Origin of the sequence: Paraburkholderia sp. GAS32 (assembly GCF_050434225.1) — a bacterium.
Taxonomy (GTDB): Bacteria; Pseudomonadota; Gammaproteobacteria; order Burkholderiales; family Burkholderiaceae; genus Paraburkholderia; species Paraburkholderia madseniana.
On the sequence record NZ_JBNPVS010000001.1, the window covers coordinates 342,852 to 400,522 of the forward strand.

The 57,671-nt window shown below is 57.7% G+C and carries 50 protein-coding genes (2 of these 50 cut by a window edge); 18 read left to right on the forward strand and 32 right to left on the reverse strand.

Features of this window, described 5'->3' with window-relative positions:
* The 3 genes from P3T25_RS01560 to P3T25_RS01570 form a co-directional block, all read left to right on the forward strand.
* On the forward strand, window positions 1–368 hold the 3' end of the coding sequence (locus P3T25_RS01560; protein ID WP_097395642.1) for an ABC transporter ATP-binding protein. 427 nt of this gene lie to the left of the window's left edge; only the last 368 of its 795 coding nucleotides appear in the window; its start codon lies off the left edge, out of view; it ends in the stop codon at window positions 366–368.
* A gap of 16 nt (window positions 369–384) precedes the next feature.
* On the forward strand, window positions 385–1,248 hold the full coding sequence (locus P3T25_RS01565) for an ABC transporter permease (protein ID WP_154562733.1): 864 nt from the start codon (window positions 385–387) through the stop codon (window positions 1,246–1,248).
* A gap of 227 nt (window positions 1,249–1,475) precedes the next feature.
* Window positions 1,476–1,793 carry a DUF4148 domain-containing protein gene (locus tag P3T25_RS01570; RefSeq protein WP_154562735.1) on the forward strand — a complete coding sequence of 106 codons (318 nt, stop codon included), beginning with the start codon at window positions 1,476–1,478 and terminating at the stop codon, window positions 1,791–1,793.
* Window positions 1,794–2,096: 303 nt separating this feature from the next.
* Here P3T25_RS01570 and P3T25_RS01575 read toward each other — a convergent pair whose 3' ends face one another.
* From P3T25_RS01575 to P3T25_RS01585, 3 genes are all read right to left on the reverse strand, one after another.
* The gene (locus tag P3T25_RS01575; protein ID WP_054035535.1) at window positions 2,097–2,345 is read right to left on the reverse strand and encodes a hypothetical protein; all 249 of its coding nucleotides are present in this window, start codon (window positions 2,343–2,345) and stop codon (window positions 2,097–2,099) included.
* A 116-nt stretch (window positions 2,346–2,461) separates the two neighbouring features.
* Window positions 2,462–3,613 (reverse strand): acyltransferase family protein, encoded by a 1,152-nt coding sequence (locus P3T25_RS01580; RefSeq protein WP_154562737.1) that lies wholly within the window; start codon window positions 3,611–3,613, stop codon window positions 2,462–2,464.
* A 192-nt stretch (window positions 3,614–3,805) separates the two neighbouring features.
* On the reverse strand, window positions 3,806–4,852 hold the full coding sequence (locus P3T25_RS01585) for a phytoene/squalene synthase family protein (protein WP_429357301.1): 1,047 nt from the start codon (window positions 4,850–4,852) through the stop codon (window positions 3,806–3,808).
* 645 nt (window positions 4,853–5,497) lie between these two features.
* On the opposite strand from P3T25_RS01585, the gene P3T25_RS01590 reads away from it, so the two are divergent.
* From P3T25_RS01590 to P3T25_RS01605, 4 genes are all read left to right on the forward strand, one after another.
* Window positions 5,498–5,848, forward strand: a complete 351-nt coding sequence (locus P3T25_RS01590; RefSeq protein WP_154562744.1) for a response regulator — start codon at window positions 5,498–5,500, stop codon at window positions 5,846–5,848.
* A 123-nt stretch (window positions 5,849–5,971) separates the two neighbouring features.
* Window positions 5,972–7,405: an MFS transporter gene (locus P3T25_RS01595; RefSeq protein ID WP_154562746.1), complete on the forward strand. Its 1,434-nt coding sequence runs from the start codon at window positions 5,972–5,974 to the stop codon at window positions 7,403–7,405.
* 25 nt (window positions 7,406–7,430) lie between these two features.
* Window positions 7,431–8,630 carry a CaiB/BaiF CoA transferase family protein gene (locus P3T25_RS01600; protein WP_429357302.1) on the forward strand — a complete coding sequence of 400 codons (1,200 nt, stop codon included), beginning with the start codon at window positions 7,431–7,433 and terminating at the stop codon, window positions 8,628–8,630.
* Between the two features lie 2 nt (window positions 8,631–8,632).
* A complete protein-coding gene (locus P3T25_RS01605; protein ID WP_429357303.1) occupies window positions 8,633–9,457 on the forward strand; it encodes a citryl-CoA lyase in 825 nt (274 codons plus the stop codon).
* On the opposite strand, the gene P3T25_RS01610 is transcribed toward P3T25_RS01605, so the two are convergent.
* Window positions 9,445–10,209: an IclR family transcriptional regulator gene (locus P3T25_RS01610; RefSeq protein WP_266239058.1), complete on the reverse strand. Its 765-nt coding sequence runs from the start codon at window positions 10,207–10,209 to the stop codon at window positions 9,445–9,447. The two genes, P3T25_RS01605 and P3T25_RS01610, sit on opposite strands and share 13 nt — an antisense overlap.
* 303 nt (window positions 10,210–10,512) lie before the next feature.
* On the opposite strand from P3T25_RS01610, the gene tehA reads away from it, so the two are divergent.
* The gene (gene tehA / locus P3T25_RS01615; protein ID WP_429357304.1) at window positions 10,513–11,520 is read left to right on the forward strand and encodes a dicarboxylate transporter/tellurite-resistance protein TehA; all 1,008 of its coding nucleotides are present in this window, start codon (window positions 10,513–10,515) and stop codon (window positions 11,518–11,520) included.
* A gap of 167 nt (window positions 11,521–11,687) precedes the next feature.
* On the opposite strand, the gene bla is transcribed toward tehA, so the two are convergent.
* Window positions 11,688–12,623: a class A beta-lactamase gene (bla, locus tag P3T25_RS01620; protein WP_429357305.1), complete on the reverse strand. Its 936-nt coding sequence runs from the start codon at window positions 12,621–12,623 to the stop codon at window positions 11,688–11,690.
* Between the two features lie 99 nt (window positions 12,624–12,722).
* Here bla and P3T25_RS01625 point away from each other — a divergent pair, with 99 nt between their 5' ends.
* The gene (locus P3T25_RS01625; protein ID WP_429357306.1) at window positions 12,723–13,601 is read left to right on the forward strand and encodes a LysR family transcriptional regulator; all 879 of its coding nucleotides are present in this window, start codon (window positions 12,723–12,725) and stop codon (window positions 13,599–13,601) included.
* Here the strand turns inward: P3T25_RS01625 and P3T25_RS01630 are convergent.
* Window positions 13,598–13,852: a hypothetical protein gene (locus P3T25_RS01630; RefSeq protein WP_429357307.1), complete on the reverse strand. Its 255-nt coding sequence runs from the start codon at window positions 13,850–13,852 to the stop codon at window positions 13,598–13,600. The two genes, P3T25_RS01625 and P3T25_RS01630, sit on opposite strands and share 4 nt — an antisense overlap.
* 63 nt (window positions 13,853–13,915) lie before the next feature.
* Complete coding sequence (locus P3T25_RS01635; RefSeq protein WP_266260213.1) at window positions 13,916–14,419, reverse strand: lecithin retinol acyltransferase family protein; 504 nt, start codon at window positions 14,417–14,419, stop codon at window positions 13,916–13,918.
* Window positions 14,420–14,878: 459 nt separating this feature from the next.
* Here P3T25_RS01635 and P3T25_RS01640 point away from each other — a divergent pair, with 459 nt between their 5' ends.
* The 3 genes from P3T25_RS01640 to P3T25_RS01650 all read left to right on the forward strand — a co-directional run bounded on the left by P3T25_RS01640 (window position 14,879) and on the right by P3T25_RS01650 (window position 16,997).
* Window positions 14,879–15,166, forward strand: coding sequence for a hypothetical protein (locus P3T25_RS01640; RefSeq protein ID WP_429357308.1), 288 nt, complete (start codon window positions 14,879–14,881; stop codon window positions 15,164–15,166).
* A gap of 5 nt (window positions 15,167–15,171) precedes the next feature.
* A complete protein-coding gene (locus tag P3T25_RS01645; RefSeq protein WP_168435795.1) occupies window positions 15,172–15,942 on the forward strand; it encodes a PP2C family protein-serine/threonine phosphatase in 771 nt (256 codons plus the stop codon).
* A gap of 203 nt (window positions 15,943–16,145) precedes the next feature.
* On the forward strand, window positions 16,146–16,997 hold the full coding sequence (locus P3T25_RS01650; protein WP_429357309.1) for a hypothetical protein: 852 nt from the start codon (window positions 16,146–16,148) through the stop codon (window positions 16,995–16,997).
* Window positions 16,998–17,032: 35 nt separating this feature from the next.
* Here P3T25_RS01650 and P3T25_RS01655 read toward each other — a convergent pair whose 3' ends face one another.
* From P3T25_RS01655 to P3T25_RS01695, 9 genes are all read right to left on the reverse strand, one after another.
* Entirely contained in the window at window positions 17,033–18,391 is a 1,359-nt protein-coding gene (locus P3T25_RS01655; RefSeq protein WP_429357310.1) for a sigma-54 interaction domain-containing protein, read from the reverse strand.
* Window positions 18,388–21,444 carry a peptidase domain-containing ABC transporter gene (locus tag P3T25_RS01660; protein ID WP_154562770.1) on the reverse strand — a complete coding sequence of 1,019 codons (3,057 nt, stop codon included), beginning with the start codon at window positions 21,442–21,444 and terminating at the stop codon, window positions 18,388–18,390. The genes P3T25_RS01655 and P3T25_RS01660 overlap by 4 nt, the downstream gene beginning before the upstream one ends.
* A gap of 22 nt (window positions 21,445–21,466) precedes the next feature.
* On the reverse strand, window positions 21,467–22,219 hold the full coding sequence (locus tag P3T25_RS01665; RefSeq protein WP_154562772.1) for a peptidylprolyl isomerase: 753 nt from the start codon (window positions 22,217–22,219) through the stop codon (window positions 21,467–21,469).
* Between the two features lie 37 nt (window positions 22,220–22,256).
* On the reverse strand, window positions 22,257–23,630 hold the full coding sequence (locus tag P3T25_RS01670) for an HlyD family efflux transporter periplasmic adaptor subunit (RefSeq protein ID WP_168435797.1): 1,374 nt from the start codon (window positions 23,628–23,630) through the stop codon (window positions 22,257–22,259).
* Complete coding sequence (locus P3T25_RS01675; protein WP_429357311.1) at window positions 23,608–26,220, reverse strand: FHA domain-containing protein; 2,613 nt, start codon at window positions 26,218–26,220, stop codon at window positions 23,608–23,610. Before P3T25_RS01675 ends, P3T25_RS01670 begins: the two co-directional genes overlap by 23 nt.
* 212 nt (window positions 26,221–26,432) lie before the next feature.
* Window positions 26,433–27,845 carry an efflux transporter outer membrane subunit gene (locus P3T25_RS01680; protein ID WP_171925989.1) on the reverse strand — a complete coding sequence of 471 codons (1,413 nt, stop codon included), beginning with the start codon at window positions 27,843–27,845 and terminating at the stop codon, window positions 26,433–26,435.
* 329 nt (window positions 27,846–28,174) lie between these two features.
* On the reverse strand, window positions 28,175–28,459 hold the full coding sequence (locus P3T25_RS01685; protein ID WP_154562776.1) for a hypothetical protein: 285 nt from the start codon (window positions 28,457–28,459) through the stop codon (window positions 28,175–28,177).
* Between the two features lie 269 nt (window positions 28,460–28,728).
* On the reverse strand, window positions 28,729–29,172 hold the full coding sequence (locus P3T25_RS01690; protein WP_154562778.1) for a DUF4399 domain-containing protein: 444 nt from the start codon (window positions 29,170–29,172) through the stop codon (window positions 28,729–28,731).
* A 47-nt stretch (window positions 29,173–29,219) separates the two neighbouring features.
* Window positions 29,220–29,723: a DUF4399 domain-containing protein gene (locus tag P3T25_RS01695; protein WP_233464951.1), complete on the reverse strand. Its 504-nt coding sequence runs from the start codon at window positions 29,721–29,723 to the stop codon at window positions 29,220–29,222.
* 402 nt (window positions 29,724–30,125) lie between these two features.
* On the opposite strand from P3T25_RS01695, the gene P3T25_RS01700 reads away from it, so the two are divergent.
* Window positions 30,126–32,117 (forward strand): SUMF1/EgtB/PvdO family nonheme iron enzyme, encoded by a 1,992-nt coding sequence (locus tag P3T25_RS01700; RefSeq protein ID WP_429357312.1) that lies wholly within the window; start codon window positions 30,126–30,128, stop codon window positions 32,115–32,117.
* Between the two features lie 150 nt (window positions 32,118–32,267).
* Here the strand turns inward: P3T25_RS01700 and P3T25_RS01705 are convergent, their stop codons facing one another.
* A complete protein-coding gene (locus P3T25_RS01705; RefSeq protein WP_429357313.1) occupies window positions 32,268–34,487 on the reverse strand; it encodes a protein kinase domain-containing protein in 2,220 nt (739 codons plus the stop codon).
* 415 nt (window positions 34,488–34,902) lie between these two features.
* Between P3T25_RS01705 and P3T25_RS01710 the strand changes: the two genes are divergently transcribed.
* From P3T25_RS01710 to P3T25_RS01730, 5 genes are all read left to right on the forward strand, one after another.
* On the forward strand, window positions 34,903–35,184 hold the full coding sequence (locus tag P3T25_RS01710) for a hypothetical protein (RefSeq protein WP_154562784.1): 282 nt from the start codon (window positions 34,903–34,905) through the stop codon (window positions 35,182–35,184).
* 88 nt (window positions 35,185–35,272) lie between these two features.
* The gene (locus P3T25_RS01715; protein ID WP_154562786.1) at window positions 35,273–35,557 is read left to right on the forward strand and encodes a hypothetical protein; all 285 of its coding nucleotides are present in this window, start codon (window positions 35,273–35,275) and stop codon (window positions 35,555–35,557) included.
* Window positions 35,558–35,740: 183 nt separating this feature from the next.
* Complete coding sequence (locus tag P3T25_RS01720; protein WP_154562788.1) at window positions 35,741–35,968, forward strand: hypothetical protein; 228 nt, start codon at window positions 35,741–35,743, stop codon at window positions 35,966–35,968.
* Window positions 35,969–36,456: 488 nt separating this feature from the next.
* A complete protein-coding gene (locus tag P3T25_RS01725; protein ID WP_154562790.1) occupies window positions 36,457–36,741 on the forward strand; it encodes a DUF3303 domain-containing protein in 285 nt (94 codons plus the stop codon).
* Between the two features lie 19 nt (window positions 36,742–36,760).
* Window positions 36,761–38,398, forward strand: a complete 1,638-nt coding sequence (locus P3T25_RS01730; protein WP_429357314.1) for an MFS transporter — start codon at window positions 36,761–36,763, stop codon at window positions 38,396–38,398.
* 998 nt (window positions 38,399–39,396) lie between these two features.
* Here the strand turns inward: P3T25_RS01730 and P3T25_RS01735 are convergent.
* From P3T25_RS01735 to P3T25_RS01805, 15 genes are all read right to left on the reverse strand, one after another.
* Window positions 39,397–40,404: a glycosyltransferase gene (locus tag P3T25_RS01735; protein ID WP_429357315.1), complete on the reverse strand. Its 1,008-nt coding sequence runs from the start codon at window positions 40,402–40,404 to the stop codon at window positions 39,397–39,399.
* The gene (locus tag P3T25_RS01740; RefSeq protein ID WP_429357316.1) at window positions 40,401–41,381 is read right to left on the reverse strand and encodes a glycosyltransferase family 2 protein; all 981 of its coding nucleotides are present in this window, start codon (window positions 41,379–41,381) and stop codon (window positions 40,401–40,403) included. The genes P3T25_RS01735 and P3T25_RS01740 overlap by 4 nt, the downstream gene beginning before the upstream one ends.
* Window positions 41,381–42,472 (reverse strand): UDP-galactopyranose mutase, encoded by a 1,092-nt coding sequence (glf, locus tag P3T25_RS01745; protein WP_429357317.1) that lies wholly within the window; start codon window positions 42,470–42,472, stop codon window positions 41,381–41,383. The genes P3T25_RS01740 and glf overlap by 1 nt, the downstream gene beginning before the upstream one ends.
* Before the next feature lie 6 nt (window positions 42,473–42,478).
* Complete coding sequence (locus P3T25_RS01750; protein WP_429357318.1) at window positions 42,479–43,723, reverse strand: flippase; 1,245 nt, start codon at window positions 43,721–43,723, stop codon at window positions 42,479–42,481.
* Window positions 43,724–43,796: 73 nt separating this feature from the next.
* Window positions 43,797–44,885 carry a glycosyltransferase gene (locus P3T25_RS01755; RefSeq protein WP_429357319.1) on the reverse strand — a complete coding sequence of 363 codons (1,089 nt, stop codon included), beginning with the start codon at window positions 44,883–44,885 and terminating at the stop codon, window positions 43,797–43,799.
* Window positions 44,886–44,905: 20 nt separating this feature from the next.
* Window positions 44,906–45,979, reverse strand: a complete 1,074-nt coding sequence (locus P3T25_RS01760) for a cellulase family glycosylhydrolase (RefSeq protein WP_429357320.1) — start codon at window positions 45,977–45,979, stop codon at window positions 44,906–44,908.
* Window positions 45,972–47,252 (reverse strand): hypothetical protein, encoded by a 1,281-nt coding sequence (locus P3T25_RS01765; protein WP_429357321.1) that lies wholly within the window; start codon window positions 47,250–47,252, stop codon window positions 45,972–45,974. Before P3T25_RS01765 ends, P3T25_RS01760 begins: the two co-directional genes overlap by 8 nt.
* Window positions 47,253–47,327: 75 nt before the next feature.
* Entirely contained in the window at window positions 47,328–49,673 is a 2,346-nt protein-coding gene (locus P3T25_RS01770) for a polysaccharide biosynthesis tyrosine autokinase (RefSeq protein WP_429357322.1), read from the reverse strand.
* The gene (locus tag P3T25_RS01775) at window positions 49,586–50,185 is read right to left on the reverse strand and encodes a hypothetical protein (RefSeq protein WP_429357323.1); all 600 of its coding nucleotides are present in this window, start codon (window positions 50,183–50,185) and stop codon (window positions 49,586–49,588) included. Before P3T25_RS01775 ends, P3T25_RS01770 begins: the two co-directional genes overlap by 88 nt.
* Window positions 50,186–50,302: 117 nt before the next feature.
* Window positions 50,303–51,535 (reverse strand): glycosyltransferase family 4 protein, encoded by a 1,233-nt coding sequence (locus P3T25_RS01780; protein ID WP_429357324.1) that lies wholly within the window; start codon window positions 51,533–51,535, stop codon window positions 50,303–50,305.
* Window positions 51,536–51,577: 42 nt separating this feature from the next.
* Complete coding sequence (locus P3T25_RS01785; protein ID WP_429357325.1) at window positions 51,578–52,936, reverse strand: glycosyltransferase family 4 protein; 1,359 nt, start codon at window positions 52,934–52,936, stop codon at window positions 51,578–51,580.
* 29 nt (window positions 52,937–52,965) lie between these two features.
* Complete coding sequence (locus P3T25_RS01790; protein WP_429357349.1) at window positions 52,966–54,090, reverse strand: polysaccharide biosynthesis/export family protein; 1,125 nt, start codon at window positions 54,088–54,090, stop codon at window positions 52,966–52,968.
* Between the two features lie 208 nt (window positions 54,091–54,298).
* Entirely contained in the window at window positions 54,299–55,033 is a 735-nt protein-coding gene (locus tag P3T25_RS01795) for a carboxypeptidase regulatory-like domain-containing protein (protein ID WP_408516958.1), read from the reverse strand.
* Window positions 55,034–55,052: 19 nt separating this feature from the next.
* Window positions 55,053–57,428, reverse strand: a complete 2,376-nt coding sequence (locus P3T25_RS01800) for a YjbH domain-containing protein (protein WP_429357326.1) — start codon at window positions 57,426–57,428, stop codon at window positions 55,053–55,055.
* A gap of 21 nt (window positions 57,429–57,449) precedes the next feature.
* On the reverse strand, window positions 57,450–57,671 hold the final stretch of the coding sequence (locus P3T25_RS01805; protein WP_429357327.1) for an undecaprenyl-phosphate glucose phosphotransferase. 1,194 nt of this gene lie beyond the right edge of the window; 222 of the gene's 1,416 nt are visible here — the last part of the coding sequence; the start codon falls outside the window, past its right edge; the stop codon is at window positions 57,450–57,452.

Sequence of the window (57,671 nt, forward strand, 5' to 3'; positions counted from 1 at the left end):
AACTGTCCGGCGGCATGAGAAAGCGCGTGGCGCTGGCGCAAACCTTCATCAACAAGCCGGAAATCCTGCTGATGGACGAGCCCTTCTCGGCGCTCGACATGCAGACGCGCACGCTGATGCAGGACGAACTGCTGCAACTGTGGGGCGGCGCCGGTTCGGTGGTGTTCGTCACGCACGATCTGGAAGAAGCGATTGCGCTTGCCGACCGTGTGTTCGTGCTGACGGCACGCCCGGCCACGCTGAAGAAAGTGTACGAAATCGATCTGCCGCGTCCGCGCGTCACATCGGAAGTTCGCTACGACCCGCGTTTCATCGAAATCTCGCGCGACATCTGGCATGACCTGCGCGAAGAAGTGCAGATCGGTTAATCAAGGAACGGCAAATATGTCTACTACCCCTCAACAAACGATGCCTTCGGGCATCGATCCCGTGACGCTCGCCCAGGTCGAGCGCGTCGCGCAAAAACGTATCCGGCAACGCCATGCGCTGGTGATCTCGCTGCGCATTATCGTGCTGGTGGTTGTGCTCGGCGGGTGGGAACTTTCCGCGCGCCTGAAGTGGATCGATCCGTTCTTCTTCTCGATGCCGACCGCGATTTTCAATCAGATCATCGACTGGTTCGTGAACGGCACATCGCAAGGCCCGCTGCTCACCCAGGTTTGGGTCACTCTGGAAGAAACCGGTCTTGGCTTCATCATCGGTTCAGTGGCGGGCGTGTTCTGCGGCATCGTGCTCGGCCGCAACAAGTTGCTCTCCGATGTGTTCAGCCTCTACATCAAGATCGCCAATTCGATTCCGCGCGTGGTGCTCGGCTCGATCTTCGTGATTTCGCTCGGTCTTGGGATGGCTTCGAAGGTGGCGCTGGCAGTGGTGATGGTGTTCTTCGTCGTGTTCGCCAATGCGTTCCAGGGCGTGCGTGAAGCGGACCGCTACATGATCGCGAATGCGCAGATTCTCGGTGCGTCGCGCCGTCAGGTGACGACCTCGGTGGTGATTCCGTCGGCGTTGAGCTGGATTCTTGCCAGCTTGCACGTGAGCTTCGGCTTTGCGCTGGTCGGTGCGGTGGTGGGCGAGTTCCTCGGCTCGAAGCAAGGTATCGGTCTGCTGATCTCCACTGCGCAAGGCGCGTTCAATGCAAGCGGTGTGTTTGCTGCAATGATCGTGTTGGCCGTGGTCGCGCTGGCTGCCGACTATCTGTTGACGACGGTCGAACAGCGGCTGTTGAAATGGCGGCCCGCTGCGGTTTGAGTTGACCGTCAGGTCGTAAAGGGAGAAAGGGCGCCGTCGGCGCCCTTTTTTTCACGTTGCGCACAAGGGCCCATCAAACACAGCACTCTTCTTTTATCTCAAATCCCGCAACAAACTTTACCTGATTCGATGATTACTCCGGTCAGATCGCAAAACTACAATGCAATCACTGACTCCGAACAACACTGCTCGTAGCAAGATAAAGACCGAACTGGAGGTAGTTCATCATGAAATCGCTCATTCAAGCTGTTGTTATCGCCGCTGTGCTGGCCGCTCCTGTTGCCTCGTTTGCGCAGTCCAACCAGCCCGTGACCCGCGCCGAGGTCCGCGCGCAACTGATTCAACTCGAAAAGGCCGGCTACCAGCCGGGCCGCTCCGACCCGTACTATCCGGCTGACATCCAGGCTGCGCAAGCCCGTGTCGCCCAGCAAAACGGCACTGCCCAAGCCGCAGAAAGCAGTTACGGCGGTGCGGTGAATGGCTCGTCGCAGTCGGGCCACCCGGTTCAGGCGAACGGTCCGAAGTCGGTTTACTTCGGCAACTAAGCTGGCAACCAGGCTGACATCTCAGCTCGCAACCAGACCGGTGAACAAGCTTCCCGGCGGAACGAACCGCTGAGGCCACGCCGTTTGCCCTGATCGGCCGCCCAAGCGAGCAACACAGCCGCACGCTCTGATTCAAACGAACTGGCCCGCGACCGAGTATCCCCGATCGCGGGCCAGTTCTGTATTCGATACCTCCGTCATCGGGCTCCCGGTGACTTCGCCTGGACCTTCACGGTCTGGGCGCTTTTTTGTTTATGTCCTGCTACGTCTGGTCTGAGCCTCAGCGGTACCAGGCTGCCTGCGTTATTCCCGGGCGATCAGATCGCCTACCTGACCACGCCCCGTGACGAGACAGCTCGACAGGAAATTTTCACCCTGGCTGCTGGCCCCGGCGTCACCGAAGCCTTTCTTCAACGCATTCGACTTGACCAGTTCCGCGCCCTGGTGGCACGTAATTGTCCCCATCTCTCCGGCTTGCGCGCGCATCAGCGCCCTATCCGCCATCAAATAACCAAGCAACAACACCACTGCAATATTGAACGCTTGTCTCATGAATCGTCTCCTCTTTTGAAGAGACTAACGCGAACCATCGATGCAGGATGCTAGGGGTTTCCCGATTGGCGGCTATTCAATGATGCCGAATAAATCAACCGATCATGCCACCTTATTCAGCTATGCGGCGTGGCTGGATCGGGCTTGGCTCGTAGAAGGCGGAACTGCCGGATGCCACGTTGCACGCGTTTCGTATTCTGCTCGAACAGCAGGTACACCGCGAACGCGTACACATAGCAGACAACCAGCATGGTCACGAACACCAGCGCGCCCCGGCCGTCGAACTCGATGCGCTGCCCGACCACGACCGCCGCGACAAACAGAATGAACGAGAAGTGCGTCAGATACAGCGAATAGGAAAATCCGGAAAAGAGAACCGCGATACGCGACAGCGGCGCGGGACGCAGTCGGACGTTTTCCCAAAGTATGCAACGCAGAAACACGAAACACGGCACACCGACAATCCAGTCGTTACTCAACAAGAACATGCGCGTCAGCATCAGCGCCACAAGAAGAACTGTCCCGCTGGCGAGCGTGAACCATGGCAAACCCGTCCGTGCGCTGCGCGACGGAAAGCGCTTTTCAAGCAACACGAGTACGACGCCAAGCATCCACAATCCGAACCCGTTCAGGAGCGACGGAAACGCGACCATCGTACCCAGCGCGAGCACACCCGCGACGATTGCGCTCAATCCGCGGCGCCGGCGCAGCAGTACATAACAGGCGGGAAACCACATGTAGTACCAGAACTCGTTGGCGAGGCTCCATAGCGGTCCGTTCGAGCCGTACGTGCCGCACGCGAGCGTCTGCAGGAAGGCGAGATTGCATAGCAGCGTCGCCTGGCCAAGATGCGAGGCGACGTTGATCTGCTGATCGAACGTGCCCTCGGTCCCAAGATAAAAAGGCCCACCGGCAAGCGCGATGCCCATGCGGTCCCAGAACAGCGTCAGCAGCAAGGCCGGGATCAGCACGATCCAGAGCCGCGACATGCGTTCGGTGAGATAGCGCTGCCAGCTCCATGTTCCCGTCTCGACCTGCCGCAGCACCGAGCCGCCAACGAAATAGCCGCTCAGCAGGAAGAAAACGATCACCGCGGTGTGGCCGTAGTTACTGATGAAGTAGAACGCCTTGCCCGCGAGTCCGATACCGGCATTCGCGCGGTAGTCGACGAACATCAGATTGCGCAAATGGCTGATGCACACCGCGCCTGCCGCCAGCGCACGGATCAGATCCAACGTGTCGCAATGCTGTTTTCCGGTGGGCGCCATGGGAGTCTGGAATCGGACAAAGAGGTTTGTCCGCCAAACTACGGCCCACGGCGCTTTTATTCAGTACGCTTGCCCACACTGCACACGCACGGCACATGCGCCGCACGCCAACACGCTATCCGTTGGGGCACTGCTGGTGCAATCAGGTTTGCACGCAACGCAGCAAACTGATTCGTATAGCGAAGCAGATACTCAAAGCCGAGCTTCAATCTGCTTGATCCGCGTTTCAACCGACTTGCGCACCAGCCCATTCGAAGGCACCAGGAGTAGCGACGAGGCGATGATCTGATACACCTGATTGCGCCGCACCTTGGAGACTTTCGCCGGGTCGAGCCAGGCTTCGTTATCCACCAGCAACAGCAGCGTGTCCAGGCCGATCAGAATCGGCCACAAGCAGGCGAGGCGCAAACGCACTGAAAACGCGGGGATCGCGAGCGTATAGTCCAACGCCTCGCGAAAATGATCGAGCGACTTGCGCACGAGTTCCACCATCAGAGGCCGGGCGCGAACAGAATTTGCCGGCTGCAGGAGATCCTGCGCGCTCAAACCATATTGATCGAGCATGGTCTGCGGAAGGTAGCAGCGGCCGATCCGCAAATCCTTGCCGCAATCGCGCAGCACGTTGGTCATCTGCAGCGCTTTGCCGAAACGCACGCCCCGGCGCGCCATCGTCTCGGGCCGCTCTTTCAGCGTGCCGGGCATGTGCGCGTAGGTCATGGTGGTCCAGAATTCGCCGACGCAGCCCGCCACCAGGTAGGTATAGCGGTCGAGTTCGTCGTACTCGCGCAGCGCGGCGATCTGGCCGGAACGTTCGTCGGGGAACGTGCGAAGGTCGAATTCCATGCCCTCGGTCAGCGTCGACACGATCTCGCGTACGGCCTTGCGGTCGGACTCGCTCAGTTGCAGCAGCACCTCGAGTGCGGGTCCTAGCGATTCCAGCAGAACCTTTTCATCGGACTGGACCTGTTGGCCCGCCACTTCAGTGGCCATGCGCTGGAACAGCGCGCCGTCGTTCGGGGCGCCGTTGACCTGGTCGCGCAGCGACAGCAGCATTGCAAGACGTTGCTCGGGCGAGATCAGCGAGGTGTCCGCAATCGTATCGGCCGCGCGCCCGAGCAGGTACGCGAGTCCGATCGGATCGCGCATCCCGACGGGCAGCACGCGCAGGGTAAGGTAGAAGGAGCGTGAAACGCCTTTCAGGAGCGGGCCGAGAAGAAAGGCCCGGGTCGGATTCGGCATGAGTGGGATCAGGGCAGTATTGGGCAAAAATCAGGCGCTGCCGAATTGTATACGGCGAAGCGCCTTTGCCGTGCGACGAGGGACCTGGAGTCAGCGAACGACGCGTGCCTTACTCCGAGATCGAGCGAAGGGGCGACGTCCATCAGCCGGATACCGGCGATCGTGGCTGCGCCGCCGATCGCGCTGCGATTGAGCGTTGCCAATAAAGCCGCAAATTTGAAAAAAACGCCGCCACGCTTGCGCTGCACCACCTTGCAAGCAATCCCTCCCGGTCCCTTGCACACGCTACGCGCCGGCCTCCCGCATGCAGTTCACCAAGCGGGAGACGGCCCAAGGCAGGATCCCCCTCGTCGAATGCCAACACGCGCAGCGCCGCCCACCAGCGGGAACGCGAATTGCGACGCGGTTAGGTTGAGCGATGCGCATCCGCTTGATTTCATTTGCAAGCTGTCGCTTCTCCGTACTTTGAACGACATATCGACAATGACTATCCACGAATCTCAGACATCCTCCCGCTCCAACATGGAAACAGGTGTCCCCGGTTTCGATGAGATTCTGGGCGGAGGTCTGGTCAGCGGCGCCAGTGTGGTTTCAGCGCAAGGCCTGTCGGCCACGCTGACGCCGCGGCGAAAAACGTAGCCGCCCATGAAAACCATTCTGGTCGTGGACGACGAATTCGACATCCTTGCGGTCTGGCGACTGTTGCTGGAACGGCATGGCTATACCGTACTGACGGCGTCCAACGGGGCGGCCGCGCTTGAACAGATCAGCCTTGCCCGGCCCGACATCATCGTGTCGGACTGCATGATGCCGGTCATGTCGGGGCTGCAACTGTGCGCCGCACTGTACAACGCCCCCAACCTGCGCGCGATTCCGATCATCCTGTGCAGCGCCGCCGCGGATATCCCCGTGCAACCGAATTCCACCATCGCCTACGCGCGCAAGCCGCTTTCATTCGACGCCCTTCTCGCGATGTTGCAGCGAATGGGGGGGTGACGGCTAGGTAAAACCCCGAATTCCTGGCAGACGCCACACGGACTAACCTCGGCACACTCATTAAATAGAACGTCGTTCCGTCAGACAGAACGATACGACAAAAGACACTCCAAGGAGGATTCCATGGCAAGCCTGCCGATCGACGCACCCGGCGCGTCGCCCGATTCAAGCGCCAGTGCGCAGGGACTCACGACCGGCATCAACGCGCGCATCGACCGTCTGCCGGCGACGCGCACGGTATGGATGCTGGTGTTCCTGCTGTCGATCGGCGGCTGGTTCGAGTTCTACGATCTGTTTTTTACGGCCTATGTCGGCCCGGGCCTCGTCAAAAGCGGGCTCTACGCGACTACCACTGCGTCGTTCTTCGGCGTGTCCGGGCTGGGCGCCTTCGTGGCGGCGTCGTTCGCGGGGCTCTTCATCGGCACGTTCTTTTTCGCGGGCATGGCGGACCGCTATGGCCGCAGAACCGTGTTTACCGTTTCCCTGCTGTGGTATTCCGCGGCCACACTGGTCATGGCGCTGCAAACCACCGCGCCCGCCATCAACCTGTGGCGCCTGATCGCAGGCATCGGCGTGGGCGTCGAACTGGTGACGATCGACACGTACGTCAGCGAACTCGTGCCGAAACATCTGCGTGGCCGCGCGTTCGCTTTCGTTCATCTGGTGCAGTACACCGCTGTGCCGTCCGTCGCTCTGCTTGCATGGTGGCTGGTGCCGCAAGCGCCGTACGGCGTCGACGGCTGGCGCTGGGTCGTGATCATCGGCGCGCTCGGCGCGGTCGTGGTGTGGTCCATTCGCCGGCGCGTGCCGGAAAGCCCGCGTTGGCTCGCGCAGCAAGGCCGCGCCGCCGAAGCGGAACAGGTCCTGCAGGCAATCGAAGCGAAAGTCGCGAAACAATACGGGAAGCCATTGCCCGCCCCTGTCCCGACAGTCGAGCCGGCCACCACCAAGGCGGCCTTCCGCGAAATCTGGCAGCCGCCGTATCGCAAACGCGCGATCACGATGCTCGTGTTCAACCTGTTCCAGGCGATCGGCTTCTACGGTTTCGCGTCATGGGTGCCGACCCTGCTGGTTTCGAAAGGCATAACGATCACGCACAGCCTGATGTACTCGTTCGTTATTGCGGCCTCGAATCCGTTCGGACCGCTGATCGGCATGGCGATCGCGGACCGCATCGAACGTAAGACCTTGATCGTGTTGTCGGCACTCGGTATCGCCGTGTTCGGCAGCCTGTTCGCGATGCAAACCTCGCCTGCCATGCTGATGATGCTCGGTGTGCTGATCACGCTTAGCGGCACGCTGCTCTCCGTCGGCTATCACGCGTACCAGACCGAACTGTTCCCCACGCGCTTGCGGGCGCGCGCGGTCGGCTTCGTCTACTCGATGTCGCGGTTATCCGCGATGTTTTCCGGCTTCATGATCGCCTTCGCGCTGCGCCACTTCCAGGTACCGGGCGTATTCGCGTTGATCACTGTGTCGATGGTAATGGTGATGGGCGCGATCGGCATCTTCGGGCCACGCACCAACAATCGCAACCTCGACGAAATTTCGCATTGAACGCATTGAACAAGAGGCTTCAAAGATGACGCTGCCGTTGGCTGGAGTGCGAGTACTGGATTTATCGAATGTGTTGGCGGGGCCGTTTTGCGCATATCAACTCGCGCTGCTCGGCGCCGACGTGATCAAGGTCGAACACCCCGAAGGCGGCGATCTTGCGCGACGTTTAGGCGCCGACAAGGAAGCGTCCATGCGCAACATGGGCGCCTCGTTCGTCGCGGTAAATGCGGGCAAGCAGTCCATCACGCTCAATCTGAAAGACCCGCGCGGCAAGGCCATTTTGCGCGAGTTCGTCAAAACCGCCGACGTGCTGGTCGAAAACTTCCGGCCGGGTGTGATGACGCGGCTCGGCCTCGATTTCGATGCCCTACGTGAAGTGAATCCCAAGCTCGTGTATTGCGCGATCTCCGGCTTCGGCATGGACGGCGAGTTTTCGAAACGCCCCGCCTACGACCAGATCATTCAGGGCATCTCGGGCGTGATGAGCGTGACCGGCGATGCCGACAGCGCACCGTTGCGCGTCGGCTATCCGGTGTCGGATACCGTGGGCGGTCTCACGGCGGCGTTCGGCATCTGCGCCGCGTTGGTCGATGCCCGCGCGAGCGGACACGGCCGCATGCTCGACGTCTCGATGCTGGAAGCCACGCTGGCGACGATGGGCTGGGTCGTATCGAACTATCTGAACGCCGGCGTCACGCCCGAGCCGATGGGCAACGAGAACTTCACCGCGGCACCTTCGGGCACCTTCAAAACCAGCGACGGCCCCCTCAATATCGCCGCGAACGAGAGCAAGCAGTTCGCGAGCCTCTGCCATCTGATCGGCCGCGCCGATCTGCTCGACGACGCGCGCTTTTCCGAGCGCAACGCACGCAAAGCGAATCGCGCGACATTGAAAGCCGAAATCGAAGCGGCGCTTGCAAGCGACAACGCCACAAACTGGGAAGCGAAATTCTTCGAAGCAGGCGTGCCGGCCGGACGCGTGATGTCGGTGCCGGAGATTCTCGCGCATCCGCATCTGGCATCGCGCGAGTTCATCCGCGAATTTGCCGGCGACGACACCACTGAGCGGCAACGCGTCACTCGTGCGGGTTTTAGGCTATCCGATGCCGACACGGCGCCGACCACGCCCGCACCGGTTCTATCCGCCCACACGCGTGAGCATCTCGCCTCGCTCGGTTACGACGACGCACAAATCGACCACCTACGCTCCGAAGGAGTCATCTGAACATGACGCAAGCATTCGACGCCGCCAAGCTCGCCGCCGAGTACTGGAGCACCTCGATCATCGATATCCATCCCGGCTCGATCAAGGTGCGCGGTTTCCCGATTCAGGAGTTGATCGGCAACGTCAGCTTTCCGCAGATGATCTGGCTGATGCTGCGCGGCGAATTGCCTGATGCCGCACAAGCGCGGTTGTTCGAAGCGGCGTTGGTGGCGTCGGTCGATCATGGTCCGCATGCCCCGTCGATTGCAATCTCGCGGATGGCGACCAGTTGCGGTTTGCCGTTGAACGGCGCGATGGCCTCCGCGATCAATGCGCTGGATGATGTGCACGGCGGCGCCGGTCAACAGGCGGTCGAACTGTACGACTCGATTGCCGAACGCGTGCAAGCAGGTGCCACGTTGGAAGAAGCCGTCGAGCAAGGTGTCGATGCTTTTACCGTCGAACACAGCAAGTATTTGCCTGGCTTCGGGCACCGCTTTCATCCGGTCGATCCACGCGCAATCCGGCTTCTTTCGCTCGTGGACGACAGCGTCGAACAGCAAAGCATCAGCGGACGATACGCCGCTATCGCGCGCGGCATTGAAGCCTTGCTCAAGCAGCGCAAGAACAAACCCGTGCCGATGAATATCGACGGCGCAACGGCCGTGATCTACGCGGAACTCGGCTTTGCGCCGGAGCTGGCGCGCGGCGTGTTCTGTCTGTCACGCGCGGTCGGCATTCTGTCGCATGCCTGGGAGCAACGCGGACGCAACGAGCGCAACAAAGGCCCGATGCCGCGCCAGATGAGCTACACGTACACGGGCAAGCCCGAGCGTCACCTGTCCTGAACTTCGGCCGCGCGCCGCTGCGCGTTGCGCATTGCGCGCGAGTCGCCGCCTAATGCATCCGTTGCGCGTGCGGCGCAATCGAACAGCGCGCCGAGATTGCTCTCGAGGAACGCCTGATCGATGCGCGAACTCGGGCCTGCAAGCGTCAGCACGCCACGCAAACTCTGGCGCACACCGAATACCGGCATCGAAACCCCCGCCGTCTCCCGATCACGCTCGCCGATCGACACACAGTAGAAGTCCTCGCGAATTTTCTCGTACGGCTCGCCCGGCATGCCGCCGAACGCCAGCAATGCAAGACCGCCCGAGCCGCTTTCCAGCGGCAGCACGTCACCTTCGCGCACGTGAAATCGCACCGCATGCGTCGAATCCACACGATGCAAGCACACACGCACCGCCTCGTCGCGCACATAGAAGGAGACGCTTTCGCCGCTCGTTTCCGCAAGTTCGCGCATCAGCGGCACCAGAATGTCGCCGACGTTAAGGCTGCGCTGATATAACGCGCCGAGCATGAAGGTGGCGGAGCCGAGTTGATAGCGGCCGTCATCCAGACGCAGCAGCAGGCGGTGCTGGATCAGCGAGCCCGCAAGCCGCAACAGCGTGCTCTTGTAGAGCCCCGTGCGCGCCGCGAGTTCGGCGAGCGTGAGCGCGACGTCGTCCGGCCTGAAGGCGAACAGAATCGCGCAAGCACGATCGATAACGGCAACGCCCTCGCTTTCCTTTGAGTTTGATTTGTCCGCAGGCGTTGGCATGAGTTAGCGTAAATGACGTTACTTCATATCGAAGTGGAAATTTTACGCCATGACGCGGGGCTGTCATACCAGGCAGTGGTTCTTCGGGGCCGAAACAGCCGGAAATCGGCGGCAGGACGGCGAAACCCGACGGAACGTGGCGCAACTGGGGCACAGCACGCGCTGTGAATGCACGTTGAGACGATCGCGCCATTTGTTGAGCCGTCCCGGCATTCAGCGTTTTGCCACCGCCCTCTAGAGTACGTTATCGAACGCGCAACGCCGGAACATCGGAGCGCGTCGCAACGCTTCGGAGGATCAGAGATGAATAGCAATCGTGGCACGATTCCAGTTTCTTTCTTCGGCATCGCGGTGGGCGCGCTGGCGTTCGCCAACTTGTGGCGTGTGGCGATCAGGGTGTGGCATTTGCCCACAATCGCTGGAGACGTGTTGAGCGTCACAGCGCTTGTGGTGTGGCTCGTCGTTCTGCTCGCATACGGGCATAAGTGGCTGACGCATGCAGCCGAGGCTCGCGCGGAAATGCAGCATCCGGTGCAATCGTCGTTTACGGCGCTCGGGCCGGTTTCGAGTTTGCTGGCCGCGCAGCTCTTGCCGCCCTATGCGCATTCGGTTGCGCTTGCACTGTTCGGCGTGGCCGTGGTCGCCCAATTGGTGCTCGGCGTGTACCTGCATGGACGGCTCTGGCAGGGTGGGCGCAAGCCTGAACTGATCACGCCGGCCATTTATCTGCCGACCGTCGCGTCGAGTTTTGTCGCGGGCACGGCGGCGGCTGCCTTCGGTTTTCATCAGCTGGGCGGGCTGTTCTTCGGCGCCGGCGTGCTGTCCTGGCTCGCGATCGAATCGATGATTCTGCACCGCGCCGCCGTGCATGAACCGCTGCCCGAAGCACTGCGTCCGATCCTCGGCATTCAGCTCGCGCCGCCGGTGGTGGGCGGTGTGACGTATCTGAGCTTAAGCAGTGGCACGCCTGATCTGGTCGCGCTGATGCTGCTCGGCTATGGGCTCTACCAGGCGTTGCTGCTGTTGCGTCTGCTGCCGTGGATTCGCCAGCAAGCATTCGTGCCGGGATACTGGGCGTTCAGCTTCGGTGTAGCCGCATTGCCGACGATGGCGATCCGCATGGTCGAACGAGGCGCAACGGGTCCGCTCGAATGGCTCGCGCCGGTTTTGTTCATCGCGGCGAACGTGGTGATTGGAATTTTCGTGGTGAAGACGCTTGGGTTGCTGGTGCAAGGGAAGTTGATTCCGGCTACGGTTGCTCCTCAGCCTATCGCTCGAATTCCGGCTGACTCGCGTATCGCACGCGCCTAGAAATGAAAACGCCCAAGTCCACGGATAGCCGACCGTCTGTTGCTAGTCAGGTATTTATCGTGGCCCTTGGGCGGAAAAAATTGTAAGCGAAAATCCGTCGCTTGCCAAATGCGCAGATCCTGTGCGGTTGGCCACGCGACGGCTTACCTGAACGAACGCTCACACCATCAAACCGACGCCGCGATCAACGCGCCGACGTCAGCAATCGCCGCATTGCAGCGCGCCGCATCTCCACTCGTTTCGGTCAGGTAAACGGTCACGAGAATCGGCCCGCGTCCCGGCGGCCACAGAATCGCGACGTCATTTGCCGTGCCGTGATCGCCCGTACCCGTTTTATCGCCGACGCCCCAATCCTTCGGCAGCTTCGCGCGAATCCGTTCGCCACCAGTCTGATTGGCGGCGAGCCAGGCCAGCAATTGCGCACGCGACGACGAAGACAAACGCTCGCCCAGCAGCAGCTCGCGCAGATTGCCGAGCATGGCATTGGGCGTGGTGGTGTCGCGTGGATCGCCGGGCGTCGCTTCGTTCAGCGTCGGCTCATTGCGGTCCAGGCGCGTGATGCCGTCGCCGATACTGCGCGCGAACGCGGTCAAAGCCGCGGGGCCGCCAAAGCTCGCCAGCAGCAGATTAGCCGCTGTGTTATCGCTGAGCGTAATGGCCGCCTTGCACAAGTCGGCGACGCTCATCCCCGCTTCGCTGGTGCGCTCACGGGTGTGCTGGCTGGTGGCGGGCGAGTACGGCACAAGATCGCTTTTGGAAAACACGATGCGCCGTTCCAGGTCTTCTTGTCCGTGATCCACGCGCGTCAGCACGAAACTCGCCGCGAGCAGTTTGAACGTGCTGCACATCGGAAACCGCTCGTCCGTCCGCAAACCGGCGTGCAATCCGGAGGTCGTATCGACGATCGACACGCCGAGCCGGCCGCCGCTTTCCGCTTCGATCTGCGCGAGCCGTTGACGAATGGCGTCCGCCTTGGCCACGCTGCCGCCCTGCTTTGCTGTGCCCGCCTTCACCGCTTTCCCGAACGCGCCGCCGCTGCTAACCGCAACCCCAGCTATCGAAACACCGAGCATCACGCCCGCGAATTTCCGTCTTGTGATCATCGCCGCTCCTTATGTGAAGCCGCAACTATCGGTTTTTCGGCGCCCGCTGGCAAACGATGATAAGTTAGCCTAACCCCTAGAAAATCTTATACCTCCGCCATGAGACCGTATCTCCCGTTGAATGCGCTGCGCGCCTTCGAATCGTCCGCACGGCATCTGAGCTTTACGCGCGCCGCGCTCGAATTGAACGTCACCCAGGCGGCCGTGAGCCAGCAGGTGAGAACGCTGGAAGAGCGGCTGGGCACCGCGCTCTTCAAACGTCTGCCCCGCGGACTGGCCATGACCGACGAAGGCCTCGCGCTGCGCCCTGTCCTCACGGATGCGTTCGATCGCATCGAAGCCGTGCTCAAACAGTTCGACGGCGGCCACTTCCACGAGGTGTTGACGGTCGGCGTGGTGGGCACTTTCGCGGTGGGCTGGCTGATGTCGCGGCTCAAGTCGTTTCGCGACGCGCATCCGTTTGTCGAGCTGCGGCTGCTGACGAACAACAATCTGGTCGATCTCGCCACCGAAGGCCTCGACTTCGCGATCCGTTTCGGCGACGGCACCTGGCCGGGCTCGCTCGCCACCCGGCTGCTCGACGCACCGCTCGCGATTCTGTGTGCGCCCGAGATCGCCAGGCGTCTGTCCGTGCCAACGGATCTCGCCAACGAAACTTTGCTGCGCTCCTATCGCGTCGACGACTGGATGAACTGGTTCACGGCTGCCGGCATCCCGCCGCGGCCGATTCGCGGCCCGGTGTTCGATTCATCGCGGCTCATGGTGGAAGCGGCCATGCAGGGTGCGGGTATCGCGCTGGCGCCGGCGCTGATGTTCGATCACGAGATCAACACGGGCCGGCTGGTGCGGCCTTTCGAGGTGGAAGTTCACGCCGGCAGCTACTGGCTGACGTGGTTGAAGGGCAAACCGATGACGTCGGCGATGCTGCTGTTCAGTCAGTGGATCGTCAAGGAAGCGGCCTCGCACACACAAAGCTAGCAAACTGCCGTGCGTCGATGGCCGTTCATGGCGGGCCGCTCGGCTTGCGGCGGGAACACGTTCCACGAGCCGTCGTCATGACGGAAGAAAAAGATCGACAGCAAGCCGCCCGGCCTCAGGGCTTCCACGCAAACGTAACGCTGATGCTGCGACGCGCGGTGGCAAAACTGAACGACACGTGCGGGCATCGACGGGGTCGGCGCAAGCCATTTATCGACGGCCCAGTGCAAGGTCTTTTCTGCGGCAACCATGATGCTCTCCTCGATCCTTGAATCCCTGAATTGCTGAACTCGTTCCTGCTCGTTACTGCTCGCTCAGGCGAGTTGGGCGGCAACCTGACCATTCTTCGCGGTGCGTTCGACAAACGCCTTCACCAGACACACCAGCGTGAGCACGCCGGCACGGGGATGCGTCAAGCAGCAATGCACCTGTTCGCTGCGGCTTTCGCCAAGCAGGCACCACGCGCAGAAGTGCTCGCAGTTATTCGTCAGCAGGCGGTAATGGTTTTCGCCGAGGCGGGAGCGCGCGCGGCGCACGGCTTCATCGCCGACGTAACGGGCGCTCGGGGTCGGGCGGATCGTCAACGGATGACCGGCGGCGAAGCGGGTCAATTCCACTTCTTCCACCGGACCGCGATGCGCCGAGCTCGCAAAACCCGCGTAATGAACCACGCGGCCATTGCCGACATAAATGCCGTGATGTTCGTAGCCGCGCCGTTGCGTCACGAGATGCGCGCCGATCGGCAGGTCGATGGTCGACGTTTCATTGCAGCGTTCGTCTTGGTCTTCGCTGCTCGTCGGGAGGTGGTTCGTGTTCATGGCTGGTCTCGCTTCAATATCCAACACTGTTGCGAGATCTTTTGCATCATCCGGGCCATGTCGGGAAAAGCCTTTATTTAAAGGGCTGACAGGAATTGGGAGGCATTCTGAGTGCGGCAGATGTCCGTTGGGATCCGACACAAATCAAGCCGATCTGTTGGCAGACGTCGATCATTTGGAGCGTCGGTTGAGCCGCAGCGAGTGGGTTCGCCAGGGGCCGGGAGTCCGGCCAATGTGTTGGGTCCTGCACCGGTGTGAGCGCCCGGATGTTGGCTGCATCCCGACCTCTTGGGCTCCGCACGACCAAGCGCTGCCTGCCCAGGTGCGCGGAATTGCCCACCAATCAATGCGTTACGAGAAAGCGCCCGCTCGAGCCGCAAATTGGCACAGCACTTGCATCATCACGTTCAATTCCTTTTCAACCGCGCGCCCGACGCACGCGGCCAACCGGAGAACGATATGGCTTCCATCAGAGTAAACGACCTCTCGCTGAACCTCGCGCTCGACCGTAAAGCAATGGCGGCGATCCGCGGCGGCGGCGGTGCGCCGTGGGTGTACGGCTGGATTCAGCCCTATGTGCGGGAAACGCCGAGCATCGGTCCCGTCGTGAACCTGTACGACATCTCGAACAACTTCTATGCTAACCAGATGATCAACACGTTCCAGTCGGTCGACGTACGCAACACCGGTGCGAACTCGAACATCAACGTCTCCCCGGACGCACGCAGCAGAAACGATACGGTGTAACCCTTGTGACCTGTCCGAGCCAATTTCGATGGACGTCGTCCGCGCGGTCCGACGCCGGACGCGTCCGTGAAATCAACGAAGATGCCTGCCTCGCCCAGCCCGAACCCGGACGCTGGGCCGTCGCCGATGGCATGGGCGGGCACGCGGTCGGCGATCTGGCGAGCCGCGTGGTGATCGATTCGCTGAGCCGGCTCGCGCCGCCGCTCGCGATGAAAACCTGCATCGCCGACGCGCGAGCACGGCTGCAAAAGGCCAACCGCCAACTGAGGGACGAAGCCGCGCGCCGCCAGGTGCAACGGATCGGCAGCACCGTCATCGTGCTGCTCGCGTGCGACCGCTTCTGCGGTTACCTATGGGCCGGCGACAGTCGTCTCTATCTGTATCGCGAAGGGCAATTGCGGCAACTCACGCGCGATCATAGTCAGGTGGAAGAACTCAAATCGCTCGGCGTGATTACCGACGAAGAGGCGCGCCATCACCCGGCGCAGCACATGATCACGCGCGCGGTGGGCGCCACGGACGTGCTCGAACTCGACGACGATGCAATCGAAGTCGCGGACGGCGACGTTTTCCTGCTTTGCAGCGATGGGCTCAGCAACGAAGTCAGCGATGCGGAAATACTGGCGGTGCTGACCTCGGTGGCGTGCGAGCGCGCGTCCGATGAACTGGTCGAGCTGGCCATTGCGCACGGTGGACGTGACAATGTCACCGCCGTGGTGGTGCAGGCTGAAGATCCGTATGCGTCAGACAAAACCCTGCTGAACCCCGCGCCTTGAACACACAGTTCGAAAGAAATTGCAATTTATGTGTGTTCTTCCTAATATCCACCCAACATTCGGATGGGTAGTATCCCTCCCGTGAGCGTACTGCATTGCAATACGCAACCGTCGGCGCTTTGACCACGCGTTCAGGCGGACAACACCCACGCCCTCGGCCTTTATCGCTCAAGGGCTTGACGCAATCACGAGTGGGGCGCGCCATGGAGTTTTTGGAAAAAAACGTCGCGACGGAATTGATTGAGCGGAAGGATCACGCCCTCGAACATGTCGGGTTGGATGGCGAGAAGCGGACGTATTTCCCGGCCAGGTCAATGTGGTTGCGGTTGGAACAGCTCCATGTGGCGCAACAGCTCGCAGAGCCTCTGGACGCAGACAAACAGCCAACACTCTCCACGTCGCTGCACGGAGTGGCACATCTCGATGGCCAGGAGCTGTCGATCATCGGCGACGCTGAACACGCGATGCTCGCCGTTGAGGTGTCCTTCGAGGCCCGCGACGTCAGCAAGGCTGACCGCTTAGGTCTGCGCGAGTTGGAGGACGAACTCGGTACTTCGTTTGCCGACGTGCCGCTCGGTACTGCTCGTCTCGGTGTCAATCGGGCCGACGCAGAGACCGGCGAACCCGATCAGTGGTGGCTCGCCTGCCACATTCCCGAAGCCTGTATACATGCGCTTTCGAAGGCGACGTCCGACGGCCGGTTTGGCGCAGTCGAGTTGGGACTGGCGCTGCGACACCTCTACACGGCCGAAAGTGCTATGGCTAACCCTCGGCGCGAGCCGGACCTTTTTCTCAGGCCCAACAAAAGCGACGGCGCAATTGAATGTCCGGAAATCGCAGTTGGCTACGTCACCCACCTTCGTATCGACCTCGCAACTGCTCAATTGCGCACCGCGACCACGAGCGGCGACCGCACTGATGAATTAACGGCGAATCCTGTCGCGGAGGCCGTGAACTCACTGGCTGTCAGGCTCACCAGCCTCATGACCACGGTAAGATGGATTGGCTTCTTCATCGGCATACTGCTCTTTCTTGAAGTTCTCGAGAGGCTCTGATCAGGCACGCCCGAAAACCGTCGAAGCATCCAGCCTCAACTATCGCTGTCTTCCTCATCGTGCTCGTCAGCGCCGTTTCTGCTCGTGGGCGATGCATTGCGATTGCGAAAATCCTTCGAATGCAGGCCATGCTTCTTCAGAAGCATTTGCAGATGCGAACGGTTCATATCGATGCGCCGCGCCAGTTCCGCAACCGTGCCGCTCACTTCGCGCAGGCCGCGCTCCAGGAAGGCTTTTTCCGCGTCATCGCTCGCGGCGCGCTTCGCGTCGCTCAGCGACATCAGATTCGCCACGCTGATTGGCTCCTGTCCCGTCGCAGTAGCGACATTGGACACAGCCGCGGCCGACCCGGGCGCGGCCGGCCGCATATCCACCGGCAGATGATCGACATCCGCCATGTCGCCGGCCAGACACGACACGCGATACATCACGTTGCGCAGTTCACGAATATTGCCCGGGTACGCATAGTTCAGCAGAAAGTCCCGCAGCCGCGGCGTCAATCTGACAGGCCTGCGTTTCAACGTTCCGGCGGCTTCATCGCCGAACCAGGCAATCAGCAGTGGTATCTCATCGCGCCTCTCGCGCAGCGGCGGCAACGTGACATGAATTACGCTGAGACGGTAGAACAGATCCTCGCGGAACTTGCCCTCTTCGCTGAGTTGCCGCAGATTGCGATTGGTCGCGGCGACGATGCGTGTATCGACCGCAATCGTTTCATCGGAGCCCACGCGCTGAATCTCGTGCGCTTCCAGCACGCGCAGCAGTTTCACCTGACCGGCCAGCGGCAACTCGCCGATTTCGTCGAGAAAGATCGTGCCGGTATGCGCGCTTTCGAATTTGCCTTTGCGGTCATTCGAAGCGCCAGTGAACGCGCCCTTGCGATGACCGAACAACTCCGACTCCAGCAGATTGTCCGGAATCGCGCCGCAATTCACGGAGATAAAAGGCTTGTCCGAGCGCGAACCATTCGCGTGAATCACCTTTGCCATCAGCTCCTTGCCGGTGCCGCTTTCGCCATCGATCAACACCGGCAAATCGGTCGGCGCCGCCTTCTCGGCGATTTCGAGCGATTCGAGCAAACGTGGATTGTCGCCGAACGTCCCTTCGAAAATGAAGCTGCGCTCGATCAGCGCCTTTCTGCGCGCACCACGCGATTGATCGGCAGCCGCGGCAGGCTCAGCGGCCGTTGCGGCCTGCACGAAGCGCTCCTTGTGCGAGAGCTGCATGACTTCGTCGCGCAACGAGGTGGCTTGCCGGAGCAGCTTGTCGATGTCGGCGCGCTCGAGCCGGGACGACCAACGCAGCGTCGAGCGCAAAATCTCGATGCGTTCGATCAAACCCGCGTATGAAATCGCCGGGCTGAGCTCTTCTACCTGGTCGAGTATCTTCATCACGCACTCAACTGTTTCTGGACCAACTGGTAGTACATGCCGCCGCGCTGGATCAGTTCATCGTGACGGCCCTGTTCGACAATCGCCCCTTCATACAGCACCAGAATCTTGTCGGCACGCATGATGGTGCTGAGCCGATGCGCAATGATCACCGCCGTTCGGCCCTTCAGAATGTCATGCATATTGCCGAGGATATTGCTTTCCGATTGCGAGTCCAGCGCCGAGGTCGCCTCGTCGAAAACCAGCAGACGCGGATCGTGATACAGCGCCCGCGCGATGCAAAGCCGCTGGATCTGCCCACCGGATAAGCCAATGCCGCGTTCGCCGACAATCTGCTCGTAGCCGAGCGGCATCTTGCTGATGAACGCGTGCGCGTCGGCCATTTTCGCGACCTCCTCGATGCGGCGCCGTTCGGGCGCGTCGTCGCCGCTGGCAATGTTTTCGGCAATCGTGCCGGAAAACAGCAGATTGCTCTGCATCACATAGCCGATCTGCGCGCGGTAATAGGCTTTATCGACCACGCCGAGGTCGTAGCCGTCGATGGTCATCTTGCCCTCGGTCGGCGCGTAGAAGCCGACCAGCAGCTTGGCGAGCGTCGTCTTGCCGGAACCGCTGCGGCCCACAATCGCCACCAGTTCGCCGGGCTTGATGTCGAAGCTGATATTTTCCAGTACATACGCCGAGTCGTCCTCGCCGTAGCGGAAGTAGACGCCGCTAAAACTGATTTCGCCCTGCAGTTCCGGCAGCATCACGCGCGAAGGCAAATCCTGCGGCTTCTGTTCCGGCTCGATATCGAGCACGTCGCCGAGGCGCTCCATCGCCACGCCCGCGTCGTTCAACATGCTCCATAGGCCGACCAGTCCCATCAGCGGACCCAGCACGCTGCCCATGAACGCATTGAACGCAATCAACTGACCGATGGTCATTTCGCGCGCCAGCACCAGATTCGCGCCGACCCAAAGGATGGCAATTGTTGTCGCCGCGTTCAGCAACTGGCTGCCAAGCCCAATGAGAATGTTGAAGGCGTGCGCGCGGTATTGCACTTCGAGCGCCTTCGCGTACTTCTTCTCCCAGCGCAACCGCACCGGCCGTTCGATGCCCATACCCTTGATGGTCTCGACACCGGCGAGCGCTTCCATCAAAAACGACTTCGACTCGGTCGAGGCCGTGAATACCTCACGCGCATAGTTCTTGATCTTCGGAGTGGCTAGCGCGGTCAACGCCATGATGGGTATCACGAAGGCGATCAGCACCAGTGTCATCTTCACGTTGTAGACGAACATGATCGTGAAGTAGATGAACACCATCAGCAGATTCAACGCGGTGGTCACCGTGGATTCGGTGAGGAAGGCGCGGATCGTCTGGTTCTCCTGAAAACGCGCGAAGATGTCGCCGGTCTTCCGCTTGGCGAAAAACGAAAACGGCAGCGACATGGTGTGCTTGAAGAACTGCGACATCATCGCGAAGTCCATGTTGCGCACCATGAAATTCGCCAGATACGCGCGAATCGTCGACATCAATTGCGAAAACACATTGGCGATAATCAGGCCGCCGATCAGCAGATGCAGCAGGCTGACGTTCTGATGCACGATCACGCCGTCGAGAATGTTCTGAATGATTAGCGGCGGAATCACGCCGAGAACCTGAATCACGAACGTGGCGAGGAACAGGTGACCGAGAATCTTCTTGTACGGCCTGAGGTAGCCGACAAAGCGTATCCACGGCGAACGCGCGGCGGACATCTGCATGAGATTCGGGCCGCCGGTAAAGAGCAGACACGTGCCACTCCAGCCGCGTTCGAAATCCTCAACCGTCATTTTCCGGAAGCCGAGTGCCGGGTCGGCGACCCACACGTAGTCCTTCGAGAGCCCGTACACCACTACATAGTGGTAGCCCTCCCAATGCACGATGAAGGGCAGATCGAAACCGCGTAATGAATCGAATGTGCATTGCACGCCGCGTGCAGTGAAGCCGAGCGATTCGCCTGCGCGCGCAAGACTGTCGAGCGTGGCGCCTTGTGTCGTGACGTTGGCGAGTTCGCGCAGTTTGCCGAGCGTCATCGGAATGCTGTAGTGGCGGCAGACCATGGCGAGACACGCGGCGCCGCAATCCATTTCTTCAGCCTGTTCGACCAGCGCAAAGCGCTTGATGACCTTTTCACCGAACTCGGGTTTGGTCTGCAGGTCGAGCATCAAAGGCAATTTGCGCCGCTGCTCGAGGCGCTTTTGCCGTTGCAATTCACGGTCGCCGTAACGAATCCGCTCATCCAGGACTTCGCGCAGCTTCGGATTGCGTTCCAGAATGAAATGGACGGTTCGCTCCGGGATCACCAGCAGCCGCGTATCGGTCGTCGCCACCACCGACGCCATTTGCTCCTGCCGCATCAAACACGCTTTTTCGCCGAAGATTTCGCCTTCGCCTAAGGTCGCAAGCGTGTAGTCGTGGCCTTCCTCGTGACGGACGATGCGCACGCCGCCTTGCCGCACCACATAGAGCCGCCGATCGTCGCGCCCATCCTGCTTGAGAATTTCCTTGCCCTCGGCCACCCGTTTCACGCCGACGCTGCGCACATATTCTTCGAGTTCCGCCTTGTTGAGCTTGCCGCGCAGATCGAACAACTGCGCGACGAAACCGCCGGCCGAACTGATCGCCACGTAGCTCGCGATAAATGCCAACGCGGCCTGATTGCCGGCGATCACCGGCTCGATCGCGGCGCGAGGAATGAACAGCAGTTCGGTTTTCGCCGACGCCCGCACCGACGCCTCATGCACGTACGCGCGCAACATCGCAATGTCGGCGAAAATCTCGCCGGTTTTGCGCACGCCCATGCTGGTTTCCTTGCCATGCTCCTCGGTGAAGATACGTACCGAGCCCGAGCGAACCACGTAAAGACCGTCAGCCGTCTCACCCGCCGAGCACACCGTTTCGCCGAACGAATAGAAGCGTGCCTGCGCGTATTCGGCAAGACGCTCGATCTCGTCGCGCGAAAACGGCGAGAGAATTTCCACCGAGGTGAGAAACTCGGCAGCGGAGGGCGCGGTCTGGGGTGCATCCATGGGCTTGCGGACCTCGGTTCGGCTAACGTGCTTCGATCACATGTTCCTGCGAGCGCGCAATCAGCCAGCTCTCGCGCAGCAGACGTCTCACTTCAGAGGCGACATCCGCGTCGAGCATCGCCGGATATTTCGCCGTCACGGCAAATATCTCGAAGCACGAGCGATCCGCCGACGGAAATGGCCCAAGCAAGTCGCCCACCGCCGCGTTGAAAATCTTCGCCTCGATGTCCGGCTTCAACGATCCGCGCAACACTTTGCCGATCACGCCGCCGGCTTCGCGCGTATCCGCGATCGAATGCTCGCGCGCCATGTCGGCGAAACTGTCGGGGTCGTCGTGCAGGTACGAGATCATTTCCTTCGCCTTGCCTTCGCTGTCGAGCACGATATGGCTCACCTCGATCGCGTCGAACTTCGGCGAATTCAGCGCGAAGTAATCCTTGATCGCCGCCTCGTTGCCGACCACGTCGAGCATCTTCTCCTGATACAGCCCGTCCGTAATGAAGGCCTCGAACTCGTCGAGACTCACGCCGAGCGCATCGAGGTACTGATTCATATCCGTCGCGCGATGCAAGCCGCGCACGCGGCGGAACTGATCGGCGCGCTGCTGGATGTCGTCGGCAGTAACGGCAATGCCCTGCTTCTTGGCCGCATGCACCGTGAGCTTGTCGCGCACGATCTGCTCGATCAGGCTATCGAACTGGCCGGTCAGTTTCAGAAGACGAATGAACTCGGAAACGTCCACGACTTCGTCATCGATTCGCACTATCGCGGTCATGTCATCCGCTCCTTTAATTGACGTGTGATCGGCGCGCTCATCCCGCCACCTGTCTGAATGGATCGAGCCCCAGATCGATCAGGCGCCGTTCGCGCACCACGATCTCCGCGCTCGCCGTCATGCCATAGCGCAGCGGATAGCGGGTGTCGGCGATCTGGTAGTAGTTCTTGTCGAGCGTGACGCGGCCCTCGTACACCGGCTGCTTGTCCTGCAAGGACGGCTTGGTGGCCGGCGAAATATAGGCGAGCGTGCCGTTGATCAGCCCGTAGCGCTGATATGGGAACGCGTTGAATTTCAGCTTCACCGGCTGGCCCTCGTGCAGAAAAGCACGATCGTGTTCGGCGATTTCGATCTTCAGCACGGGCTTCGCATCTTTCGGCGCGATGCCGCCGAGCGGCGCGTTCGCCTGGATCTTGTCGCCTCGCTGCGTGGAGGTCACGTCGGTGATAACGCCGGAGACCGGCGCGAGGATCAGCAGGAAGTTGTCTTTGTCGATGTTCTCGAAACGGATCCGCGCGGCGGCTTCGGACACGAGGCGCGCGGTCTGAAGTTGCAGACGCAGTTTGTCTTCGGCGTCGGTGATGTCGCGGACTGCCGAGTCGTACTGGAGTTGCAGGTCGGTGGTCTGCTGTCCGCTGGTTTCGAGTTGCGCATTGGCCTGCGCGTATTCGTGGCTCAGGCGGAAATCCAGCTCCGCGAGTTTCGATTGAGCGACGCGGTAGGCGTTATCCGCTTCCATCGCGGCGGTTCGCTTCTGCTCCACCTGCAACTCGGCGATGCCGCCGCCACCCGGCTGAGCGAACAGCCGCGAGTAACGATCCAGCTCCTGACGCGCCGCCTCACGCGTGCGGCGCGCATTGTCGAGCACGCTGCGCGCTTCGTCGAGTTCGGCCTTCTGGCCTTCGGCGAGCTTGGTTGTGCCCTCGGAGACGCGATTTTCGTGCAGGCGGGCTTCTACTTCCATCTGCGCCTTCAGCGCGGCCGCCTTGCGCTCCATCAGCGCCTTCTTTTCGGGGAACTGCTTCCAGTCGCGCTCGGCGTCTTCGAGTTTGAGCTGCGCTTGCAGCGCGTTGCTCGCTGCTTCGATCGCGCCGCGCGCATTCAGCCGCGCCAGCACGTCGCCCTTCGACACCGGCTGCCCCTCGGCGATGTACAGATCGGCGAGCTCACCGTCGATCGGTGCATAGATGCGGCGCACCTCCGATTCCGGCGAGAGCGTGCCTTGCGCACTGACGATCACATCCGCGCGTCCCACGAACGACCACAGCAAGCCGGCCACCACCAGCGCAACCATCGCCCAGATCAGCGCGCGAGCGAGCCGCACCGGTTCGGCGGTCAGAATCGCGATGCCTTCGACGCTGTGATCCTCCAGCGCCTCCGACAACGGTCTAGGGTGATTGTCGCGCTTCACTCTGCTCGCCTCCGATCAACGCCAGCTTCGCCTTCAAGAGTCCGGGGTCCAGCACCATACGCAATTCGGTCAGCGAGCGGCGCTGCAAATCCGCTTCGGCCTGGATGTCCGCGAGCAGGCGGTCGAAGTCCGCGGGATGATCCGCCTTCAGTTGCGTATAGATACGCATGCCTTGTTGCGCGGCGGACTGTGCATCGGAAAGCAGACGCGCCTCGCTGCGAAAGCCGGGCGAAATGCCCGCTTCCAGCCGCTGCGTGCCGCCGATCGGCCCGCTCGCCCGATATTGTTTCCACAGGCTCTGCGCGCGCAGCATCAGGTCCTGAGCGCGCGCCAGCGCTTTGTCGTGCAACGCGGCGACGTCTTTCTGGATCGATTGCACGAACCACCCATCCGCCACCGGATCGAGACTGGCGTAGAACGACAGCAGGCGCTCGTCATAATCCTTGCCGCCGCGCGTCTTCTGCAAGTCGGCGAACTGGTCAAGCTGCGCTCTCATGTGCGCCAGTTCCGCGGCGATCACGTCGGACCACGGCCCGGCAGGCATGGCCTGCAAATCCGCCAGCGCCTGCTGGGCGTCGCCGCGCTGCCAGGCAGCGGTCGCCGCGTCATGACGCTGGATGACGTCCGCGGACGGCAGACGGCTTACGGACAGTTGCTGAAATTGCGCCTGAAACGGCGGGGTGTTGAAACGCACCGTCTTCAGCAAGGCGAGCAATGGCGTCAGTTGCCGGCTGAGCGCCGCGTTCAGCACATCGGTGTAGTGGCGCAAATCTTCCCGCACACGATCGAGGCCGGCGAGGCGCGGATAGCGCTGCGCGTAATCGTCGAGAACGGCTGGCAGCGCTGCGGGTTTGTCGCGCGCCAGTTCGGTGCGAATGGTGCCGTTCAGGCGGTCGATGGCGGCGAGATAGACCGAGTCGTCGCTTTCCAGTTTGCGCAGATGGCTCAACGCCTGTGCGTATGGCTCCGCAAAAATGGGCACATACGAGGCAATGCGGTCGAGTGCGCGCTGATGGCCCCTGGCGTCGTCGTCCCAGCGTTGCAGCAGGCCGCCGATAGTCGCCTCGTCGGCGTACATGCGGATTGGTGCGTCCACCCCGCCGCGTCCCGCCACGAAGCGCTCCAGGTCGCCCACCCACTGCAATTCGCCGACCAGAGAAGTGGCGTCCGCATTGTTCGCACTCAACGCTCTCATCTCCTTGAGCAGCGTGTCGGCCTGATTGAACTGCGCCTTTTGCAGCGTACTCAGCCAGCCGGGGAGTTTCGCCTTCAGTAGCGCTTCGCTCGCCAACGCACTGACTTTCGTGTCGGCGGGGTGCTGCGCCAGATAGCCGTTTGCCGCCGTCACCGCGCTGGTGTAATCGCCGCTCGCCAGCAGGTTTCTCAACTCGCGCTCTGACGAACCGCGCAAGTAGAGCGTCAGCGCAATGGCCACCAGAAGGGCGAAGGCCGCGCCACTCCACCACACGGCGCGACGCGACAGGGTGTGATCGCCACCCGCAAAGGCCTTGCTGAGTTCTCCCGCGAGCAGCCGCCAACGCTGCGGCCGGCTCTGTGCTGCGTTCGTGCCATGTGCGCCGTTTGCGCTTTGCTTGCCATGAGTGCCGTTTGCGCCATGCGTGCCGTTAGTTCCGTTCGTGGTATTCGCACCGCCGGTCGGCGTGTCGCGTTTCGCGTGCGCGGATGCGGATGCGGCCTGCGCCGCTTCGTTGACTTCGTCTTCGCGTTGTAGCCCTGGGTCCACGCAAAAGATATCGAGGAACGAATGCGCGGCGCCAACGAACGTGGTCTTGTCCGTGTCGGCGGCCTCGTCAGTAGCGGGATTGAGGAATAGCTGGGTCACGGTCGGCTCGACTTCAGGGGGTTTCTGCAGCGTCACCCTGTAGACGAAGTGGTCGCCGCCAAATGCAAGGAGGTCCCCCTCCACAAGCGGCACCGCGGTTTCGTCGAGCCGCTTTCCGCCGACGAATGTGCCGTTGGTGCTGCCGAGATCTTCGAGGTAGAGCTCGCCGCCCTTCAGGAAGATGTGGGCATGACGCCGCGAGATGTAGTTGACCTGATGTGGATAGCGATCCTTGTAGCGCGAGAAAACCTCGTCAGCCTTGCTGATGAGAAAGGGGAACGCCTGCACGTCGATCGGCTGAAGCTCGAGGTCGTCGCGCTGCGGCACCAGCAGCAGGCCGGGTGCGGGCGCCGCGCGCGCGACGACGATCCGCGTGCGCGGCTCGATACTCACGCGGTAGCAAAGCTCGCCGCCGAAACATAGTTCGTCGCCGGCACGCAGCCGCGCGGGGGCTTGCCGCACCGCGTTGCCGTTGAGCGTCGTGCCGTTCTTGCTGCCGAGATCGGCGACATAGACGGCGCCGTGCTCCGTAAAAACCCGCGCATGGCGGCGCGACAGGCGGGTAAGGCGTTCGGCGGGATAGTCGGTGAATGGCGCTTCGCTGCGGCCGATCGCGAACAGGCTGTCGACGATCCGGATCGCGTCGAGTGCGGGACGCTGCGCGGACGCAACCGGCGACAGCACCACGTCGAACGCGGAGTCCTGTGTTGCACGCATCTCAGCAATCTGGGCTTCGCCGGTAGTCATTTTATCTGGATCACTAATCGTTTACCCGCTGCGACGAGCGCGCAACGGGAACGGCAAGAAGAACTACGGCGAATTGCGGATATTTTAGCGAGCCCGGCAGAACCGGGCTCCTTACAAATTTTAAGTCACGCATGGCAAGTGTCAATTTTCTGATCGTCGGTTGAAAGGGCCATTCATGCGTCATATGCAGCCGAATCGTGCCTCGGATTAGCTCAGTGTTCCTTTACTTCCGCCTGCACATCCACGCTCGGCCAACCGCCGCCCAGCGCCTTATAAAGCAACACCGTGTCGGACAGAATCAACTGATGGTTAGAGAGCAGTTCCTGCTGCGCTTCCAGCAAGGTCCGCTCGGTTTCGAAAACTTCCAGTTGCGACACCACGCCGAGACGCAATTGCGACTGGATCTGCTCGGCGACGATTTGTAAACGCGACACCTCCTGCTGCAATTCCACCCGCTGCGCCTTGTGCGAATTCAGATTGACCAGCGCGTTCTCCACTTCCTCGAACGCACCCATGACGGCCACGCGGTACTGTTGTTCCGCGACCGTCGATTGCGCTTGCGTGACCTTCACATGAGCCCGCACGCCGGGATCGAGCAGGGGGATGTTGATGCTGGGCATGAATCCGTAGGTGAACGACTTCAGCAAATCGGTCAACGCGAAACTCGCGGTGCCACCGTGACCGGTGAGGTTGATGGTGGGCAATTGCGCGAGCTTGGCCTGGCCGACCAGGTCGTAGGCTTCCAGCACTCTGAACTCGGCGGCCACCACGTCAGGCCGGCGCGCAAGCAGTTGCGCGGGCAAGCCGTCCGGCACCACGGGCAGTTGCACGCGTTGCTGCAAATGCCCCTTGGGCAACTGGAACTCACCCGCCGGCACACCAAGCAGCGTGCACAACGCGTTGTTCGCGACATCGCGCGAGCGGCGCAGTTCGAGCAACTGATTCGTTAGACGGTTGATCTCGGCTTGCTGGCGCAATACCTGGGTTTGCGGCACGAGGCCGTTGCGGCGTTGGCCGTCGTAGATGGTGAGAATTTGCCGGTTCGTGACCAGCGTTTGTTGCTGCTGCTCGATCTGGTCGTCGAATTGCAGAATCTGGAAGTAGGTACTCGAGACGTTCGCCACCAGTTCCAGATAGCCGGCGCGCCAATCCGCTTCGCTGGCGTGGAACTCGGCCTTTTGCGCCTGCACGCCCTTCTCCACTTTTCCCCAGATATCGATGTCCCAGCTCACCTGCGTCGCGACGTTGTACTGTTTGGAAAACGTCTGACGCGTAGTCTTTTCGAAATCGGCGCCGCCGCCGAGATCCATGGTCGGCAACGCGCCTGCCTTGGCCTCGCCGATCTGCGTGCCGGCCACGTCAATACGTGCGGCCAGCACCTTGATATCGAAGTTGCTCGCGATCGCCTTCGCGATCAGCGTGTCCAGATACGGATCGTGGAAGCCTTTCCACCAGTCCGGCTCGATGGTCGCGGCCGCCGATACCGGCGAGCCTTTCTGATCCGACCAGGACGCCTTGGCGGGCGTATCCGGCCGCTTGTAGTCGGGCATGCTGACATCGATACACGCACTCAGCGACAGTGCGCAAACCGTTGCAGCGCAGAGTCCGCGCAGCGCCGCTGCCATGCGGCTCGCACTCGCCGGCCGGCGGCCAGGACAGCACCGCGCTGTGGCGTTGAAAAAGCGCTGACGAACCAATGAATCAAGCAACGCTGACACGATTTTCTCCGATGACACCGGCTACGTTGCACGAGGAGAACGCGCTATTTAAGTAAAGCATGTCCTGCCCGGCTTCACCATCGAAGCGGTGCAGGAAGGTCGGCGCGGGGATCGGGCGGTGACGCTGGGGTCGTGTGGAAAGAACGATTGGATGCGAAATCTTTTTGACGCGCGGGGGTTGCCTGAGCTTGCGCGTCCCGCGGAGACCTGAGAGCCTCCGCGGCGGCTTACGCCGTTCAATACACGTTGATGTTGTTGCTCGAAGTCACATGCGGGTCGATCGTGGTGGTGACGCCGGCGACGAACGCTGCGTTGTTGCCGTTGGCGCTCTGAATGTTCATTTCGTTGCTGATCAACTGCGTGGCGCTGACATTCTTGCTGTTGTTCGGCGTATACACGGGCGAGTAGTTGAAGAACGAAGACGACGGATAGCCGTAGCCGAAGCCGCCACGCACGGCGCTCATGGCCTTGCTGTCGAGTTGAGCGGTGATGGACAGGTCTTTGATCATCAGCGTGTTCATGGTAAATCTCCTGGAAGGGAAACAGCACAGTCTTGCGGTTGGGTTCGAGCATCTTGTCTGCTCGAGTGTCACTAACGCATGGGCTGTGCCAGGTTTGCTTTCCGATCCTAAGAAATCTTGCGAACGGCCGTAGATAAAGGGTTTCGGGGATGATATGCCGCTAGAGGCAGTGCGACCCCGACGATGTGGCCGGTTGGAGCTGGTGCATCACAACCAACAACGCCGGCGACTGTGTTGGTTGTGACGTGACACCGAAGCGGAGCGCCGCCTCAGCGTGCAATCACGGTGATCTTCTTCGAGTACACCGGCGGGTTGTGCGGTATATGCATGTCGTCGCCCATCAGCAGTTGCAACGTGTGCTTGCCGGGCGGCAGTTGAATCATCGTTTCCGTCTCACCCGCGCCGAAATGCAGATGATTGCGGTCTGACGGAATTTCCTGGTCCATCGGCGGCAGGTCGGTGTCGATCAGCAGATGATGGTGCCCGGTGTTCGGATACTTGACGCCTTTCGGCGCCACGCCCATATAGCGCAGGCCGAACCACACCCGAATCGGTTTGTTGGCCTGCACCACCTGGCCATCGTTCGGATAGCCGATATAGGCGTGCGCGCCGGCCGGCGACGGCGTCGTACCGGCCGTGGCGAGATTCGGCGAGGCCAGTGACGCCAATGTCGCAAGTGCCACGAGCGCCGCGAGCGCGATGATCTTGTACATGTTGGTCTCTCCGTCCTGACGGACCCGCTATGAATGAACGGGACGCGCTAGTCTTTTAGCACGGTGATGGTGATCTTCTTCGAATACACGGGCGGTACGTGCGGCACGTGGTTCTGGTCGCCGAGAATGAGTTGCAGGGTGTGTTTGCCCGGCGGCAACTCAACGCGCGCGTCGGTCTCACCCGCACCGAAATGCAGATGATTGCGGTCCGACGGAATTTCCTGGTCGAGCGCCGGCAGGTCGGTATCGATCAGCAGATGGTGATGCCCGGTGTTCGGAACCGCCACACCCTTCGGGCAAACGCCCATGTTGCGCAGCCCCATGCGCACCCACAGCTTGCCACCGTGAATCACCGTGCCATCCGACGGCCAGATGATGTATTCCTCGGCGCCCGGTGGCGAAGGCGTTTGTTCGGCACGCGCGGACTCAGACGTGAGCGCGATACCGAGCAGGAGTGAACAGGCGGCGCACAAAGCCGTGCCGAGCGTGACAAGGCTCGCCTTCGTTCCACGACGTTTGTCGAGCACGCCAAGTGTGAGGGTTCTTCGCATTGCGCACTCTCCCGAAGAATAGTCGTCCCCGCCCCGGCTGCGCGAAGCGCAGGCTGGAGGCTCCGACTGGATGTCGCGGGCGCTCGCGTAGTTGCACGTGGGTTCACGTGGCGGGTCGACGTCGATGAGCTGCCGCTTTATTAAAACGGCCGTACAGCGCTACTTTGTGAATTAGCTTAGGACGTAACTTGCCAAAAAGATACGCCACACTCGTTAACCGTATAACGCATTAACGATGCGCGGACCATTGTCACGCGCAAACCGCGTGCTATCGTTGTTCATAGGTTGTCGATGGAGAGTCGATCGCGGCATCGATGCTGCGATCGGTTCGCGCCAAAGGCTGACGCGGGCGGCGCGGTCGTCGAAACCCTATGTTCTGTCCGGAACAAACAGGATACGAATATGTGGCGAACATTCCTGCTGGTGTGCATGGTCGGGGCGATTCAAGCGCACTCGGGCAGTGTTTATGCCGCGGCGCAGCGTGACGGCGCGGAACACGGCGCTGCCGCTATGCGTACGACGGCTACGTCCAGCGCGCCGCTCACCCTGCAACAGGACAAGCCGCAACCGGCGCGTATCGCGCTGGTGATCGGCAACGGCGCATACGGCGATCATGCAGACCCCCTTCGTGGCAATGCGCCGCGCGACGCAGAAGCCATGCGCGACGCACTGCGTGCGCACGGCTTCGACGTCATCATGCGCACCGATGCGACGCCGCAGCAAATGCAGCAGGCGATTGGCGAATTCCGCCAACGTCTGCGTGAAGGCGGCATTGGGCTCTTCTATTTCGCGGGACACGGCATGCAAATCGGACGGCAGACGCTGCTCGTGCCCGCTAGTCTCGACGCACGCGCGCCGGCTCGACTGGTCAGCGAAGGTGTCGATCTGAATACCGTATTGCAGGCGATGCGTGCACCGCGTGCCGGCGCGCTCAATCTCGTGATTCTCGATACTTGCCTGAACAACCCGTTCTCCGCTGACGTGTCAGTCGATAAAGCCACGTTGCCCGCCAATACCCTCTTCGCCTACGCAACGGCGCCGGGCGGCTTTGCAGCGGACGGCATGCGGCACGGTGTCTATACGGGCGCATTGCTGCGCGCGTTCAACGAGGCGTCTTCATCACAGGAACTTGCGGGCTTGTTTCAACGTGTCGCGGCGAGAGTTAGCGGGGTGACTGGCGGCGAGCAAACGCCGTGGATTGCCTCTTCGCTTGCCAAGGACATGAGCCTGAGCGCGCCGGTATCTCGCGGCGCTGGTGCAGCGCTCCTCGCCGCTGCCAGCGACGATGCAATTGCCGCGCTGCACAGTAGAGGCATTCTGCCGAAGGACAGCAGCGAACAGTACGAGATCACTTTCTGGGACTCCATCAAGGACAGTAACTACCCAAGCGATTACGAGGCTTATTTGAAGGCCTATCCGAATGGCCGCTTCGCCGCGCTCGCTCACGCGCGCATCGACCGGCTACGCGCTGCTGCAGCGGCGAGTGCACCATCTGCTTCGCCGGCGGCTGCGCCACCGCCACAAGCCGCGCGGCCAGCCGCACCGGCCAGCGTCGCGCCACAAGACCACCCGCGCCCCGCCACGCCGACGCCACCCACTCCACCTGCAACGACCGCCCCACCCGCTGCACCTGCCGCGCAAGCAGTCGCACAAAAGCCCACGACGCATCCGCCGAGCGCCGGCGAAAGCCGCGACTGCGCCACCTGCCCGATCATGATCACCTTACCTGCGGGCTCGTTTTCGATGGGCAGCAGCACCGACGACCCCTCCGAAAAGCCCGTTCATCACGTGACCATCGGCGCGCCGTTCGCGATCGGTAAATACGAAGTGACCGTCGAACAATGGAATGCGTGCGTAGCAGCAAACGCCTGTCAAAAGCTGACACCCGAAAGCAACACAAACAAGGCTGCACCGGCACGCGACCTCAGTTGGGAAGACGCACAACAGTACGTGAAGTGGTTGAGCAAGACGACCGGCAAACCGTACCGCTTGCCTACCGAGGCCGAATGGGAATACGCGGACCGTGGCGGCACCACGACGGCATACTGGTGGGGCGATCAGATGCGCAAGGGTAACGCCAATTGCAAGGACTGCGGCGATCCATGGCACAAGGAAGGGCCCGAATCCGCCGGCTCGTTCGCGCCGAATCCGGTGGGCCTGTATGACATGAACGGCAGCGTTTGGGAGTGGGTCGCCGATTGCTGGCATAACTCCTACCAGGGTGCGCCCGCCGACGGCCACGCATGGGACAGCCCCACCTGCGACATGCGAGTGATTCGCGGCGGTTCGTGGCGCGAAGGCGGGAGCTACATGCTGAGCGCGACACGCTTCAAATACAGCGCGAGCGTGCGCCAGTCGCAGGATGGCTTCAGGGTAGTTAAGGATCTTAAGTAAAGCGTGGGCTGCTGGGGCGGCAGGAGCTTCTGTCGAACAGCGCGCTTGTGGGGCTGCGCGTTGCGCCAGGGCCGCGCGTGATTCCACGCCATGCGTACTTCCTGGCCTGCGAGCATTTCACCGGCGTTGCGAGTGATCCTAACGCGTCGCTTAAGGCGTGCGCGGCTTCGTTGTGATCGGCGCGAAATCAGCGACGATATGATCCTGACCGTATTTGCCGCCGATCTGCGCGAGTCGCGTCTCCAGTGCGCGCAGATAGTCCGCACGTGATTCGCTTTCGGGCCGCGGCTTGTCGAATAGCTGCGCCGGCGTAATCAACAGCACCACCATCTCCGATCCAAACGGCTTCGAAATGATCCAGTCACCCGCGCTGCCGATCGTGGCTGCATAGTGCGGAGGCGCCTGATTGTCCTTCGCACGCGGACTCGGCACCATATGCACGACGCTACCGTCGAGCTGGTAGTAATCGAGGTTCACGTACGAGTCGAATGCGGGCGTGGTGACGTCGACGATAAGCGGATCGCCTTCGCTCAACAGGCCGCCGGGCGGCCGCACATGCAGCGACGCAACGTGGCCCGCTTGCCAGTTGTGGGTCCAATAGGGTGCGAGCGCTTTGATCGTGTCGCATTTGTCGTCGGCTATTGGCTCGACCTGGAGCGTGAGCGTATCGACGCCCGGCAATGCTGTCAGCGTGTCCTTCAGATGCGCTGCGCCGTAGTGTTGCGAGACGTAGCCGCGCACTGTCAACGAATGGTCCTGCGCCGAAGCGGACAGCGCCGAACACGGCACTTGCGCCAAAGCCGGCGCGATGGCGGCTAAGGTCAACGCGGGTTTGGGCGCGGGCGGCGCAGCAGGCTGCGCGGGCGGTGGTGCGCCGGGCGCTGCGGCGGTTGGCGCGGCGGTTGGTGCGGCGGTTAGCGCTGTGGTTGTCCCGGCAGATGAGCCGGCGGCCGGCGTTGCGGTTCCTCCAGCGACCGGTCCGGCAGTTGCGGATGACTCAGGCGCATTCGTTGCCGCCGAAGCGGCCTGATCCGCCGACGCCTCCGAAGCCGCCACAGCCGGCTGCTGGCCATCCTGACGATTCGGAGCCGACCGGAAAGCAAACACGCCGACAGCGGCGGCACACACCACCGCAAAACCCGCAAATCCCGCCTTGACCAACGTCCCCGATTTCTCCGCGCGCGCTTCGTTATCGAACTCCGCGATGAAACGCACGACACTCGGCATGCGCGTGTTGCGATCGAACGAAAGCGTGGCCCGCAACGCGCGCCACTGCTTCGCATCGAGATTGGGTGGACGCTGCGGCTTGAAGTCCGCGTTGCGAGCCTGCGTCGCCGACAAACGGTCGAACGGATGATGGCCCGTCAACAGCTCGTAGGTAATGCAGCCGAGCGCGTAGATATCGTCGCGCGGGTCCGGCTCGCGATGCTCGATCATTTCCGGACTCGCATACGCGGGCGTCAACGCGCCGAGACTGCCGGGGTCGAAGACAGTTGCATCGCTCTCCTCCTCCGGCCGCTGGAACACGCGGGCAATGCCGAAGTCGATCACCTTCACTTCGGCATTCGTCGTGAGAAAGACGTTGGCGGGTTTGAAATCGCAATGGACGAAGCCGTGCTCATGCGCATAGGCGAGCGCATTGCACATGCCGCGCACAATCGGCAGGGCGGCGCGAACCGGCATGCCCTTGTAGCCCGGCGTGCGCAAAAGCTGGCTCAGCGGCTTGCCGGTCAGGTACTCCATCGTCAGGTAGACGATCGGTCCGTCCCGGTCGAAGTCGTACACCGTGATGATGTTGCGGTGCGCGAGCACCTGCGCCTTGCGCGCCTCGCGTTGCAGTGCGACGAGCGAATTCGGATTGCCGCGGAACTGGACGTTGAGCACCTTGATCGCGAGATACGGTTTGCGATCCGACGCCTCGAGCTTGCGCAAATCGAGCGCCTTGTACACCGTACCCATCCCGCCCACACCCAGACATTCCTCGAGGACGAAGCGGTTGTTCAGCGTGTCGCCGGTGCCTTTGATCTGATCATGTCCCGGCGCGCCGGCGGCGCTCGCTGCGCCTACCGAGCTTGCAGCGTTGGCCGCACTGGCGGAGCGTACCGACGGTATCTCGACGGTGGTCTGCATGCCGGTTTCCTCGCCGCCCGCCGCCACGTTCGAGACGCGCAACTGTTCGATGCGCCGCCGCACTTCGGCATAGAGATCGTCGGGTAGAGGGGCTTTGCGATGAGCTGCGCCAAGCATTTCCAGCAGCTGCGTGCGATCGAGTCCGTCGGTCGTCAACGTGCTGTCGAGTTGAGCCACGAACTCGTCACGTGACAGCTCGCCGCTCTGATAGTCGCGAATCACATGCGCAAGGCTAGCCATTTGTGCGAAGCGCCCCCGCTGCCGTTGGGCCGGATCGCAAGCGACCGGAGCCTTTCGGGCTGATAGAAAACCTGTCGTAACCAGTTACATGCGCCGCTTCGATACTAGCTCCCGACCCGGTCTTTCGCAAACCAGGATTGCCCCGCTGCGTGCACGGCCGGCGAGTGTCTTGCGACATCCAACAGAATCCGATGCGTTGTTGGGTACGCGCCATCAGCCGCGAGTCGTTCGCTAGCGACCTTGTTGCTACTTCGATGCGGCGACATGGCGTGAAAGCCTTGTGCATCAGGCGTTCGTCAATTTTCTTAGGATGCGCGAGTAAAACTGGCACAGCCCATGCATTAGTGACACTCGAGCAGACAAGATGCTCGAACCCAACCGCAAGACTGTGACGTTCCCTTCCAGGAGATTTACCATGAACACGCTGATGATCAAAGACCTGTCCATCACCGAACAACTCGACAGCAAGGCCATGCGCGCCGTGCGTGGCGGCTGGGGCTACGGCTTCCCCAGCACGTCGTACACCAACATCAGCCCGGTGTTCGCGCCGAACAACAGCAAGAATGTCAGCGCCACGCAGTTGATCAGCAACGAAATGAACATCCAGAACGCCAACGGCAACAACGTTGCGTTCGCTGCCGGCCTCACTTCGACGATCAACCCTAGCGTCACGTCGAGCAACAACATCAACGTCTAAAGCCTGATTCGGCGAAGCGGAGAGGCCCTTGGCAATTTCCGCTTCGCTCCGATCACGCCCGTCTTCCGCGCACCCTTGGAGAATCACCATGTCATCCCTCATGATTCGCGATCTATCCCGCACCCGCGAGCTCGACCGCCGCGCAATGTCGGCGGTGGCCGGCGGCACCGGCAGCAGCGTGCCCGGCCTGCCCTCGGTGGCCGGCCTTAGCGGCATCGCCAATGTCAACGTCTCGGTGAACCAGAACCTCAGCCAGATTCAAACCGTCAATGTTGCCGCTCTCAACAACATTGGCGTGATCGGCGCCGGCTTCGTGCCGTTGAATCTGAATGTCAGCCCGTCGCTGTGGGGCGCCAATTACGCCAACGTTTAACGGCATGCAGTAGCGAAGGACCGGGGGCTTCCCTACTGCTGCCTGCTCACATCCGGCAGGCGAGCCGTAAGCAGATTTCCTATACTGATAGTGCGACGAGACCTCAGCACACTTAAAGACACTCCCGAGCGACGGCTGGCCAATCGCACCAGCCGCCGGCTCGATCGCTTCCCCGGAGCCACCATGGCAAAGCTCGCTATCAAAGACCTCACCGACAGCGTCGAACTCGACCGCCAGGCGATGGCCGCCATTGTCGGCGGCGCACGCATCGGTGCACGTGCGAGCATCGCCGTGCAGGTGGTGCCGAGATCCGCACGCGTCGTCGACTATCCGCCGGGTTTTCCCGCAGCGCACCAGGCCATTGTCGATGTGCGCGTTGATGCGGTGCCGCGCAATTCGTCGCGCAGCTAGGCCTTTGATCAGACATTCGCAGCAACGGCACGCGCTTAACGCGCGTGCCGTTTGCGTTTGATGCATTGGCGTCTGTTCTGCTTGCCATTCGCATGCGTGCCGGTGGTGCGGGCACACTGCATGGCGCGCTTCGAACCAGATCGATACCGACATCTTCGACAACCGTTTTAAAAGGTCCTTCTTATAGGACGCACGAGAGGTCCGCAATTGGAAACGAGCGCAACCGCCAGGCTATTCCTGCGACGGATGAATTTGTTCGATTAACCTGGTGAATGTCCGCACGCAGCGACGTTAGCGACCGTGCACTCACCTATGATGGTTAGGACGCCACGTGGTTTTATGCCGTCCGCCGATAGCACCTGCCATCCGGACAGCATCCTGGCGCAGAAGCGTTGGCGGCGGCGAGGCACGCAAAAGCGTCGCACAGCGCGAACGGCGATCACGACCCGCAACGAGCCGGCATCGCCAAACCATATTGGAGACACGCAATGAAATTCATCGTGCAATGGGATGGCCTGCCGACCGCGGAGAACTCCGTCATCGAGCGCTTCATGAAAACGGGCGGCCAGGCGCCTGAAGGCGTCAAATTGCTGGGACGTTGGCATGCGATCGGCGGATTGCATGGCTTTGCAGTCGTCGAGGCGGACGATTCGCGCGGACTGTCGGCGCTGGCGCTCGAATGGGGCGATTTGCTGACCATGAGCATCTTCCCCGCGGCGACTGACGAAGACCTCGGCGCGGCATTGGGTGCGTATCAGGCCACGCGAAAATAAGTCCGCAAGTAAGACAGCCATGACGCCCGACCTTGACACGCCCCTACCCACCGGACAACTGCTGCCGTTTCGCGAGTCGCTGCTGGCGATGCTTGGCGTTGCCTTCGTCTCGATGCTGGTGGCGCTCGATCAAACCATTGTCGGCACCGCACTGCCGCGCATCGTCGCCGATCTGAAGGGCTTCGATCTGTACGCATGGGTCGCGACGGCTTATATGCTGGCTTCGGTGATCACCATTCCGATCTTTGGGCGGCTGGGGGATCTGTTCGGCCGCAAGCCGTTTCTGATCGCCGCGATTCTGTTGTTTACCGGCGCGTCGGTACTGTGCGGATTCGCCACCAGCATGCTGTTGCTGGTAATTTCGCGCGGTTTGCAGGGGATAGGCGGCGGCATTCTGATCGGCACGGTGTTCGCCACCGTTGCCGATCTGTTTCCCAATCCGAAGCTGCGGCTGCGCTGGCTTGTGTTCGTCACGTCCGCGTTCGGGGTCGCGAATATGGTCGGGCCGACGCTTGGGGGAGTGCTCACACAATACGGCGGCTGGCGGCTGGTGTTCTTCGTCAACGTGCCGGTCGGCCTCGTGTCGCTGCTGTTCGTCCAGCGCTTTTTGCCGCCGCTGCATCATCTGCGACACAAGGGGCCCGTGCGGCTCGACTGGCTCGGCGCGTTCGTGGTCGCAGTCACGTTCGGTTCACTGCAATTGCTGATCGAATTGTTTCCGAAGTACGGCGTCGACACGGTAACGATCGTGCTGGCCGTCGTTGCGGCGAGTTTTGCAATGACGCTGTGGCTATGGGAGCGGAGGATGAAGTATCCGATCATTCCAGTGGATATGCTGATGGACCGTAAGCTGTCCGCGCTCTTCGCGATGTCTGTGCTTGGCGGTTTCGCGCTGTTTTCGCTGGTGTTTTACGTGCCGCTGCTGTTTCAGGGCGGCTATGCAATGTCCGCGCACGATTCCGGCATGCTGATCACGCCGCTGCTGCTCGGCACGACCGTCGGCAGCGTGGTGAACAATCGTATCGTCACGCGGATCCGTCGCGCGAACGGCATTATGTATGTCGGTTTCGCGCTGTCCGCGTTGGCATGTCTGGGCGTGATCGTACTCAGAGGTACCGAGCCGCACCTGGTGTGGATGTCGTGCATGGGCATCAGCGGTCTCGGGCTCGGTCTGGTGGCGACCAGTCTGACCGTCTGTTCGCAGCAGATCGTCGCGCGTGATCAGATCGGCGCGGCAACGGCGTTGCTGCAATCGCTGCGTACTTTTGGGGGGATGCTGGGCACGGTGATGACCGGTGCGTTGCTCGGCCATCTCTATACCCAGGGGGTGCATCGCTCGCTTGCCTCGTATCAGGCGACGCAGTGGTTCAAATCGTTTGCGAGTCCCGAACTGCTCGTGGACCGCGCGGAGCAGGCGGCGTTGATCAATCGCCTGGTGAGCGCCGGGCATGCGGGCGATGCGATGATGAATTCTGCGCGGGATGCGCTCGTGCAGTCGATTCATATCGGCATTCTGGTGGCGGGTGCGGCGGCGTTGATCGGGTTGTGCCTGGCGTGGTTTGTGCCGCCGGTGAAGATTAGTTATTCGGAGGCGGAGTTGGTGGTGGGTGGACCGGCGCAAGCGGATGCGATTCCGCCGCGGGAGAATGCGCTTTAGGTGGTGATGGGGTTGGGCCCTGGGTCCGATTTCGCCAGCTTGTCAGCACTCTCCCGACACCCTGATAGTGGTGCGCGCAACAAATGGCCTGACGCTACCGAGCCACCCAGCTTCCAACAGTCCTCTGCTTTTTCTGTCTGCTTCTTGAGGTTTGGAGGCACTAACTTGTGCCGTTTGACATGCGTTATGTCGATGCGCTCTTGCGAGTAAAAGCCCCCTTATTGAAGACCCGGACAGTTACCGTCTGAAATCCTTCCGCCATCGAAATAGCCCTTAAATAAAGGACAATTCGACGCCCCGCTCGCACGACCGGCCGTCAGAAAGCTTGACCGCACGATTGTGATTTCTTACCATAGGCGCTGCCGCTTGTGCACTTTAGACCAACTTGTTTTCAACCAGGCGCGCGCATAGAACAAGGCCAAAACTAAACAACGAGGTCTTCCGGGGTTCTTGCATGACAATGGATGAAGACATCGCGCACGTGGCGCGTGTGATGGCGCCGTCTTTGCGCGCCTTTCGTGGTGAACCTGTGCTGCCACCAGCATATTGGCGAAAGCGACTACAGCGCATACAGGATGAATTCCCCCTGACCGAATTGCAAACGTTTCAGATCGAGCGTTTGCTTGGGGAGTTGGATCGGTTTGAGGCGGAGCGGTGCAGGCAGGTATAGAGGTACGGCTACCCTCGGTAGGAACGCACCAGCTGACGAACTGCGGAGAACAGAGGCCGACGTTGTAGGAAGTGCACCTGCATCGGTGTGTTTCCTGCAGCGCGGCGATGAGACCCCCAAGCTAGCATTCTTGGAGAACCCGCGTTGGAATAGTCCGTTAAAAGCTCGCCGCTGCAAGCGTCCTTCGAGGTAGATCAGCAACTCGGCGCTTAAGTACAGAATTCGAATGGTTCGATCAGCTATTGCACTATCGCAATTGCAACGGCCGCCGCAAAATTCCGAAAAAAGGCATCTATATCAGCCTAAAGTTCCTGCAAACGCCAACCCATTATTTAAGCGGGAAACGCATGTCCTGCCCCAAACGCCCCGACTCTCCGTCATCAATCGCGCTCTCCAACAACGCAAGTCGTTCGTGCGCACACATTCTTCTCGCATAAACGCGCAAAAGAAATATGAAGAGGCATCGATTAAATAAAAATATCAGCCTACTTTGCGACCACGAGAATTTATCAAACCAAGCCTGATTTCTACAGCTGTAATACGCCCTAAAATCGCTATCCCCTTGCAAAAAACGTTCGAAAATAGTTTTTCGACCAACATTGACATTCCAAGATGACTCCAAATCCTCCAAAAGTGCGCTCGTGACAAGCAAAATAGAGCCACCACCTTTCGTAACCCGCCACGTATACTCTGTATCGTCGGCGTATAGGCAAAGACTCCTCTCTGGGAGCCCAATCTCTTCAAACAGCGCTCTGTGCGCCAGCAATCCACCATACGTGGCAAATGGAAGGACGGCAGTTTCAGTCACCAAACGGCCGACCGGCCTCCCCCACGGACTACGTCGCCAAAGTTTGTAAGGAATTTGCAGAAAATGAAATCCGAAATAGCTTGATCTAGGTGGGATCACACGCCCGAGAGGTACCCCGGTTGCGATATCGACTTGATGCTCGGGCCGAAAGCCCAGGACAGCAGCCTTATTTCTCCCAATTCTGCGACTCAATCTCTCCAAATGCTCGTGAAGGCACGAAAGCGCTCCGCAGGTCGGCGCGTTGTCATCGTCCATTAGACATATGTATTCCGCACCGTCGTCAAGCGCGGCTCTAATTCCAACGTAATAGCCGTTCGCAGAGCCTGTATTACTGTCCAACCTAATGATACAAACTCGAGCGCCCCAACGCGCTTCAATCTCGTTAAGATTTGAAGAGGATGCGTTACTTACAATGCAAACTTTCTGTACGTTTTCGCCCACCAAGGCGCGCTCGACGAGTGCATTCAAAAAATGACCGCGGTCACCATAAGTAACCGTCACTACCACTGTTCGATCGAGATTTCTCATCGCTCGCCCACAATTAACTTTGGCTTCCGGTTGTCGAATCTGCCTCTTAGACCGTCCCAAGCAGCACTACACCAAAATTTCAATCTGGCTATTTTATGATCATCATAAAAAATCACACCAACAATTTTTCGGCTCAAAGTCATGGATACAAATCTAATCGCCAACATTGAGCTCACATTAAATCTCATCCAAATAGAATTTCTATATCCAAAATAAGTTATCCATAATCTATCGTACGGGATACGCTCACTTACTCGCGAAAAAACACCTTTCTCCAGCGACATTCCATTTTTAGCAGCGTCCTTGTGAACAATGACACTATCCCGCACAAACAAAATTCGCCCAACCGTCGCCAACCGATAGCAATATTCTGCATCGTCGTAGTGAATAAAGAATTCAGCCTTGGGTAGTCCAATCTTCTCAATTGCATATCTAGAAATCAGAATACCGACGAACGATGCCATACCAACTTCCAAAACTTCATTGCAAGCGTCTTCAGCATTAATGGGACGAATCAATCCCTCTTTCGAATCCCAATTGAACCAGCCTCGGTGATGGAGCTGAGGCAGCGTATCCGCGCCAATAACATTTGATGCAAGAGCGACGACGTTCTTTTCTGCCGAAAAATCATTTAAACGCGCCAAGGCTTCAGGTTGGGGCTCAGCATCGTCATCCATCAACCATAGCCACTCGAATCCCGCATCAAACGCGAGTCTCGTACCGACGTGAAAGCCACCGGCGCCGCCAGTGTTCGTCTCCAAGTGCGTATAGCAAACCTTCGGATGAGCAAGCAGGTCTGTGACGCCAAGCAACTCTCTTGTGCCGTCGGTGCTTGCATTATCGACTATATATATCATGTCGATTGGCATCGACTGATTTAATAACGCACGAACACATTCGATCAACAACTCCTTTCGATTAAATGTCACCACTACCGCGGCCGCATTCATTTCATCCCCCGAATATCCAATCATCATTAATTTACAAGAGCATCAGCGACCTTTAACGCGGCCGCCACTACCTGGTCCATATTGTAGTAGCGATATTGCGCAAGCCGTCCAACGAACGTGACGTTACTCTCTTTCTCCGCCAAGTCCCGATACCTCTTGTAGAGCGATTCATTCTCACCGCGAGGAATCGGATAATAAGGCTCCCCTTCAGCGCAAGGAAACTCTCGCACGATTGACGTTCCATTATGGGCTTGCCCAGTCAAATGCTTAAATTCTGTAATCCGCGTGAACTCATAGTTATTCGGATAATTTACCGTACCGACCGGCTGATACCGTTCCATATCCGAAATATGCTCGTGCTCAAACCTCAAGCTTCGATATGGAAGTCTTCCGAAGCAATAGTCAAAATACGAGTCTATCGGACCAGTATAAATTAAATGGTTGAATTCAACATTCCTTCTCAAATTTTCGAAATCCACATCGAGCTTTATAGATATCGAATCTTTTCTTAACATCCGTTCAAACATTGCCGTATAGCCAGACGCAGGCATAAATTGGAATGCGTCCGTAAAATACCGATCATCGTCATCGGATCGGGTCGGGATCCTTGCAGCAACCCCCGCCGAAAGATCCCCCAGTTCTAACCCCCACTGCTTTTTCGTATATCCCCGAAAAAACTTGTTGCAAAGGTCTTCGCCGACCGACCCCAACACCACGTCCTCGCTTGTGCGAATCTCCGGTCGAGGCAGCCGTACTTTTTCCAAATAGCTTTGAACCCCGGCTTCATCTAGTTTAAAACCATACAGCTCGTTGATCGTCGTCCTGTTGATAGGAATAGGATACAAACTACCGGCCACCTCCGCTAGCACCCGGTGCTCATAGAATCTCCATGTTGTAAACGTCGACAAATACTCGAAAACTCTCTTACTCGCAGTGTGAAATATGTGCGGACCATACGGATGAATTAATACTCCATTTTTATCAAGAGTATCGTATGCATTCCCCCCAATATGATTCCGCTTGTCAACGATTAGCACCGACTTTCCAATTGACGCCAGTCGCTCAGCGCAGACCGTCCCACTAAATCCCGCACCCACAATCAGATAATCGTATTTCATAATATTTTAATGAGAAAATATAGGGATCCGACGAAGATGAAGGGTATAGCCCATTGATGCAGCAACAAATAGTTCCGCTATTAGCACAGACACCGCAGCACCAGCCACGTTAAAGAAGTACGCCAAAGGAATGATCAACACTACGTTCAAAAGTCCAGACAAAAGCGTGAGACGACTAAATTCCGCTTTCATACCCAGCGGAAGCATTGTTTGAACGCCAAAAACGTTGCTTAATCCGACAAAAAATGGAACGAAACAAAGAATTCGAAACGCAGCTACGGCGCCTTCAAATCTCCGACCCATAATTAAATCGACGATCAGTGGAGCGTATGCCGCGCAGATAACGACCACTATCAAAGTTGTCACAATTTGAAATCGCATATATTTTCTTATAATTAAGAATGCGGCATCGTAATCCCTGCCAATCAATCTACTGATACGAGGATAAACTGCGTTTCCTATCGGCGTGAAAGCGCTCTGAATCGCACCTCTCAACTTATCGGCAGCTGCGTAATAACCTGCGCCGGCCGGGCCACATACCAAGCCCACCAGCAAAACACTTGACGTCGTGTATAAATTAATTGACGCAGTCGAAATGAAGACGTGCCAACCATCACGCAGAACGGCCATCACCGCCGAAATATTTGGGGGCACCCAGTAAATAATTTTATTGGCACGGATCAATATCAAGGAAATCAAACCGGCGACAAACGGAGAAATTGCGGTTATTAACGCGAACTTCCAAGCATCGGCGGGACTGACTACAAAAACAAAAATTAAGGGTACGGTTATAACTCTTGCACCAATCGAGCTAAATGAAACAAAGGCCATTTTTTCCATTCCCTGAAACAACCACTGGGGAAACAAAATTGAACCCAACACCATTGGAATATACGAAAAAAATATGTTCAAATTGCCTTTAACACCAGGGAGAAGAACCGCGATTAAAATAGCAAAAAAAATCCCTGCCCCACCAAGAATTATTTTGGCGCTGAGAACCACCCAGAAAAATCGGCTAAGTTCCTCAGGCGAATCCCTATACTCCGCAACGTGCCTCGTCCCAGTAAGATTAAATCCATACTCCGAAAGCAATATGACGTATGCGAATATTGCCTGGCAGACAGCCGCCCCCCCAAACGCTTCCGGCCCGAGGGTTCGGAATAAGTACGGGAGCGTGAAGAGCGGAATAACAAAGTTAGCCCCCTGAATTGCAAACAACGCAATTATATTTTTTGCAATCTTCCGATCCATATCGAATCAATTTCTCTAGTTTTAGATGACCGAATTTTTGACATTCTGGATGTCGTGACAGTCATCACGTAAATTATATTTCCGACAGAATTTTTTCAAACGAGCCGACAACACGTGAAACGTCGTATCTCTTCACATTTTCATACCCTAGTGCGATCAAATTTCTTTTCAAGCTTTCGTCGTTTAAAAGCTGCGCCAGCGCGGATGTCCATGCGTGAGGATTCTCGGGCTGCAAAACGGAGAAATAACTTTCACCCATCGTTTCGTCGAAAATTTCTAGCTTGCTTGCACAAACTGGCACCCCAAATGCCTGAGCTTCTATCGGAGTGCGTCCGAATCCTTCGTATAGCGAAGGCGCTGCGAATATATCTGCAGATCGATAAGCTAGCGAAAGCGTCTCTTTCTCAACATAATCGATTATGCAAGATTCGTAGGGCGCGGAAGATAAAAAATTTACGATTTCACGCCGATTTGTCACGTCCACTGGCTTGCCAATTTTTAAAAACAGAATCGGTTTGGAGGCGATAGCTCCGCTTAACCCCCTCAGCAGCGTCAAGACATTTTTTCGTGTCTCCTCGGAGCCGACGTTAAGAATCACAACATAGTTATCTAGATCGCGACCGACAATCCTCCCTAAATCAGTTCGCGCATGGCCTGACGCAATCGAACCTGAATTTTTCGAAGATATATTGAATGCGTTTGGTACCGTTGTCAGTTTTTCTGGGGTAACGAATTTTTTCGCATCCGACGACGTGCTATTCGATGGACATACAACAATCTTTGCCTTTTTCAGGGCAATCAGATTTATACGCACAAAGACCAGCTTTAGTTTTTCCAAGAAATTTACTGAATTTTTTAATGAAGGAATATGGTGCAAAACCACTATCAATTTTTCTGTTTTTAGCATAAACAGCCAAAGCATGAAACAGATATCTTCTTGATACAAAATTACAGCGTGATCACTACGCAGCAAAAAGAATACGCGAAACGGAATGAGAAAGAATTGGTCAAAATATCGCGCGAACGAACGGGGCTGCCCTCGAAAATAATGACGCTCTACTACGTAGACAGCACTGTTCAGCGATTCGCATAGTTTTTCACTAAAGGAGCCGACGCCATTCCATCTGACACCGTATGGCCCCATTATCCAGTGTATTTTCATCTCATTGCTCCCCGACAAGCTTATCTGAACAGATTATTCATCATTTGACCTGCCGGTTTAATTCTTCCCGTGGTCGAAACCAGTCCGAAACAATATTCGCGCGGTCGCTTCGAGACTCCCAATTGCGAAGGAATTGCATTTCGATCAAAATCGGAAAACACCCACACACCAGGAGCGGGAAGTCCGTTCTTGCCCAGTATTTCAGATATCTTGGCAAAGTAACTTGCTTGCTCGGCCTCACCAGCGGCGCAGTCGTCCCCACTAAGCGAGCTGGAACCTTTTGGAGTAGTCGAAAAACCAAGCTCCCCGAAAAAAAGTCGTTTATGACTCGGGTCGTTTACTCGGACAGCATCGATCACACCCTGTAGCGCTCCCGGGGACATATAAAAATGAACATCCCAAAAATCAGGCTCTATCTTGGAACCTATGGCATCGACGATCCGTCGGTCGATTGGTACTGTGACGCCTGCAACCATCGAGAAAGTGACGGGAACACCTGCAAATTTTTTGCGGGCATAGGGCAACATCTTTGAAATCCACTCTTTTACGCCGCGTTGATCAAGATTCACCTCGTTGCGCAAGTCGATATATAGAATCCCGTTTGTATTCGGAAACGCGGAACGAATACCGTCGATCCACTTCTCCGATCCAGCTATGTCGTCGTAGGCACCCCACAGGTCAAATAGTGTCAACTGCACTTTCAAGCCCTTGTCCCGCGTAATTGTAAGCAACGTCTTCAGCTTTTTCAGATCTTCAGCACGACCATCTGGAAATCCAAATTCGTCCGGTTGTAAAAAAATTCTAACCGAATTAAACCCAAGTGATTTTATTTTATCCAGATCCGCAGCAACCCTATCTTGATTCCAATTCGTCCAAAAATACATCCACCCTGCATCGGATCGATAGTAATTTATCATTCTCGCGCCCTGGATTTCCGATAAGTTCGGGACGTTGATGTCAGCATATGCAGGAGACAATGCAACCGACGCAACCATGCACAGGGCTGATAATCCCAGCCGCATCAAACTACCGGTAGCGAGCGTTGCGTCGTTGATCATGCGCATAACATGCGAAAACCGATAGACCTTATGCATTTATTTTTCCAATTCGCGTAGAAAATCCATCTGAGCGCAGGGTGTTTCGACCGGATGAAAGGTATTGCTCGAACAGAACACCCAAAAATAGACATAGTGCTCCCAGTTCGACTACATTCGTCGTCATTCCATAAACCAGCGTCGTTATAGCCACTTGAAACCGGAAAGTGGGAACGCTGTATTTTCCGATTTTAGATGCATCACGACTGGACTGAATACAAAATACATAAAGCAAAATAAAGCTGAAAACGCCAAATAGGAAAAAGAGGTACACGAACAGATTGTCTGCCGAGTTGTAGCCCATGGGGTCGAACATCATAAGCGGCGTTCCTATCCCCCCAATTCCGGTTCCAAATACCGAGCTTCCGTTTGACGCCAGTAGGTCCCACGCGTCTGGCCAAGTCGACGTGAGTCTCACAAAGAATGAGGAGAATAAGCTCGCCATCACACCATCGTTCTTCACCATGGTGTACTGGTACACAAATGTGGATAAAGGAAGGCATACGGTTATAATCGCTGCCCCCCATGGCACTAATTTAAGCCATCCGCGAAATTTTGTGCGTGAGAAAAACCATATCAAGGTATTTACAAAATATACGAGCAACAATCCCTTCGTAGTCGTAAAGCTTAGGCCGATAAACGTGAGGATCCAGACGAGACAATTCCAAATTGACGGCCTTCTCAATGAGATTGTCCCGATTGCTCCAATGAGCAGAAAACCACCGGCGTCGAAAGATGTTTTAGCAAAACCCGCGACACGACGGGCGCCCTCAAATGACCATTCGCGACTGGTAGCGACTTGAATGCTACCTACGTCAAAGGAGAATCCTGCCCAAGGGGCTGGCGAAAAATAGTCCCAAGTTACACCGATAAGACTGCACACCCAGACTGCAAGGCAAAATCTCCTCAGACTAGTCGCGTTTGCGATCATTTCCCGTGAAACGAAGACACCTAGGATCAAAGGCGTGATGATGTAGACACCAAATGCGATTGCTTCAATTTTCTGCCCCGTCGCGACCCCGATTAGAGCAGCCGCACCTATCAGAACCAGCGTCCACACCTCCGCTTTTCCGAAGCGCGACGAGACCGCTTTCTTGCATATTTGATAAATTACGGCGACCACCACTAGTCCATTCCCGATATATCCTAGTGGGAGTAGCCCTAAAGCACCCATGTAATACCTAAAGACCCCGGCAATCGCCAGCAATAGCAAGTAGAGGTACGCGATCTTCAAGGACAAAGAAAGCCGAACTCTTGAATCACTGTGCGCCATGATTTACCCAGTTTAATCGTTGAGGGTTGCCTCGGCCTTCTGGCATCGCGTCTCTCACGTCGTTGAAAAATCTGCTCAAGAACGAGTTGCGTTTTCGCTGTAATACTCGTACCCGTATCCGTAGCCGTATCCATACCCGAACCCAGCAGGTTCAAAACCGTTGAATACCTGACCGGCAACTTTCGCGCCAACATTAGTAAGTCTTGCGATCGAGTCGACCAAATGTCGGGGATTAGTGACTTCAGCGCGCGAAACCATGATTACGGCGCCGGCGTGTTTAGAAATCCACAGGGAATCGCTGACAGGCAAAATTGGCGGTGAGTCGATGATCACGTGGTCGTACTTTGCTGACACGAGCTGTATGAGCTCCGAGAAAGCCTCTCGCTCCAACAATTCGGCAGGGTTCTTCGGTGTTTCGTCTGCAGCAGGAAGTACATCCAAGAGGGGGAACACGTTTTTCCGGATTGCCGACTCCACGCTCGCTTTGCCGGCGAGAACTTCTGCCAGCGCCGGCCCCTCCCCAAGGAGAAGGTAGCGATGAAAACTTGTACGACGCATATCGGCATCAATGAGCAAAACGCGCTTGCCTGTACTAGCAAGTAAATAGGCGAAGTTCGTCGAGATAAATGTCTTGCCAACCTTGGGAGTAGGGCCAGTAAAGAGCAACACATTGGAATTGTGCTTTCCCGGAAGGAACTGCATCGCGCTCCTGAGGGACCTCAATGCTTCGACGCTGCGATCACCTGGTGTTGTGTGCGCCAATAACATCGGCGACGGACTCCTCCCCGCCGGCATGAAACTACGCAGCTGTTGACGCTGACGTTTACTACTAGGGACAACCGCGTAAAGCGGTATGTTTGCCAATTGCTCAGCCTCTAACGGGTCGCGCATTGTTCCTAGGAGAGCGGCGCGGAGTTGCACCGCCATAAATCCCAGAGACAGACCCAGTATCGCGGCTCCACCCAGCACGATAGGAAGCCGCGGCCATGATGGTCGCTCAGGCGCTACAGATTTCTCTACGAGGAAAACGTTGCCGGTAGTTCCTGCATCCACAACTTCGAGTTGTTGTTCATTCTCCAACAGAGATGTGTACAGCTTGGTGTTCACCTCCACGTCAAGGCTCAAACGCAGGTACTCCTGCTCAGTAAGCGGCAAAGCTTTGAGTTGCTGGTCCACTGCGCTCAATTGTGCGGCTAAAACCTGAGATTGGACCTGTTGCGCACGTTGCGCCGGATGGCTATTCATCAGCAATTCACTCTGCGCCTGAAATGCTAGGTCAGCAGTCATTTTTTGACGCGTCAATTCGGCGGCACGGTCAAGGAGCGCCTGTGTCTGACCGTCTATATCGATCGTCTTGGTCTTTATTCGGTACTCGTTAAGCCGTTTCTGCGAGTTCTCCAAAGTCTGTCTGATCGTTGGAAGCTTCTTACGAAGGAATTCGAGACTTAATCTTGATTGTTCTGCCCGATGCTCAATATTCAGCCGCAAGTATGCCGCGGCTATTTCATTGAGAAGGGCCGCTGCAAACTCAGGGTCCTTGTCTGTGTACGTGACTTCGATCGTGTTGGAATCGCGTGCTGTTTGAGCAGCGTTCAATCGCCTGTCTAGGTCTTCGTAGACCGATTGAACAGACCGTTTCACCACACGAAAACGGGTGCCGACACGTCCGCGATAGCTTGCTACCGAGATTTTTCCGCTTTCTGGCTTTCCCAGTGTTTGTAACGTGAAGAGCTTCGTCTCGCCGACCAATCCTCTGGCAACAAGTTGATCGTCACTATCCCGGAGTTCCCAACTGTCGTGCTCTAATACAGTCAGATAGAACTTCTCGTCAAACCAAAGTTTGGGCACGTCAAACTGGTCTAACTCGAGTTTCTCTCCTCCCCACGCAAATCGCGCAAGTCCCCACAGAGGCTCGCGAAGATAGTTCTGTTCATCAGCTTTGCGCGCGATGACCTTGCCCAAAATCGGCAAACGGTTGTCGACGGAGATTTCAACGTCGCGCTTCAATGCTTTGATAGCCGGGTAAACGGTAGCGCGAGAAGTAACGACGTCCAACTCACCGTCAACAGAGTTCGTACCGAGTTGTAGTGCGGTTGCGACATCCGCCAGAGAGCCCAATGCCGACCCCTGCTGAAGGTCAATCTGGACAATACCGTCTGCCTTGTATTTGGGCGTGATCAATACTGCGTAACACAACCCGGTAACAATTACGACAATAAAGACCGAAGCGAAAATCAAAGGGTAACGCACGATGTTTCGGAGAGCCTTTCCAACGTCGACATCGTCCTCGCGATCTCCGTGGCCGTCTCTCAAGAATGCTTTGTTTTCGTTTTTCATACCGACCGATCCCGCTGAAAAGAGTTTTGCTGCGACAACAACGAAATGGATGGCCGACAATTCGCTCTTAGAACAGTCATCCAAGTCTTTGCTGCTTTCTCTAGCAACTCAAAAGTTGCTTGAAATTTCGCCAAATTTCCACGGAGTGGGTCTTGAATCTCGCATCCAAGCCAGTGCCCTAGCAACCATGTCCGTCCAGCCACCTCTGGGTATTGTTTTATTAGCCAAATGCGATGAGCTTCGCTCATAACCAGGATCAGATCTGCAGATTTGAGATGCCGACGCTCAAGCCGCGTCGAACGCAACTCTCCGCTACTCAAACCTCGTGTAGCTAGTACTTGTCGGGCAAGAGGATGCGTTTCGTCTCCTGTACGTCCGTGAATACCAACCGACACGACCACCGCCTCCAATCGATCTTCCGTAATTAGCGTCTCGAAGATGCGTTGAGCCATAGGGCTTCGGCAAACATTCGCTGTACACGCAACAAGCAGGCAGAAATTCCGGCCGCTATCGTCCGGAACCATTTCCGCTTGCTTGACCTCAGGATGAGAGTCGGTCTTGCGCGGTCCTGCATACCATCGCCAAATGTTTCTCATAAGTTGCCCTCGCCGTTAGCTTGGCTAGCCGAATTAAAGCTGCAGTTCGTTGCGACACACGAATCTTCTTAAATTATTTTGGGGTAGATTACCTACCTCTGAATCGGTCTGACCTGATCAAATAGCCTTATCCGGCATAACATCAGAAATCCCGGTCTTCATAGATCGCAGATTTCTATATAAATCGAAATACTGCTCAGTGACACTTTCGGGTAAGAATTTTTCTGCTTGTGCTAAGCAATTTTTACGCATCTCGTCGAAATTTAGACTATCTTCCGTTGCCTTATAAATTGCAGAGCGAACGCTCTCGTCATCTTGTGGATCAAAAAGAAAGCCCGTTTTCCCCTCTGCGACCAGCTCTGTAATTCCACCACGCTTGCTTGCAATGACCGGTACGCCATGTGCGTAGGCTTCAACGATCGCCCTAGAAAATGGCTCGTCCCATAAAGATGGAACGATCAAAAAATCAATTTTTTCCAACAACTCGTAAGGGCGAACAAATCCCACATATTCAATGTCAATGTCAGCCGCAGAAAGAGATAGTTTCGCCTTTTTTGACTCACTAATTTTTCCACCAATTTTCAACACAGCAGAAATTCCGGACATCCCAAGGATTTTTACAAACGAGTCCAGTCCTTTTTCTGGACTAATACGACCGAGATATCCAAAAATCAATTTTGATCTACGGCTCCCTTCACCGCTTATTTTCGAGCGTTCGTTACGATATCCATTTGGTATTGAGCGCATATATTTGTGGTCAACAAACACTCCAAACTGTCGATGTTTTTCCAAGATTGACGCGCTCACGCCAATCACTGCGGTAACGTCCTTAGTTGCCTTTTGTCTGATTTTCCCGAGCATCGAACATGATGCACAGATCGAATTGCAATTTCCCGAAGCATTAAACATGGTTGACCGCGGGCACAGCAGATAATAATCACGAATTGTATGAACGACAGGAATTCCCAACTTTCTAGCCTCACGCCACACACCAGTCGAAAAACCGAGCAGATTGTTGGTATGAAAAATATCCGGCTGGAACTCCTCGATAATTCTCCTGATTGCTCTACGGGCAATCGGATTTTCTGAATCACAAAGATGCCATAGCGGCTTCAGGAATTTTGCAATCCACGGCTGCGCGAACGGAAAATAAATATTTGGCGTCCGGAGGTAAGTGCACTCAACGGAATTGATAAGTCTTGTTGTGCTGCCCGAAACTGGACTAAGTGAAACAACTTTAACTACATGACCATTTTTAGCCATTGACTCAGCGAGATATTGTACGGATCGCTCCGCGCCACCGCCGACGGTGTTAGGACTATAAAGCGAATTAACGTACAGAATCTTCATGTTATTACCTTTCTTTTTTACTCCCTTTACGGGAGACAACCACTACACCTCTGCGGCTTGCGCGCTCAATCGCGCCTGAATACCGACACGATATGCTGCACGCTGTATTGCCATGCTCACAAAGCGGCTGAAATTCTCACCCAAAACAATTGGGTCATGGTTTCTAGCAATATATTCACGTGATCGGACCGCGAGTTGATTAGAAAGCTCTACATCTTTCGAAAGAAAAACTATGAAATCAGCCATCTCTGCTGCGGTATGCGCAATTACCAAATGACTCATATGCTGAACGTTCAATCCTTCCGCACCCAAAGGTGTTGTGAGAACAGGCATTCCCAAAGACATAGCATCAAGAACCTTTGTTTTGACGCCAGTGCCCTCGACAATAGGCAAAAGCGCGGCGGAACATTTTTCGACAATCTGGCTATAGTCACTCACGAAGCCGTGAAGAACTATGTGAGGCGAGTCAGCTACCACATTGCGTGCCCGTTCGTCGTAACCGCCGACGGCGTGAATAGTCAAGTGACACCCCATCGCCTTAGTCACTGGGACAACTTCGGCCACAAGGAATCGCAAAGCTTCTAGGTTCTGCGACGTCTTTAGATTGCCAATAAAAAAAGCATCAATTGCACCGTCATTTCGAACGACATGTCGCCATTGATTCTTCGACAATTCAGCTGCCTGAGGATTTGCGTAAATTTCAGACCGTCCCGACATGGCCCGCAGAGACTCAGCTTCCGTCTCGGAAGTTAAAAGCAACACATCGAACAAAGACGATGCCGCGAGCTCCCTCTTAGCGATACGACGTGATTCTATTTTCAAAACGAGCCGTCGAAAATACGGCTCAACCAAGCGGAGAGCACTCGGAATTTTTCCCAAAAACGTGCCAAAAATTGTGTTTCTGTAGCCGTTTTTCAGAAATTGTCGATAGCGATCAGACAATAAATCATCAAGATCCAGAATTTTTGGAATTTCGAGACTCTCGCAATATTGGCCGGTTCTCAGCATATCTGCGACGACGACGTCAATTCCGGAACCAGCAGCCGTTCTAATAGCTGTCATCGCGCGCCCAGAAAAAAACAGGCTTTCTTGGAGGGAGTACCTAGGTCTGGTCATAATGTTTGAAATAATTTCCCAGATTTCTGGCATGGGAGCTATTTCGACTGACGAACATCCCATCCCCATCAACGCATCAGTGTCAATCGATTCATTTTTTTTGCACAGAACGATCAAATTTAAGTTTGCTTTCTCTGCAAGAAATCTGATGCTTTGTCCAATAATACGCTCGCGTCCACCAGTAGCAGGATATGGTGATCTTGATGCTAGATACAGCACATTCGGTCGCAATTCACTCATATCCCACCCCGGTTGTTGCAAATTATTAAAATGATCAGCCGGCATCGCAATAATTATTTCCGGCTGTTTTCTCTCTATTTCGTGACAATTGCAGCAGTCAGACCCGCGTTAATTCCTGGCAGCAAAAGACTTAGAACGCGACTGAATCTAACCAACCCATTGCTATCGACGTAGACGATATCTTTTGGCTCCAACTCAAATTGATTTGCCAATACCATTGAGACCGGAGAACTTGCGTCCAAGTGGTATACCATCGGCTCCGAGGTCGTTGAATCTCTAATAACGTACAACTGTTTAGCATCAGCGCTATTCGAATTTATGCTTCCCGCCTGCGAAACAGCGTCACTTAAAGTCAATTTCCCGGAGCGCATTGGGATGGCTAGTACTGGTTTCGCGACTTCACCCATTACGTACACACCGTTGTCGTCTCGGGCCAGCACTTTCAGGACATCGCCATTTTTCAAAATTATTTTCGACGGATTGGCGCCCCGCGCGATTATTTCGGGTAGATCAATCGAGTGCGATACTCCGTCGCGAATCAAGGTCATTCGGCTTTGATCCGCTGCAGCGCTGAACCCACCGGCTCGGCTAACCGCCTCATAAAGAGTCATCGGAATATCATTTATCACCTCAACTCCAGGCGTATGTACTTCTCCGTCCACGTAGATTTGCTGTGAGCGGAAGGATCCAATACGAACAGTTACCTGCGGATTCCTGAAGGTTTTAGACAAAACCTCGACTAGTGAAGCTCGGACTTGCTCTGGCCTCAGCCCTTTCACGTAGATGGATCCAGCGAACGGGAATTGGATATTTCCCGCTTGATCGACGATGAATCCGGAACTTGGGTCGGCCGGCCGAAGCGTTTGCTGCGACGCGAGTCCTTGGCTAGTCGCCAATTCAGGGTGATCCCAGACTGTTATTTGAAGCACGTCTCCCACACCAAGTCGATATAGCTCAGGGGCATCGGAAATTAGTGTGAAATCTTGACTTCCTTTATTCGCGATCGCGACCTTGATATCTTTCAACGTCGACGCGTTGATTTCTGTAATCGGTACTTGAGCAGGGGAAACGTTCTGTCTATCCGCAGAGCCCATCGAGACGTTCGACGGTTCGTGCATCCGCATTCCCGGTGCCATTACACATGCCTGTAACAGGCAGCCAATTGCCACCGTCGCAAAGAGACGGCCAACCCAACGCATCACGCCGCGAGTTTGTCCTTGACCGTTCAATTTCCTTTGGTTTCTCATAAATTGGCCTCCTTTATTCGTATGTCTCGAGCGCGAGCGTGCCTGTCATCGCCCTACGTTGAGATAAATCTCTAAACCGCGGAAGGGAAATTCATGCCCGCCGCGCTTGATTGCGCCGCGTTGTCCGAGCACTCCAATTACCCTTCCACGTACCATCCAATTACTTCGTCGTAGTCCCCGTCCCCCCACTCCCACCCGTCCCACCCGTCGACCCACCACTCCCACTGCCAATCGGCGCCGCCGCCCCAGCCGCCTGCGCGGCCGCAGCCAACGAAGCCGCCGGCTGCCCATTACTCGTAATCGCCCCAGCCGCGAGCAACGTATCGAGATCCGCATCAGCCCCCGGGGTGCCCGGCGTAAACGAAACCGTCAAGAACGAGGAAGAAGAAAGCGTGATCCCATACGTGTTCTTGATCAGCGTGACAACCGCCGCCTCAGCATTCGCAATCACCGTGCTATTCGACAGCGCGCTCTGATACGACGGATTAGAAGTAATCCCCGCAAGCAACCCACTAACCGTCGTGCCCAACTGCCCCGCGAGGTAGTCCAACAACAACTCCGTCAACGGCGTCACGTTGTACGTACCCGCACCAGCCGCAAACGAATGAATCGTGATCGCGCCGCCGGTTGCCGTAATCGTGCAAGGACCGTCAAACCCGAACGTCGCCGTATAAGCGCCGTTGGAATTGGCCGTAGCGCTACCCGAACCGTTCTTGCAAGTCAGGGTGATGCTCGCGTTAGCCAGCGCCACGCCGACAGCGGCTGTACCACCCACCGTCCCGACCGGCGAGCCGCCGCTATTGGTTCCACCACCGCATGCGACCAGCGCACTGGTCGCAAGCACTATCGATCCGAACTGCAGCGTGCGCAGCGTGGCGCCGTTTAGAAGCTTCATCGCCTATCTCCAGAGAAAGTCATTCACAATTGACCGGCACCAATGCCCGTCCGTCGCTTACACCCTGCAAACCGTTTCCGCAGACGCCATGTGAAAGCGCCGCGCCCGTCGATACAGCCGGTACACCCGCTTGCGGCTTCGGCTTCGTTTCGCCACTACCGGGGCGCCCATAACGCAGGTACGCATCACGCATCCGGTAAAGCTGGGTCGAGAAGTACTCACCGCTAAAGCGGCCCTGATTCAGCAGGAACTGCTGCGTGCTGTACGGGAAGGTCATGTTCTCCGCTCCATTGGCCGACAGATAATTCGTCGATCCCACCCGCGTGCGGAAATCAAGCCCGAACTCTTCGGAGCCATACACCTGACTGATCCCCGGCTTCATCCCCTGACGCAACGTCAGCGGGAAGCTGATTGCGGCGCCCACAAACGTGCCCTGCCCGCTATGTTCGCCATGCACGCTCACCGAAACGTCGTCGAACCAGCGCGTCAGCGTCGCGACCGGCCCCTTGTCTCCACCCACAAAGCGCGCCACGCCCGCTTCGATCCACAGCTTCCAGGACGGCTGCACCCAGCGGTACGTCAGCTCGGCATTCTTCACGCTCGGCAATTCGTCATGGCCGGGCTCATGGTGCAAATAGGCAAGCCGCAAGCGGATCAGGTCGGGACGGCCCGGCACGAACACCGTTGTTTCGTTTTGCACGCCCACATACGAGTAATCGAACTTGCCGACCGACGCCACGTTGAACACTTGCGGAATGATCCAGAAGCTTTGTGCCAACGCAACCGCATTCAGACCGCCGCGCAGGCGGTAATTGCTGAACACGCGGCCCTCATCCATGTTCTTCGTGTTGTAGATCGGTGCGATGTAACTCGCGTACAGCTCCGCACCACGCCACAGCGGCACGAACCCTTCAATGTTGGCGCCGAGCGAAATGTCGAAGTTGCCGTACTCGGTGCCGTACAGGTAACTGACGATCGGTTCGATCTGAATGCGCGTCAGCCCATGCGTATGCCCGTTGCCATGCCATGCGATCGAATCCGCGTCGTAAGTCAGACGCGCGCGCATCGTCATTGATGCGCTTGCGGCCGTTGGCGCACCGCCCGCAACGAACTGCGCAAACGCATCGCGATCGACAATGACCTCGCCTAACGGCTCATTGGCCTTCTTGATCACCACATGAATCTTGTCCGTCCCGTGCGGCGCATTCACGCTTGCCACACCAAGCACAATGCCGAGCGCGTCCGCTTCGTTCTGGTTGTAGCGATGGTTCTCGTACTCGACCACCAGATCGCGACCGCTCATCCCGACACGCACACGCTCGAGGCCGGCGGCAAAGAGTTGCGCGGCGATTTCGTCGAGCGCGGAGGTGTCCAGCGCTTCCGGAATGGCGGGAGACTGCGCATCCGACGATTTGGCCGTCACATCACTCAGCATTACAGACGCATACGACTGCAGTGGCGGCACATACGTAATCGGTGCCGCAGCCAGCGGGTTGTTGCTGGCTGTGGCGGCACGCATGTCCACCGGTTGCAGGCTGGCGAGGCGGATCGGACCGTCATCGTCGGCGTCCGCAGTCTGCGTGACCGGCACCTGTGGGCCCTCGCACAAACCGTCTGCACACCGCGCACTGCTAAAGCGTTTGCCCAGCGGAATCTGAATGGCTACCGAGAACGACGTGCGCGGCGACACACCATCCGTCGAGCGGATCGAACGCATGAACGTGCCGATCACGTTCGCATCGGCGAGCCAGCTAATCCGCGGAGACTGATAGCGCACGCCGGCGTAAGGCGTCTTCGAATCGTCTTCTGCAAGCAGCGACAAGCCGGTGTTCCACAGCGAGACCTGCGCGCCGCCGAACAGACCATCGAGGCGATCGCCCTGTCCGTAACCGGCGGTCAACGTCACCGGTCCAAATGCTTGCGACACCACGCCGTACTTCGAACGGAAGAAATGCGTCTGGCCGCCAATGTCGCTAATGCCGAATGCAATGCTCGGCTGATACTTGAAGAACCTCGGTACTTCGAGCTTGACATCACCCATCAGGTGACGAAACAGGAAGTGGTCGGCGCCGCTGAATGGCGCGTGGACATCAGCCGGGTAATTGGCGAGTCCGCCGGAGAACTCCACATAAGGCAGCAACCCCACCGCGCCCCAATACATTTGCGCGCCCGTCGCTTTCTTCCCGTAGCGCGGATCGATGTAGTTGTTGTACTGCGCCTCCACCGTCCCTTCGGGCAGTGCAAACGCATACGGAATGACCAAACCGCCCGCCTGCCCGAGTGCATTGAGCGCAGGGTCGGCCGCGTGCGCCGAAGCGGAAAACGCTAAGGCTGCAGCAAGCGTCAACGCGCTCGGCGCCGATCGGGGTTGTTGTCCGCGTAATTTCATGGCCATGTGTTTTTATTGTGTGCAGTGTCAGTACGCGTTGCTATGAACCAGACCCTTCGCTATCGTCGCCGCGACAATCCGCATGTCGAGCCCGAACGACCAATTGCGCAGGTAATACAGATCGTGTTCGACGCGTCCTTGCATCTTCTCGATCTGGTCTGTCTCCCCTCTGAATCCGTTGATCTGTGCCCATCCTGTGATCCCCGGCTTGATCCGGTACCGATGGATGTAGCCGTTCACCACTTTCTG

Bases quoted from the DNA above. Each gene is read 5' to 3' on its own strand.
- P3T25_RS01565 (WP_154562733.1), top strand. From the start codon at position 385: ATGTCTACTACCCCTCAACAAACGATGCCTTCGGGCATCGATCCCGTG.
- P3T25_RS01570 (WP_154562735.1), top strand. From the start codon at position 1,476: ATGAAATCGCTCATTCAAGCTGTTGTTATCGCCGCTGTGCTGGCCGCT.
- P3T25_RS01575 (WP_054035535.1), bottom strand. From the start codon at position 2,345: ATGAGACAAGCGTTCAATATTGCAGTGGTGTTGTTGCTTGGTTATTTG.
- P3T25_RS01580 (WP_154562737.1), bottom strand. From the start codon at position 3,613: ATGGCGCCCACCGGAAAACAGCATTGCGACACGTTGGATCTGATCCGT.
- P3T25_RS01585 (WP_429357301.1), bottom strand. From the start codon at position 4,852: ATGCCGAATCCGACCCGGGCCTTTCTTCTCGGCCCGCTCCTGAAAGGC.
- P3T25_RS01590 (WP_154562744.1), top strand. From the start codon at position 5,498: ATGAAAACCATTCTGGTCGTGGACGACGAATTCGACATCCTTGCGGTC.
- P3T25_RS01595 (WP_154562746.1), top strand. From the start codon at position 5,972: ATGGCAAGCCTGCCGATCGACGCACCCGGCGCGTCGCCCGATTCAAGC.
- P3T25_RS01600 (WP_429357302.1), top strand. From the start codon at position 7,431: ATGACGCTGCCGTTGGCTGGAGTGCGAGTACTGGATTTATCGAATGTG.
- P3T25_RS01605 (WP_429357303.1), top strand. From the start codon at position 8,633: ATGACGCAAGCATTCGACGCCGCCAAGCTCGCCGCCGAGTACTGGAGC.
- P3T25_RS01610 (WP_266239058.1), bottom strand. From the start codon at position 10,209: ATGCCAACGCCTGCGGACAAATCAAACTCAAAGGAAAGCGAGGGCGTT.
- tehA (WP_429357304.1), top strand. From the start codon at position 10,513: ATGAATAGCAATCGTGGCACGATTCCAGTTTCTTTCTTCGGCATCGCG.
- bla (WP_429357305.1), bottom strand. From the start codon at position 12,623: ATGATCACAAGACGGAAATTCGCGGGCGTGATGCTCGGTGTTTCGATA.
- P3T25_RS01625 (WP_429357306.1), top strand. From the start codon at position 12,723: ATGAGACCGTATCTCCCGTTGAATGCGCTGCGCGCCTTCGAATCGTCC.
- P3T25_RS01630 (WP_429357307.1), bottom strand. From the start codon at position 13,852: ATGGTTGCCGCAGAAAAGACCTTGCACTGGGCCGTCGATAAATGGCTT.
- P3T25_RS01635 (WP_266260213.1), bottom strand. From the start codon at position 14,419: ATGAACACGAACCACCTCCCGACGAGCAGCGAAGACCAAGACGAACGC.
- P3T25_RS01640 (WP_429357308.1), top strand. From the start codon at position 14,879: ATGGCTTCCATCAGAGTAAACGACCTCTCGCTGAACCTCGCGCTCGAC.
- P3T25_RS01650 (WP_429357309.1), top strand. From the start codon at position 16,146: ATGGAGTTTTTGGAAAAAAACGTCGCGACGGAATTGATTGAGCGGAAG.
- P3T25_RS01660 (WP_154562770.1), bottom strand. From the start codon at position 21,444: ATGGATGCACCCCAGACCGCGCCCTCCGCTGCCGAGTTTCTCACCTCG.
- P3T25_RS01665 (WP_154562772.1), bottom strand. From the start codon at position 22,219: ATGACCGCGATAGTGCGAATCGATGACGAAGTCGTGGACGTTTCCGAG.
- P3T25_RS01675 (WP_429357311.1), bottom strand. From the start codon at position 26,220: ATGACTACCGGCGAAGCCCAGATTGCTGAGATGCGTGCAACACAGGAC.
- P3T25_RS01680 (WP_171925989.1), bottom strand. From the start codon at position 27,845: ATGGCAGCGGCGCTGCGCGGACTCTGCGCTGCAACGGTTTGCGCACTG.
- P3T25_RS01685 (WP_154562776.1), bottom strand. From the start codon at position 28,459: ATGAACACGCTGATGATCAAAGACCTGTCCATCACCGCTCAACTCGAC.
- P3T25_RS01690 (WP_154562778.1), bottom strand. From the start codon at position 29,172: ATGTACAAGATCATCGCGCTCGCGGCGCTCGTGGCACTTGCGACATTG.
- P3T25_RS01695 (WP_233464951.1), bottom strand. From the start codon at position 29,723: ATGCGAAGAACCCTCACACTTGGCGTGCTCGACAAACGTCGTGGAACG.
- P3T25_RS01700 (WP_429357312.1), top strand. From the start codon at position 30,126: ATGTGGCGAACATTCCTGCTGGTGTGCATGGTCGGGGCGATTCAAGCG.
- P3T25_RS01705 (WP_429357313.1), bottom strand. From the start codon at position 34,487: ATGGCTAGCCTTGCGCATGTGATTCGCGACTATCAGAGCGGCGAGCTG.
- P3T25_RS01710 (WP_154562784.1), top strand. From the start codon at position 34,903: ATGAACACGCTGATGATCAAAGACCTGTCCATCACCGAACAACTCGAC.
- P3T25_RS01715 (WP_154562786.1), top strand. From the start codon at position 35,273: ATGTCATCCCTCATGATTCGCGATCTATCCCGCACCCGCGAGCTCGAC.
- P3T25_RS01720 (WP_154562788.1), top strand. From the start codon at position 35,741: ATGGCAAAGCTCGCTATCAAAGACCTCACCGACAGCGTCGAACTCGAC.
- P3T25_RS01725 (WP_154562790.1), top strand. From the start codon at position 36,457: ATGAAATTCATCGTGCAATGGGATGGCCTGCCGACCGCGGAGAACTCC.
- P3T25_RS01730 (WP_429357314.1), top strand. From the start codon at position 36,761: ATGACGCCCGACCTTGACACGCCCCTACCCACCGGACAACTGCTGCCG.
- P3T25_RS01735 (WP_429357315.1), bottom strand. From the start codon at position 40,404: ATGAGAAATCTCGATCGAACAGTGGTAGTGACGGTTACTTATGGTGAC.
- P3T25_RS01740 (WP_429357316.1), bottom strand. From the start codon at position 41,381: ATGATGATTGGATATTCGGGGGATGAAATGAATGCGGCCGCGGTAGTG.
- glf (WP_429357317.1), bottom strand. From the start codon at position 42,472: ATGAAATACGATTATCTGATTGTGGGTGCGGGATTTAGTGGGACGGTC.
- P3T25_RS01750 (WP_429357318.1), bottom strand. From the start codon at position 43,723: ATGGATCGGAAGATTGCAAAAAATATAATTGCGTTGTTTGCAATTCAG.
- P3T25_RS01755 (WP_429357319.1), bottom strand. From the start codon at position 44,885: ATGAAAATACACTGGATAATGGGGCCATACGGTGTCAGATGGAATGGC.
- P3T25_RS01760 (WP_429357320.1), bottom strand. From the start codon at position 45,979: ATGCATAAGGTCTATCGGTTTTCGCATGTTATGCGCATGATCAACGAC.
- P3T25_RS01765 (WP_429357321.1), bottom strand. From the start codon at position 47,252: ATGGCGCACAGTGATTCAAGAGTTCGGCTTTCTTTGTCCTTGAAGATC.
- P3T25_RS01775 (WP_429357323.1), bottom strand. From the start codon at position 50,185: ATGAGAAACATTTGGCGATGGTATGCAGGACCGCGCAAGACCGACTCT.
- P3T25_RS01780 (WP_429357324.1), bottom strand. From the start codon at position 51,535: ATGAAGATTCTGTACGTTAATTCGCTTTATAGTCCTAACACCGTCGGC.
- P3T25_RS01785 (WP_429357325.1), bottom strand. From the start codon at position 52,936: ATGCCGGCTGATCATTTTAATAATTTGCAACAACCGGGGTGGGATATG.
- P3T25_RS01790 (WP_429357349.1), bottom strand. From the start codon at position 54,090: ATGCGTTGGGTTGGCCGTCTCTTTGCGACGGTGGCAATTGGCTGCCTG.
- P3T25_RS01795 (WP_408516958.1), bottom strand. From the start codon at position 55,033: ATGAAGCTTCTAAACGGCGCCACGCTGCGCACGCTGCAGTTCGGATCG.
- P3T25_RS01800 (WP_429357326.1), bottom strand. From the start codon at position 57,428: ATGGCCATGAAATTACGCGGACAACAACCCCGATCGGCGCCGAGCGCG.